Annotated in this window: 62 protein-coding genes, 4 tRNA genes and 1 pseudogene (2 of these 67 cut by a window edge); 42 read left to right on the forward strand and 25 right to left on the reverse strand. The window is 60.8% G+C overall.

Annotated elements, in window-relative coordinates; translation table 11 throughout:
• The 3 genes in view from CLV89_RS08440 to CLV89_RS08450 are tightly spaced (at most 49 nt apart) and all read left to right on the forward strand, a layout consistent with a single transcriptional unit that may run on beyond the window.
• On the forward strand, nt 1-376 hold the end of the coding sequence (locus tag CLV89_RS08440) for a 5-oxoprolinase subunit B family protein (protein ID WP_106163466.1). It extends 395 nt beyond the left edge of the window; the window shows 376 of its 771 coding nt (coding positions 396-771); its start codon lies off the left edge, out of view; its stop codon occupies nt 374-376.
• The gene (locus CLV89_RS08445) at nt 373-1,398 is read left to right on the forward strand and encodes a 5-oxoprolinase subunit C family protein (RefSeq protein ID WP_106163224.1); all 1,026 of its coding nucleotides are present in this window, start codon (nt 373-375) and stop codon (nt 1,396-1,398) included. Before CLV89_RS08440 ends, CLV89_RS08445 begins: the two co-directional genes overlap by 4 nt.
• 49 nt (nt 1,399-1,447) lie before the next feature.
• Nucleotides 1,448-2,221, forward strand: coding sequence for a LamB/YcsF family protein (locus tag CLV89_RS08450; RefSeq protein WP_106163225.1), 774 nt, complete (start codon nt 1,448-1,450; stop codon nt 2,219-2,221).
• A 132-nt stretch (nt 2,222-2,353) separates the two neighbouring features.
• On the opposite strand, the gene CLV89_RS08455 is transcribed toward CLV89_RS08450, so the two are convergent.
• Both CLV89_RS08455 and thiC read right to left on the reverse strand, forming a co-directional pair.
• Nucleotides 2,354-2,938, reverse strand: a complete 585-nt coding sequence (locus tag CLV89_RS08455) for a thiamine phosphate synthase (protein WP_106163467.1) — start codon at nt 2,936-2,938, stop codon at nt 2,354-2,356.
• A gap of 68 nt (nt 2,939-3,006) precedes the next feature.
• Complete coding sequence (gene thiC, locus CLV89_RS08460; protein WP_106163226.1) at nt 3,007-4,845, reverse strand: phosphomethylpyrimidine synthase ThiC; 1,839 nt, start codon at nt 4,843-4,845, stop codon at nt 3,007-3,009.
• Nucleotides 4,846-5,313: 468 nt separating this feature from the next.
• On the opposite strand from thiC, the gene bioB reads away from it, so the two are divergent.
• Both bioB and CLV89_RS08470 read left to right on the forward strand, forming a co-directional pair.
• A complete protein-coding gene (gene bioB, locus CLV89_RS08465; RefSeq protein ID WP_106163227.1) occupies nt 5,314-6,291 on the forward strand; it encodes a biotin synthase BioB in 978 nt (325 codons plus the stop codon).
• 112 nt (nt 6,292-6,403) lie between these two features.
• Nucleotides 6,404-6,922 (forward strand): DUF2478 domain-containing protein, encoded by a 519-nt coding sequence (locus tag CLV89_RS08470; protein WP_106163228.1) that lies wholly within the window; start codon nt 6,404-6,406, stop codon nt 6,920-6,922.
• A 249-nt stretch (nt 6,923-7,171) separates the two neighbouring features.
• Here the strand turns inward: CLV89_RS08470 and CLV89_RS22590 are convergent.
• Nucleotides 7,172-7,255, reverse strand: a tRNA-Tyr gene (locus CLV89_RS22590).
• A gap of 119 nt (nt 7,256-7,374) precedes the next feature.
• Here CLV89_RS22590 and rlmB point away from each other — a divergent pair.
• The 4 genes from rlmB to CLV89_RS08490 all read left to right on the forward strand — a co-directional run bounded on the left by rlmB (nt 7,375) and on the right by CLV89_RS08490 (nt 9,881).
• Nucleotides 7,375-8,163 carry a 23S rRNA (guanosine(2251)-2'-O)-methyltransferase RlmB gene (rlmB, locus tag CLV89_RS08475; RefSeq protein WP_106163229.1) on the forward strand — a complete coding sequence of 263 codons (789 nt, stop codon included), beginning with the start codon at nt 7,375-7,377 and terminating at the stop codon, nt 8,161-8,163.
• 87 nt (nt 8,164-8,250) lie between these two features.
• A complete protein-coding gene (locus CLV89_RS08480) occupies nt 8,251-8,526 on the forward strand; it encodes a hypothetical protein (RefSeq protein ID WP_243394971.1) in 276 nt (91 codons plus the stop codon).
• A 143-nt stretch (nt 8,527-8,669) separates the two neighbouring features.
• The gene (locus tag CLV89_RS08485; protein WP_106163231.1) at nt 8,670-9,152 is read left to right on the forward strand and encodes a YHS domain-containing (seleno)protein; all 483 of its coding nucleotides are present in this window, start codon (nt 8,670-8,672) and stop codon (nt 9,150-9,152) included.
• Nucleotides 9,153-9,416: 264 nt separating this feature from the next.
• The gene (locus CLV89_RS08490; protein ID WP_106163232.1) at nt 9,417-9,881 is read left to right on the forward strand and encodes a CoA-binding protein; all 465 of its coding nucleotides are present in this window, start codon (nt 9,417-9,419) and stop codon (nt 9,879-9,881) included.
• 371 nt (nt 9,882-10,252) lie between these two features.
• Here CLV89_RS08490 and CLV89_RS08495 read toward each other — a convergent pair whose 3' ends face one another.
• The 3 genes from CLV89_RS08495 to hisF are packed head-to-tail and all read right to left on the reverse strand — an operon-like array spanning nt 10,253 to nt 11,750.
• Nucleotides 10,253-10,570, reverse strand: coding sequence for a phosphoribosyl-ATP diphosphatase (locus CLV89_RS08495; protein WP_106163233.1), 318 nt, complete (start codon nt 10,568-10,570; stop codon nt 10,253-10,255).
• On the reverse strand, nt 10,567-10,989 hold the full coding sequence (locus CLV89_RS08500) for a hypothetical protein (RefSeq protein WP_106163234.1): 423 nt from the start codon (nt 10,987-10,989) through the stop codon (nt 10,567-10,569). The genes CLV89_RS08495 and CLV89_RS08500 overlap by 4 nt, the downstream gene beginning before the upstream one ends.
• Nucleotides 10,989-11,750 (reverse strand): imidazole glycerol phosphate synthase subunit HisF, encoded by a 762-nt coding sequence (gene hisF, locus CLV89_RS08505; RefSeq protein WP_106163468.1) that lies wholly within the window; start codon nt 11,748-11,750, stop codon nt 10,989-10,991. Before hisF ends, CLV89_RS08500 begins: the two co-directional genes overlap by 1 nt.
• Before the next feature lie 166 nt (nt 11,751-11,916).
• Here hisF and CLV89_RS08510 point away from each other — a divergent pair, with 166 nt between their 5' ends.
• Entirely contained in the window at nt 11,917-12,360 is a 444-nt protein-coding gene (locus CLV89_RS08510) for a DUF302 domain-containing protein (RefSeq protein ID WP_106163235.1), read from the forward strand.
• A 78-nt stretch (nt 12,361-12,438) separates the two neighbouring features.
• On the opposite strand, the gene CLV89_RS08515 is transcribed toward CLV89_RS08510, so the two are convergent.
• Both CLV89_RS08515 and hisA read right to left on the reverse strand, forming a co-directional pair.
• The gene (locus CLV89_RS08515) at nt 12,439-12,921 is read right to left on the reverse strand and encodes a DUF2867 domain-containing protein (protein WP_106163236.1); all 483 of its coding nucleotides are present in this window, start codon (nt 12,919-12,921) and stop codon (nt 12,439-12,441) included.
• Between the two features lie 163 nt (nt 12,922-13,084).
• Nucleotides 13,085-13,807, reverse strand: coding sequence for a 1-(5-phosphoribosyl)-5-[(5-phosphoribosylamino)methylideneamino]imidazole-4-carboxamide isomerase (gene hisA / locus CLV89_RS08520; RefSeq protein WP_106163469.1), 723 nt, complete (start codon nt 13,805-13,807; stop codon nt 13,085-13,087).
• Between the two features lie 184 nt (nt 13,808-13,991).
• Between hisA and CLV89_RS08525 the strand changes: the two genes are divergently transcribed.
• Nucleotides 13,992-14,381 (forward strand): DUF2147 domain-containing protein, encoded by a 390-nt coding sequence (locus CLV89_RS08525; protein ID WP_106163237.1) that lies wholly within the window; start codon nt 13,992-13,994, stop codon nt 14,379-14,381.
• A gap of 19 nt (nt 14,382-14,400) precedes the next feature.
• Here CLV89_RS08525 and CLV89_RS08530 read toward each other — a convergent pair whose 3' ends face one another.
• Together CLV89_RS08530 and CLV89_RS08535 are read right to left on the reverse strand one after the other, a co-directional pair.
• A complete protein-coding gene (locus tag CLV89_RS08530) occupies nt 14,401-14,718 on the reverse strand; it encodes a WGR domain-containing protein (RefSeq protein WP_243394972.1) in 318 nt (105 codons plus the stop codon).
• Between the two features lie 50 nt (nt 14,719-14,768).
• Entirely contained in the window at nt 14,769-15,305 is a 537-nt protein-coding gene (locus CLV89_RS08535) for a peroxiredoxin-like family protein (protein ID WP_106163238.1), read from the reverse strand.
• 138 nt (nt 15,306-15,443) lie between these two features.
• On the opposite strand from CLV89_RS08535, the gene CLV89_RS08540 reads away from it, so the two are divergent.
• Nucleotides 15,444-16,172, forward strand: a complete 729-nt coding sequence (locus tag CLV89_RS08540) for a helix-turn-helix transcriptional regulator (RefSeq protein ID WP_106163239.1) — start codon at nt 15,444-15,446, stop codon at nt 16,170-16,172.
• 214 nt (nt 16,173-16,386) lie between these two features.
• Here CLV89_RS08540 and hisH read toward each other — a convergent pair whose 3' ends face one another.
• Both hisH and CLV89_RS08550 read right to left on the reverse strand, forming a co-directional pair.
• On the reverse strand, nt 16,387-17,025 hold the full coding sequence (gene hisH, locus CLV89_RS08545; protein ID WP_106163240.1) for an imidazole glycerol phosphate synthase subunit HisH: 639 nt from the start codon (nt 17,023-17,025) through the stop codon (nt 16,387-16,389).
• A 72-nt stretch (nt 17,026-17,097) separates the two neighbouring features.
• Nucleotides 17,098-17,706 (reverse strand): TetR/AcrR family transcriptional regulator, encoded by a 609-nt coding sequence (locus CLV89_RS08550; protein ID WP_106163471.1) that lies wholly within the window; start codon nt 17,704-17,706, stop codon nt 17,098-17,100.
• 84 nt (nt 17,707-17,790) lie between these two features.
• Between CLV89_RS08550 and CLV89_RS08555 the strand changes: the two genes are divergently transcribed.
• Complete coding sequence (locus tag CLV89_RS08555; protein WP_106163241.1) at nt 17,791-18,423, forward strand: DUF2306 domain-containing protein; 633 nt, start codon at nt 17,791-17,793, stop codon at nt 18,421-18,423.
• 81 nt (nt 18,424-18,504) lie between these two features.
• Here the strand turns inward: CLV89_RS08555 and hisB are convergent, their stop codons facing one another.
• Nucleotides 18,505-19,092, reverse strand: coding sequence for an imidazoleglycerol-phosphate dehydratase HisB (gene hisB / locus CLV89_RS08560; protein ID WP_106163242.1), 588 nt, complete (start codon nt 19,090-19,092; stop codon nt 18,505-18,507).
• A 191-nt stretch (nt 19,093-19,283) separates the two neighbouring features.
• Here hisB and CLV89_RS08565 point away from each other — a divergent pair, with 191 nt between their 5' ends.
• Complete coding sequence (locus CLV89_RS08565; protein WP_005652398.1) at nt 19,284-19,523, forward strand: Lrp/AsnC family transcriptional regulator; 240 nt, start codon at nt 19,284-19,286, stop codon at nt 19,521-19,523.
• Between the two features lie 148 nt (nt 19,524-19,671).
• Here CLV89_RS08565 and CLV89_RS08570 read toward each other — a convergent pair whose 3' ends face one another.
• The 4 genes from CLV89_RS08570 to CLV89_RS08585 all read right to left on the reverse strand — a co-directional run bounded on the left by CLV89_RS08570 (nt 19,672) and on the right by CLV89_RS08585 (nt 21,733).
• Nucleotides 19,672-21,024 (reverse strand): aminotransferase, encoded by a 1,353-nt coding sequence (locus CLV89_RS08570; RefSeq protein ID WP_106163243.1) that lies wholly within the window; start codon nt 21,022-21,024, stop codon nt 19,672-19,674.
• A 144-nt stretch (nt 21,025-21,168) separates the two neighbouring features.
• Nucleotides 21,169-21,243: transfer RNA gene (locus tag CLV89_RS08575), tRNA-Gly, on the reverse strand.
• 168 nt (nt 21,244-21,411) lie between these two features.
• A tRNA-Gly gene (locus CLV89_RS08580) sits at nt 21,412-21,486 on the reverse strand.
• Between the two features lie 172 nt (nt 21,487-21,658).
• Nucleotides 21,659-21,733, reverse strand: a tRNA-Gly gene (locus CLV89_RS08585).
• A 307-nt stretch (nt 21,734-22,040) separates the two neighbouring features.
• Between CLV89_RS08585 and CLV89_RS08590 the strand changes: the two genes are divergently transcribed.
• Complete coding sequence (locus CLV89_RS08590) at nt 22,041-22,628, forward strand: outer membrane protein (RefSeq protein WP_106163244.1); 588 nt, start codon at nt 22,041-22,043, stop codon at nt 22,626-22,628.
• A 125-nt stretch (nt 22,629-22,753) separates the two neighbouring features.
• Here the strand turns inward: CLV89_RS08590 and CLV89_RS08595 are convergent, their stop codons facing one another.
• Complete coding sequence (locus CLV89_RS08595; protein WP_106163245.1) at nt 22,754-26,194, reverse strand: pyruvate carboxylase; 3,441 nt, start codon at nt 26,192-26,194, stop codon at nt 22,754-22,756.
• 425 nt (nt 26,195-26,619) lie between these two features.
• Between CLV89_RS08595 and CLV89_RS08605 the strand changes: the two genes are divergently transcribed.
• Entirely contained in the window at nt 26,620-27,054 is a 435-nt protein-coding gene (locus tag CLV89_RS08605; protein WP_106163247.1) for a BLUF domain-containing protein, read from the forward strand.
• 100 nt (nt 27,055-27,154) lie between these two features.
• On the opposite strand, the gene CLV89_RS08610 is transcribed toward CLV89_RS08605, so the two are convergent.
• Nucleotides 27,155-28,327, reverse strand: coding sequence for an alpha-hydroxy acid oxidase (locus CLV89_RS08610; RefSeq protein ID WP_106163248.1), 1,173 nt, complete (start codon nt 28,325-28,327; stop codon nt 27,155-27,157).
• Nucleotides 28,328-28,396: 69 nt separating this feature from the next.
• Nucleotides 28,397-28,840, reverse strand: a complete 444-nt coding sequence (locus CLV89_RS08615; protein WP_106163249.1) for a BLUF domain-containing protein — start codon at nt 28,838-28,840, stop codon at nt 28,397-28,399.
• A 265-nt stretch (nt 28,841-29,105) separates the two neighbouring features.
• On the opposite strand from CLV89_RS08615, the gene CLV89_RS08620 reads away from it, so the two are divergent.
• On the forward strand, nt 29,106-31,562 hold the full coding sequence (locus CLV89_RS08620) for an ATP-dependent helicase (protein ID WP_106163250.1): 2,457 nt from the start codon (nt 29,106-29,108) through the stop codon (nt 31,560-31,562).
• Nucleotides 31,563-31,976: 414 nt separating this feature from the next.
• On the opposite strand, the gene CLV89_RS08625 is transcribed toward CLV89_RS08620, so the two are convergent.
• Nucleotides 31,977-32,195 carry a DUF1127 domain-containing protein gene (locus CLV89_RS08625; RefSeq protein WP_106163251.1) on the reverse strand — a complete coding sequence of 73 codons (219 nt, stop codon included), beginning with the start codon at nt 32,193-32,195 and terminating at the stop codon, nt 31,977-31,979.
• 319 nt (nt 32,196-32,514) lie between these two features.
• Here CLV89_RS08625 and CLV89_RS08630 point away from each other — a divergent pair, with 319 nt between their 5' ends.
• The 9 genes and pseudogenes from CLV89_RS08630 to CLV89_RS08665 all read left to right on the forward strand — a co-directional run bounded on the left by CLV89_RS08630 (nt 32,515) and on the right by CLV89_RS08665 (nt 38,689).
• Nucleotides 32,515-33,594 carry an Mrp/NBP35 family ATP-binding protein gene (locus CLV89_RS08630; RefSeq protein WP_106163252.1) on the forward strand — a complete coding sequence of 360 codons (1,080 nt, stop codon included), beginning with the start codon at nt 32,515-32,517 and terminating at the stop codon, nt 33,592-33,594.
• A 31-nt stretch (nt 33,595-33,625) separates the two neighbouring features.
• The gene (locus CLV89_RS22595; RefSeq protein ID WP_165798107.1) at nt 33,626-33,793 is read left to right on the forward strand and encodes a hypothetical protein; all 168 of its coding nucleotides are present in this window, start codon (nt 33,626-33,628) and stop codon (nt 33,791-33,793) included.
• A 284-nt stretch (nt 33,794-34,077) separates the two neighbouring features.
• Nucleotides 34,078-34,473 (forward strand): hypothetical protein, encoded by a 396-nt coding sequence (locus tag CLV89_RS08640; protein ID WP_133166710.1) that lies wholly within the window; start codon nt 34,078-34,080, stop codon nt 34,471-34,473.
• Between the two features lie 16 nt (nt 34,474-34,489).
• Entirely contained in the window at nt 34,490-34,813 is a 324-nt protein-coding gene (locus tag CLV89_RS08645) for a hypothetical protein (RefSeq protein ID WP_106163255.1), read from the forward strand.
• A complete protein-coding gene (locus CLV89_RS08650) occupies nt 34,810-35,211 on the forward strand; it encodes a DUF4376 domain-containing protein (RefSeq protein ID WP_106163256.1) in 402 nt (133 codons plus the stop codon). Before CLV89_RS08645 ends, CLV89_RS08650 begins: the two co-directional genes overlap by 4 nt.
• A gap of 136 nt (nt 35,212-35,347) precedes the next feature.
• A complete protein-coding gene (locus tag CLV89_RS23215; RefSeq protein ID WP_207796903.1) occupies nt 35,348-35,551 on the forward strand; it encodes a Com family DNA-binding transcriptional regulator in 204 nt (67 codons plus the stop codon).
• Nucleotides 35,523-35,993, forward strand: a pseudogene (locus tag CLV89_RS22900) (DNA cytosine methyltransferase); the annotation flags it as partial. The gene CLV89_RS23215 and the pseudogene CLV89_RS22900, both read left to right, overlap by 29 nt.
• Nucleotides 35,994-36,021: 28 nt before the next feature.
• Nucleotides 36,022-36,417, forward strand: coding sequence for a hypothetical protein (locus CLV89_RS22905; RefSeq protein ID WP_243394981.1), 396 nt, complete (start codon nt 36,022-36,024; stop codon nt 36,415-36,417).
• Between the two features lie 811 nt (nt 36,418-37,228).
• Nucleotides 37,229-38,689 carry an SEFIR domain-containing protein gene (locus tag CLV89_RS08665; protein WP_106163258.1) on the forward strand — a complete coding sequence of 487 codons (1,461 nt, stop codon included), beginning with the start codon at nt 37,229-37,231 and terminating at the stop codon, nt 38,687-38,689.
• Nucleotides 38,690-38,996: 307 nt separating this feature from the next.
• Here the strand turns inward: CLV89_RS08665 and CLV89_RS08670 are convergent, their stop codons facing one another.
• The 4 genes from CLV89_RS08670 to CLV89_RS08685 form a co-directional block, all read right to left on the reverse strand.
• Nucleotides 38,997-40,100 carry a hypothetical protein gene (locus CLV89_RS08670; protein WP_106163259.1) on the reverse strand — a complete coding sequence of 368 codons (1,104 nt, stop codon included), beginning with the start codon at nt 40,098-40,100 and terminating at the stop codon, nt 38,997-38,999.
• A 192-nt stretch (nt 40,101-40,292) separates the two neighbouring features.
• Entirely contained in the window at nt 40,293-42,512 is a 2,220-nt protein-coding gene (locus CLV89_RS08675) for a KAP family P-loop NTPase fold protein (protein WP_106163260.1), read from the reverse strand.
• Nucleotides 42,513-42,646: 134 nt separating this feature from the next.
• Nucleotides 42,647-43,141 (reverse strand): hypothetical protein, encoded by a 495-nt coding sequence (locus tag CLV89_RS08680; RefSeq protein ID WP_106163261.1) that lies wholly within the window; start codon nt 43,139-43,141, stop codon nt 42,647-42,649.
• 124 nt (nt 43,142-43,265) lie between these two features.
• Nucleotides 43,266-43,925: an XRE family transcriptional regulator gene (locus CLV89_RS08685; protein ID WP_106163262.1), complete on the reverse strand. Its 660-nt coding sequence runs from the start codon at nt 43,923-43,925 to the stop codon at nt 43,266-43,268.
• Nucleotides 43,926-44,326: 401 nt separating this feature from the next.
• Here CLV89_RS08685 and CLV89_RS08695 point away from each other — a divergent pair, with 401 nt between their 5' ends.
• The 16 genes from CLV89_RS08695 to CLV89_RS08770 all read left to right on the forward strand — a co-directional run.
• Nucleotides 44,327-44,584, forward strand: coding sequence for a hypothetical protein (locus CLV89_RS08695; RefSeq protein ID WP_106163264.1), 258 nt, complete (start codon nt 44,327-44,329; stop codon nt 44,582-44,584).
• 17 nt (nt 44,585-44,601) lie between these two features.
• The gene (locus CLV89_RS08700) at nt 44,602-45,459 is read left to right on the forward strand and encodes a ParB/RepB/Spo0J family partition protein (RefSeq protein ID WP_106163265.1); all 858 of its coding nucleotides are present in this window, start codon (nt 44,602-44,604) and stop codon (nt 45,457-45,459) included.
• A complete protein-coding gene (locus CLV89_RS08705) occupies nt 45,459-47,567 on the forward strand; it encodes a transposase domain-containing protein (protein ID WP_106163266.1) in 2,109 nt (702 codons plus the stop codon). The genes CLV89_RS08700 and CLV89_RS08705 overlap by 1 nt, the downstream gene beginning before the upstream one ends.
• Before the next feature lie 12 nt (nt 47,568-47,579).
• A complete protein-coding gene (locus CLV89_RS08710) occupies nt 47,580-48,359 on the forward strand; it encodes an AAA family ATPase (RefSeq protein ID WP_106163267.1) in 780 nt (259 codons plus the stop codon).
• Nucleotides 48,356-48,898: a hypothetical protein gene (locus CLV89_RS08715; RefSeq protein ID WP_106163268.1), complete on the forward strand. Its 543-nt coding sequence runs from the start codon at nt 48,356-48,358 to the stop codon at nt 48,896-48,898. The genes CLV89_RS08710 and CLV89_RS08715 overlap by 4 nt, the downstream gene beginning before the upstream one ends.
• Entirely contained in the window at nt 48,895-49,269 is a 375-nt protein-coding gene (locus tag CLV89_RS08720) for a hypothetical protein (protein WP_106163269.1), read from the forward strand. The genes CLV89_RS08715 and CLV89_RS08720 overlap by 4 nt, the downstream gene beginning before the upstream one ends.
• A gap of 46 nt (nt 49,270-49,315) precedes the next feature.
• Nucleotides 49,316-49,993 (forward strand): DUF3164 family protein, encoded by a 678-nt coding sequence (locus CLV89_RS08725; RefSeq protein WP_106163270.1) that lies wholly within the window; start codon nt 49,316-49,318, stop codon nt 49,991-49,993.
• 11 nt (nt 49,994-50,004) lie between these two features.
• Nucleotides 50,005-50,277, forward strand: coding sequence for a hypothetical protein (locus CLV89_RS08730; RefSeq protein ID WP_106163271.1), 273 nt, complete (start codon nt 50,005-50,007; stop codon nt 50,275-50,277).
• A gap of 3 nt (nt 50,278-50,280) precedes the next feature.
• Nucleotides 50,281-50,535 carry a hypothetical protein gene (locus CLV89_RS08735; protein WP_106163272.1) on the forward strand — a complete coding sequence of 85 codons (255 nt, stop codon included), beginning with the start codon at nt 50,281-50,283 and terminating at the stop codon, nt 50,533-50,535.
• 1 nt (nt 50,536) lies between these two features.
• A complete protein-coding gene (locus CLV89_RS08740; RefSeq protein WP_106163273.1) occupies nt 50,537-50,992 on the forward strand; it encodes a gp16 family protein in 456 nt (151 codons plus the stop codon).
• Entirely contained in the window at nt 50,989-51,384 is a 396-nt protein-coding gene (locus CLV89_RS08745; RefSeq protein ID WP_106163274.1) for a hypothetical protein, read from the forward strand. The genes CLV89_RS08740 and CLV89_RS08745 overlap by 4 nt, the downstream gene beginning before the upstream one ends.
• A gap of 96 nt (nt 51,385-51,480) precedes the next feature.
• Complete coding sequence (locus tag CLV89_RS08750) at nt 51,481-52,350, forward strand: N-acetylmuramoyl-L-alanine amidase (protein WP_106163275.1); 870 nt, start codon at nt 51,481-51,483, stop codon at nt 52,348-52,350.
• 12 nt (nt 52,351-52,362) lie between these two features.
• Nucleotides 52,363-52,902 (forward strand): hypothetical protein, encoded by a 540-nt coding sequence (locus CLV89_RS08755; protein WP_106163276.1) that lies wholly within the window; start codon nt 52,363-52,365, stop codon nt 52,900-52,902.
• Nucleotides 52,902-53,252, forward strand: coding sequence for a DUF2730 family protein (locus CLV89_RS08760; protein ID WP_106163277.1), 351 nt, complete (start codon nt 52,902-52,904; stop codon nt 53,250-53,252). Before CLV89_RS08755 ends, CLV89_RS08760 begins: the two co-directional genes overlap by 1 nt.
• A 12-nt stretch (nt 53,253-53,264) precedes the next feature.
• Nucleotides 53,265-53,561 carry a VpaChn25_0724 family phage protein gene (locus tag CLV89_RS08765; protein WP_106163278.1) on the forward strand — a complete coding sequence of 99 codons (297 nt, stop codon included), beginning with the start codon at nt 53,265-53,267 and terminating at the stop codon, nt 53,559-53,561.
• A 3-nt stretch (nt 53,562-53,564) separates the two neighbouring features.
• Nucleotides 53,565-53,726 carry the 5' end (the start) of a phage protein Gp27 family protein gene (locus CLV89_RS08770; protein ID WP_106163279.1) on the forward strand. 393 nt of this gene lie beyond the right edge of the window, so only the first 162 of its 555 coding nucleotides appear in the window; its start codon is at nt 53,565-53,567; the stop codon falls past the right edge of the window.

The raw sequence follows: 53,726 nt of genomic DNA on the forward strand, positions 1-53,726 counted from the left end.
GGTCGAGGAAGCCGTGCGCCAGATCGCCGAAACACAGCTGCGGGTGCAAACCATCGGCTTTGCGCCCGGGCAGCCCTATCTGGGCGAATTGCCCCCGGCCTTTGATATCCCGCGCCAGACCGACCTGACACCGCAGGTGCCAGAGGGGGCTGTTGTGGTGGCGATCCGGCAGATCGTGCTGTTTTCCGTCACCACGCCGACGGGGTGGCGCCACACCGGTCAGACCCGGTTCCGGCTGTTCCGCCCGGATGCACCCGAACCCTTCGTGCTCCGACCCGGGGACGAGGTGCGGTTTGAGCCGATCTCGCCAGAGACATACGCAGCGCTTGAACGTGACGGCCCTGATGGCGGCGCGACCTGCGAGGTGCTGTCATGACGCGTACGCTGACACTTCATCGCGCCGGGCCGGGGTTGAGCCTGCAGGACCTTGGACGCAGTGGCTACCTGGCCTTCGGGCTGTCTCGGGGCGGGGCGGCGGACAGGTTGGCCGTGTTCGAAGGGGCGGCATTGCTGGGACAGGCCCCGGATCTGGCCGCGATCGAGATGGCGGGCATGGGCGGCGTCTTTGAGGTGTCACAAGACACCCGCATTGCCCTGACCGGCGCCCCGATGCGCGCCGCGCTTGATGACGGGACATCCCTGCGCTGGAACGCCAGCCACTTGCTTCCCGCCGGGGCGCAGCTGACCATCGGCGCGGTGCAGGCCGGATCCTATGGCTATCTGCACCTCGGCGGCGGTATCGCGACAGAGTGCCGCCTTGGCGCGCGCAGCACCCATCTGGCCTCCGGTCTTGGTGCGCGATTGCAGGATGGCGACACCCTCCCGATCGGTCATGACACGGACGGTGCGGTCAACCTCGCACTTGAGCCGGAGCCGCGTCTGGACGGCGGCACCCTGCGTATGGTGCCCAGCCTGCAGACGGATCTTTTTGGCGCGACAGAGCTGGCGCGGTTTCAGGATGTGACATTCACCCGCGACACCCGAGCCAATCGCATGGGGGTGCGGCTCCTGCCTGACGGAGACGGTTTTGCCCTCGACGGCGGTCTCAGCGTGCTGTCGGAGGTGATCGCTCCCGGTGATATTCAAGTCACCGGTGACGGCACGCCTTATGTCCTGATGAGCGAGTGTCAGACCACCGGCGGCTATCCACGCATCGGCTCCGTGTTGCCGTCGGATCTGCCGCGCGTGGCGCAGGCACAGGCCGGTGCGCGCTTCAGCTTCACGCTTGTGTCGCTGGAGGAGGCGGTTGAGCTGGAACGCCGCGCCGCCGAGGATCTGAAACGCCTGCCTGCACGGCTGCACCCCTTGCTGCGCGACCCGGCCAGCATGCGCGACCTGTTGTCTTACCAACTGGTCAGTGGCGTGACAGCGGGCCGCGACCTCGACGATGCGCTCTGACAGCGAAGATGCGCACAGACACTGAAACTGCCAAGGAGGGCCATGCCCGATGACACTGACCGTCGATCTGAACGCCGACATGGGAGAGAGCTTCGGCCCCTGGGTGATGGGGCGCGATGCAGAGGTGCTCGATGTGGTCACCTCCGCCAATGTGGCCTGCGGTGTGCACGCCGGGGATTGGGATGTCATGGCTCAGACCATGGCGGCGGCAGCGGCGCGCGGCGTTGGCATTGGCGCGCATCCGGGCTTTCCCGACCTTCAGGGATTTGGCCGCCGCAAGATGCATTTGCCACACGCCAGCCTGGCGCATCTGGTGCAATATCAGGTGGGCGCTGCGCAAGCGATGGCGCGGGCCGCGGGCACTGAAGTGCGACACCTGAAACTGCATGGTGCGATGGCAAATATGGCATCGGCCGATCGTGACATGGCACTGGCGTGCTACGAGGCGGCGCTGGCGGTCGCGCCGGACATCATCATCATGGTGATGGCGGGCACCCAGCAGCAGGCCGCAGCCGAGGCGCTGGGCTGCAATGTGGCCTGCGAGATATTTGCGGATCGCGCCTATAATGCAGATGCCACCCTGGTTGACCGCTCGCAGCCCGGTGCGGTGATCCACGACGCGGATCTGGCAGGGCAGCGGATCACGCGGATGGTCAAGGATGGTGCGATTCACGCTGAGGACGGCAGCCGCATACCAGCGCGGATCGACACGATTTGCCTGCATGGCGACACGCCCGAGGCGCTGGACATTGCCCGCAGCGTGCGCAGCAGACTGGAAGAGGCAGGGATCACCTTGCGCAGTTTTGCCGGGGCACCGCTCTGACCCTTTGGGTCTCGCGATCCATTGTACAATTTTGCAGCCGGCAAAGGTGCCGCGGCCTGCCGCTTTCCATCCGATAGCCAGCTAACACGATACCGGTTCAGACCACGCGAATGAACCGTGTGGTCTGTGTGTTCAGGCCCCGCAGGCCGTGACCCAGGCGCGGGTTCTGGCCTCGGGGTCTTCGGCGCTCTGAATGTCGGTTGACACGGCGACGCAGTCAGCACCTGCTGCAAACACCGCGTGCAAGCGCTCGATCACCAGCCCGCCGGAGACGACAAGCGGCACATCGCCAAAGGTCTGTTTCCAGCGTTTCAGTTGTTCAAGCGGCTGATTTCCTTCGGATTCCCGCGAGAGCGCGCGTAGATCCAGCGCCACATAAGCCGGGGACAGCGTCAGGGCGTGCTTCAGTTCCGTGTCATCGCCGACGTCCACCCCATAACGCACTCCTGCGCGATGAAGGGCGTCCGTATCAGCCTCCGCCAGATCCTGTTGCGTCAGATGTACAAAGTCACAGTTCAGATCGAGTGCCGCCTGCCAATGCCGGTGGATCACCAGCTGCGCGTCGTGAACAGCGCAGAAATCCCGTGCGCGGGCGATCTGGCGGCGAACTTCGGCCTCTGGTTGCCCCTCGATCCTCAGCTGCACCAGATCCGCACCCTGCGGCACCAGCAACTCCACCCGGCCCACATGCCCGACAATCAGATAGAGCCCTTCTATCCTGCGCTCTCCGCAAAGCCCGCTGTGGGCATTAAGGCCGCGGAAGTGCCGTGCCTGAACCGCGCGGGTCATGTCTCGGCCTCACTCGGTTCTGATGTCGCGTCCGCCACCGGCACATAAAGCGCGCCGCCCTCGCGGAACTTCGCCGCCATTGCCTCGAACCCCTCTTTTTGGGCCTCGGCGCGGATGTCATGGCTGATCCGCATGGAGCAGAACTTCGGCCCGCACATCGAACAGAAATGCGCCACCTTATGCGCCTCTTTCGGCAGGGTCTCATCGTGGAAACTCTGTGCGGTCTCCGGGTCCAGCGACAGGTTGAACTGATCCTCCCAGCGAAACTCGAACCGCGCGCGGGACAGCGCATCATCACGCCGCTGCGCGCCGGGCAGACCCTTGGCCAGATCGGCGGCATGGGCGGCAATCTTGTAGGTGATGACGCCGGTTTTCACATCATCGCGGTCCGGCAGGCCCAGATGTTCCTTGGGCGTCACATAGCAGAGCATCGCGCAGCCAAACCAGCCGATCATCGCCGCGCCAATCCCAGACGTGATGTGATCGTACCCCGGCGCAATATCCGTCGTGAGCGGCCCCAGCGTGTAAAACGGCGCCTCGTGGCAGCACTCCAGCTGCTTGTCCATGTTCTCCTTGATCTTGTGCATGGCCACATGGCCCGGCCCTTCGATCATCACCTGGCAATCCTTGGCCCAGGCGACCTTGGTCAGCTCGCCCAGCGTTTCCAGCTCGGCAAATTGCGCGGCGTCATTGGCGTCCGCGATCGAACCCGGACGCAACCCGTCGCCCAAGGAAAACGACACATCATAGCGGCGGCAGATATCGCAGATCTCCTCGAAATGCTCGTAGAGGAAGCTCTCCTTGTGATGATGCAGGCACCATTTGGCCATGATCGACCCACCGCGCGACACGATCCCGGTGACGCGTTCCACGGTCATTGGCACCATATGCAGCCGCACGCCCGCGTGGATGGTGAAATAGTCGACTCCCTGTTCCGCCTGTTCGATCAGCGTGTCGCGGAACACCTCCCAGGTCAGATCTTCGGCAATGCCATTGACCTTCTCCAGCGCCTGATAGATCGGCACGGTGCCGATGGGCACGGGGCTGTTGCGGATGATCCATTCGCGTGTGTTGTGAATATTGCGGCCCGTGGACAGGTCCATCACCGTATCGGCGCCCCAGCGGATCGCCCAGACCAGTTTGTCCACCTCTTCCTCCATCGAGGAGGTCACGGCGGAGGTGCCCATATTGGCGTTGATCTTCACCTTGAAATTGCGGCCGATGATCATCGGCTCCAGCTCCGGATGGTTGATGTTGGCGGGGATGATGGCGCGTCCTGCGGCGATCTCTGCACGCACGAATTCCGGCGTCACATAGTCTGGGATATTGGCCCCGAAATCCTCCCCATCGCGGCTGCCATGGCAGGGCGACAGCTCACGCAGCTGGTTCTCGCGGATGGCGATATACTCCATCTCCGGCGTGATGATTCCCGCCCGCGCATAGGCCAGCTGCGTCGGGGCGGCATCGCCCTTGCCCCGCAGGGGCGCGGGCCGCACCGGGAACTCCGGCACCAGCCGGTCGCCCGCGACAAAGCCGTTGTCCGCAGGGGTAACATCGCGGCCCTGATAGTCTTCCACGTCGCCCCGGGCCTTGATCCACGCGGCGCGCACGGGCGCCAGACCCTCGCGAATATCGGTCAGGATTTCGGGATCCGTATAGGCCCCGGAACTGTCATAGACCGGCAGCGGCGCCTCGCCAGCGGTCGGATGGGTCGCAATCTCGCGCATCGGCACGCGGATGTCTGCATGCATTTCGCCTGCCACATAGATCTTGCGCGACGCAGGCAATGCGCCCGTCGTGACCTTTGGGGTGATCTTGGGGTTGGGGACGTTCATCTTGGTGCTCCTCGAGTCCATTCTCAAAAAGACACCAATTGAGCCGGGCCGGAGGAAAACGGGGCAGGGGGTACAGATCCCGCCGTGTCAGAGCAGAGGCACCCACCTGTACCGGGCGGGCGCGACTGTCCTAGCTTCCTACGCCAGTATCAACTGGGTCAGGTTCTAAGGGTCGCGTCACCGGGATTTCTCCCCGTCTGCCTCTCAGTCCCCTCGGCGGGACTCCCCTGCGTAGCCCTAGGGGTAGGGGAGGGCACAGCGTGTCGTCAAGGGGTTTCTCGCCGCCGGGAGTGGCATCCATCACAGGCGCACCTATCGCGCAAAACGTGCTTCTATCAAAGCTGAGCGGCGAGAAATTGCGCGGAGCGTCAGATGCCTGCGCGCTTGCGACTCATTTCATATATTATCTATAAAATACAGATTCACCCACGGCGTGTGCCGTTCCACCTATTCCAGCGAGGTTTTTCCATGCTCGATACGCCCCCTATCCGCACCAACTGGACCCGGGAAGAGGCGGAGGAGATCTACGCCCAGCCCTTCATGGATCTGCTGTTTCAGGCCCAGAGCCTGCACCGCCAGATGTTTGATCCCAACGCGGTGCAGAAATCGCGCCTGCTGTCGATCAAGACCGGCGGCTGCGCCGAGGATTGCGCCTATTGCTCGCAATCCGCCCGCAATGGCGCGCAGCTGCCGGCTTCAAAACTGATCGAGGTGCAGCGGGTGATTGCCGAGGCCAAGAAGGCCCGCGATGCCGGCGCCACCCGCTACTGCATGGGGGCCGCCTGGCGTGGGCCCAAGACCCGCGACATGGAGCAGCTGGAGGCGATGATCGAAGGCGTCAAGGCGCTGGGGATGGAGACCTGCATGACCCTGGGCATGCTGGAGCAGGATCAGGTGCTGCGCCTGCGGGATGCGGGTCTCGATTACTACAATCACAACATCGACACTTCGGAGCGCTACTACCCGGAGGTCATCACCACCCGCAGCTTTGCCGACCGGATCGACACGTTGGCCCGGGTGCGCGAGGCGGGGATCAACGTCTGCTCCGGTGGCATTCTCGGCATGGGCGAAGAACGCGGCGACCGGATCGACATGCTGCTAAGCTTGGCCACGTTGCCGGAACATCCCCAGTCGGTGCCGATCAACATGCTGATTCCGATGGCGGATACGCCACTGGCAGACACACCCCCGCTCGATCCGATCGAATTTGTCCGCACCATTGCTCTGGCCCGCATCCTGATGCCCCGCGCGCATGTGCGGCTCTCGGCCGGGCGTACCGAGATGAGCGATGAGCTGCAGGCGATGTGCATCTTTGCCGGGGCCAACTCGATCTTCATGGGCGATACGCTCCTGACTGCCGACAACCCCGAGGAAGACGCGGACGAGGCGCTGTTTGACCGGCTGGGTTTGCGCGCGATGGCGGCGGGCAGTCACGGCACGCGTTAAGGGGGGCTGTGATGGGCGGCTGCGACATCAGCCCCGCCCCACGGCCACTGGCGGGGCGGGCGTTTCCGCGCTATCCTGCGTGTCGCGCAGACGATATGCAAAGGACGATCCCATGCAGCTTGCCTATGTAATGACCGCCGAACGCGGCGCCACCGACCGCCTGCTGACCGCACTTGCGGAACGGCTGGCGGAAAAGGGCATCCGCACCGCCGGCATCGTGCAAACCAACACCGAATGCTACGACAATAAACTCTGCGACATGGATGTGCGTGTCCTGCCGGAGGGCGAGACTATCCGCATTTCGCAATCTCTGGGCGAGGGCGCCCGCGGCTGCCGTCTCAATCCGGACGCGCTGGAGCGGGCTGTCGGCCTTGTGACGGCGGCGCTTGACAGCACGCCTGCACCCCAGGTTCTGATCGTCAATAAATTCGGCAAGCATGAGGCGGACGGGCGTGGCATGCGTCCCATCATCGGCGAAGCGCTGGCCATGGGGCTGCCCGTCGTCTCCGGCGTCAACCGGATGAATGTCGCAGCCTTTGAAGGCTTTGCCGAAGGCACGGCAACAGAAGCGGAACCGGACCTCGACGCGCTGGTCGCCTGGGTCGAGGCGGCAGTGTCGGAACCCGCCTGAAGGGCCCAGCTTATGAACCCGCCTGTCAGGGGGATTGCCTTCATCTTTTTATAAATATCTCGGGGTCCGGGGCAGCGCCCCGGCGACCGCCCCGCCGCGAAAAAAAACAGGGGCCGCGGGCGGGCAACGCACCGCCTGTAGGGCGCGCGAATATCATCTGTGCTGATCGAGAATTGGGGCCGAATGTACAAACGGCGAGCCACCATTCATCCTCGCAACACATTGATATTATGTTTGAAAGAGGAAAAATGGTGGGCGACCCTGGAATCGAACCAGGCGTGCGTCTCCGCGAGGGAGTTACAGTCCCCTGCCACACCTTGCGGCCTGTCGCCCACTGTTAGAAGCATGTTGCACCTAACGTGGAGGCGTGATTACTAGCGCACCAAACGGGCGTCAACCGGAAAAGCGCAACTTTTTTCCGCCGCCTCGAAATTTGTTTTCCGGAGCAAGCCATGAACAAGAAACCCAGCAAGAAACCCGCATGGGTGGTGGACAAGGAAAAGGCCAAGAAAGCCGCCTCGGCAGAAACTGTCTGGCTGTTTGGTCTGCACGCCGTGCGCGACGCACTGCTGAACCCAAAACGCGAAAAGCTGCAGCTTGTGGTGACCCTGAACGCCCAGAACAAGCTGGAAGAGGCCATCGCCGCATCCGGCATCACACCCGAAGTGGTCGAGCCGCGCAAATTCTCGGTGCCGATCGATCCCGGCTCGGTGCATCAGGGCGCAGCACTGGAAGTGAAGCCACTGAACTGGGGCGGGCTTGAGGACAATTGCATCGGTGCTGAAATCCCCCGGGTGCTGCTCCTGGACCGGGTGACCGATCCCCATAATGTCGGCGCCATCTTGCGCTCGGCCGAAGTGCTGGGCGCCTCGGCGGTGATCGGCACCCGCCATCATTCCGCACCGGAGACCGGCGCGCTGGCCAAAACCGCTTCTGGCGCGTTGGAACGCCAGCCCTACCTGCGCATGCGCAACCTCTCCGACAGTATCGTCGCGCTGCAGCAAATGGGCTATCTGGTGCTGGGCCTCGATGGTGAGGCCGAGGAAACCATCGAAGACGCGGTTGCCGGCCGCACCTCCGACCCGATCGCCCTGGTGCTGGGTGCCGAGGGGCCGGGCCTGCGTCAAAAGACCAAGGAAACGGTCGACAAGCTGGTCAAGATCGACGCAGCTGGCGGTTTTGGCTCGCTCAATGTTTCAAATGCGGCGGCGCTCTCCCTATATGCCTCCCTGAAGGGATAAACCCAAAGGAGAACCGGCATCGCACATAAAAGCATCCCCGGCGGAAAGATCATCAGCTGTTGCTATTGCGGCGTGCAGTCGGCCTTTGTGCCGGACAAAACCTTGCACGCGCTGGTCTGCGGCACCTGTGGCGCGCCGCTCTCCGCCCAGAAGCAACGTCCACTGGCCGACCATAAACGCGCCAAGCTGCCAAAGGTCGCCAAACCGCATAAGGCCAAGTCGTCCAAAAAGTCGAAATCCGGCGATTGGACGGTGATGGCGGCAGAGCTGGCGACCGCCAAGCTGATGAAGAAGCGAAAGAAGAAGAAAAAGAAATCCTCGTGGAAAAAGGTCTTTGATGTGATCGAGGACATCTTTGACTGACGCATTCAAAATGGTCTGTGACCTCCGGGCTGCACTTGTGCTCAACTCTCGTCACGAGATGTTCAATTTCCCGTTTCGCACCTTTTCTGCTCGCGCCGGTGCAGGCATTCTGCCGCTGAACGGTATCTGGACGGAGATCTGACTTGCTGCACCTGCGCCTGAAACACGCCCTCACCGGGTTCGGTTTTGCGATCTTTGTTGGGACGGCCTTGGCCCTTTCTCCGGCGTCGCGGGCGCAGGCGGATACGATCTATATCTCGATGCAGGACGGCATCGCCATCGGCGGGTATGATCCTGTCTCGTTTCACACAGCGGATCAGCCGAAAAAGGGAGCGCAGGATCACGCGCTTATGTGGAAAGGTGCGGTCTGGCTGTTTCACACCGCGCATAACCAATCCCGGTTCGAGGCCAACCCACGCGCCTATGCGCCGAAGTTCGGCGGGCACTGCGCCTATGGTATCGCGCGTGGGCGGGTCTTCGACGGCAATCCGATGACATGGGAAATTGTCGATGGGCATCTGTATCTCTTTCACACGCCGCGGGTCGAAGCGTTGTGGATGGCGGAGCGGACCCACATGATCCAGACCGCACATCAGGCCTGGCCGGACGTGTTGGATAAGGATTAGAGGCCTGCAGGCGTCCTGGATTCGTATAATCTGCAGTCATCAAGCCTGTGTCATATTCACAAAATTGAGATTGCCTCTTTTATTTCGGCGCAACAGCACCAGTTTGAGTAGCAGAGTGCGGCCTTGGAACCGTCGCAGATCTTTTTCACTGTCCCTCGTTCCACACCTCGCGCCCGAAGATTCTTCGGGCGCTTTTTTCATGCAGCTTCAGCAGGGGCGGGCTTCGGGCTTGCATAGGGCGCGCGGCTTGCGCACAGTCAGCCCATGTATACCGATGCACTTCTCAAGGACATTCTGACCCGCACCAAGGTGATTGCCGTGGTCGGCGTGTCTCTCAATCCGGTCCGCCCCAGCTACTATGTGGCGCGCTACCTGTCGCTCAAGGGCTATCGTGTGATCCCGGTAAACCCAGGTCACGCGGGCAAGATGCTGTTTGGCGAGACCGTTCAGGCCTCGCTGTCGGACATCGAAGGGGAGGTCGACATGGTCGATATCTTCCGCCGCCCCGAGGCGGTGCCGGCCATCGTGGAGGAGGCCTTGACGGTGTTTACGGACCTGCAGACCATCTGGATGCAGATCGGCGTGGAGCATGCCGAGGCGGCAGCGCAGGCAGAGGCGCGGGGGGTGACGGTGATCCAGAACCGCTGTCCTAAGATCGAATACCAGCGCCTGTTCGGCGAGCTACGCCAGGGCGGCTTTGCCACTGGTATCATTTCCTCCAAACTCTGAAGTCTCGCGCAGAGCAGTGGGCAGTACCGCCGCAGTGCCGACGCATCGGCATCAAGGTGGGGCTCCCGCCCGTCGGGCGCGCATGAGACATGCGCTGCGCCGGTTGGGCCCCGCGCCTTGCCTGACGGCAAGGCGCGGGGTCGGTGCCGCAGGTGTGAGCGCGCGCTGGCAGGTGCACCGGGTATGTTACAGACGGGGAGGAAGGTGCTGGGGAGGCGCTTCAGTGGCAGGTCTGCCCTGAAGCGCCTGTGCAATTCTACTGGGCAAAAGCCCGCCTCAAGGGTGAACCGCGCGTGCCGCGCGGCCGCTTCAGCGGCCCTTGACCCGGGATTGTGCCCGGGGCGGTATGTTTCGAGGTGCGGGGTCGCGGCTCAGGTTTTGGGGCGGGCTGCCTTCTCGGCGACGCCGCTCAGGCCCTGCCGGTCGGCCAGCACCTGCAGCACGTCGTCCAGTGCCACATCGCGTGCCGCCAGCATCACCAGGAAATGATAGAGCACATCTGCGCCCTCAGACGCGAGCCCTGCCTTGTCGTCCTTCACCGCCTCTATGATGGCCTCGATGGCTTCTTCGCCGAATTTCTCCGCACATTTCTCCGGCCCTTTGGACAGGAGTTTTGCGGTCCAGCTGGTGTCTGGATCGCTGCCCTTGCGGGAGAGAATGGTCTGTTCGAGGTCATGCAGCAGGGTCATCCGAGAAAATGCTCCAGTCTTGGATCTTTTATTAGAACCGCATCGATGCAGCTCCAAAACTCAGGCGCATAGCTGGTTTGAAGCACGTCGTCGCGCCCAAGGGGGGTAAAGAGGCTTATTTTGGCTTTCGCCTCATCCGACCAATCCACGAGCGTGCAGCCACCATCTGGGCCAAAGCGAACTTCGGCTTGCGCGCCCCAGCGTTGATCGGAAGAGGCACCCTCTCGCCAATCGCCACAGTAAATTGTGATGATCATGGGGACATCGGGGTGTCCGCTGGACCAACGCGCTGAGTACCACGCCAAGAAGTCGTTGCCCTGATAGAGGTCACCAGTTGCATCTGTGGTGACCGCTCGGCAGCAGTCGCACGGGGTATCGGTAGCCTGCGTCACCTTCACCTCGAGAGACTGCCAATCCATCACTGCAGCCTCATCGGGATGCCATTGGCGATCATGTGTTGCTTGGCTTCCTGCACAGTATATTCGCCAAAGTGGAAGATCGACGCGGCCAGCACCGCGCTGGCGCCCCCTTTGGTCACACCGTCAACGAGGTGATCCAGATTGCCGACACCGCCGGAGGCGATCACCGGCACATCCACCGCATCGGAAATCGCGCGGGTCATCTCGAGGTTGAAACCCGATTTGGTGCCGTCGCGATCCATTGAGGTCAGCAGGATCTCGCCTGCGCCCTTGGCGGTCACAAGGCGGGCAAACTCCACCGCGTCGATGCCGGTCTCGCGGCGCCCGCCATGGGTGAAGATCTCCCATTTTCCGGGGGCGACAGATTTGGCGTCGATGGCGCAGACGATGCACTGGCTGCCGAACTGGTCGGCGGCCTCGCGGATCACATCCGGGTTGGCGACGGCGGCAGAGTTGAACGACACCTTGTCGGCGCCGGCCAGCAGCAGCGCGCGCACGTCGTCCTTGGTGCGCACCCCGCCCCCCACCGTCAGCGGCACGAAGCATTGTTCGGCGGTGCGGCGCACCATGTCGAACATGGTGCCGCGGTTTTCATGGGTGGCGTGGATGTCGAGAAAGCAGATCTCGTCAGCGCCGGCGGCATCATAGGCGCGCGCAGCCTCCACCGGATCACCGGCATCGCGCAGGCCGACAAAGTTCACGCCCTTGACCACACGGCCATCGGCGACATCGAGACAGGGAATGAGACGGGTCTTCAGCATGCGGGTCTTATGGACCGGAACGGGCAGCGGGAAAAGAGGGCAATGCGGCGTGCAGGGCTGGTCCTTGCCGATTTTGGCGATTGACGGCCTTGTGGCTGGTGTGTGCCGGCAGGGCGAGGCAAGATCTGTGCCGATCTGAACCATACTCGTGAAGCAGGAGATTTCGATGAAAACCATTTTGACCGCCGCCGCGCTCTGCGTGATGACGGCGCTGCCGGCTCTGGCAGGCCTTGTTAAGGTTGAGAGCCGCCATTCGGTCGATGCGACGATCAACGCCTTGGAGACCGCTTTGGGTGAGGCTGGTGCGACAGTGTTTGCCCGTGTGGATCACGCCAAGGGCGCGTCTGACATTGGTGCGGAGCTGCCCGACTCGCAGATCCTGATTTTCGGCAATCCGAAGATCGGCACCCCGGCGATGCAGGCTGACATGCGTGCGGGCCTGTTCCTGCCGCTCAAGGCGCTGGCCTATGAGGATGCGGAGGGCAAGGTCTGGCTCACCTATGAGGATCCGGTGATGATGTTCAAGGGTCTGGATATCAAACCGAGCGCTGAGTTCATCGCGGTGATGACCGGCGCGCTGCAGAAACTCTCCACCGCTGCGACGCAATAGAGCAGTGATGACAGTGCCCATCGTGCCCGATGACACAGGGTTCGATGGGTGCCGCGATTTGCGGCCCGGACGGCGTCTCTATCCGTTGCTTGCAGAGGCCATGGTCCGCGTCCCCGCGCGTGAAATCCGGCGCATGGCATCGCGCACGATCAGGATATGAAACGGCATGACCACCATCAGGTAGACCCGCCCGATCCAATTGTTGCGATGCACCCATGTGGCCATGTGGATGCGCCCATCCTCGCGCCGCACGCAAATGCGGAAATTCAGGTGGCTGTCGTCGGTGCCAAGGATCAGCTCCTGCGCGTCCTCATGGGTGATAGGAAAGATCGCCCCTTCACCCGTGTTGCTGACCTCGGTCTTCAACCCGAGGGGCCGCACGATACGATTGCGCAGGGCAAGCAGGGTGCCAGCCCATTTGGGCATGCTCAGGCCAATATCGGCGGCGTCTCGCGCTGACAGGCTGCTCTGCACAGCGTAGCCATCGATAAAGTCTTCAGGCTGCACGCTCTGCCACAGGGCGGAAGCACGGGGCAGGGGGCACTTTTCGATTTTTGACATAAGGTTGGTCTCCTCTGGTTGCAGCGTCTCAGCTAAATACGCCGCAAGCCAGAGGGCGTGATGCCGCAGATCACGTGTTGAAGAGCAGAGGCGCCCCGGCGCAGAGGCCAAGGGCAAAACTCGTTCAGACGAAATCGCGGGGCCGATTGTGGTGGCAGGGGGCTCAGCCCTTCATAACCGCCAGCGCCTCGGCAAGATCAATGGCGCCGTCGTAAAGCGCGCGACCGGAGATGGCACCGTTCAGCGGCGCACCACAGGACTTGAGCGCGCGCAGATCGTCGAGCGATGAGACCCCGCCCGAGGCGATCACCGGGATCGAGACCGCATTGGCCAGCGCTGCCGTTGCATCGATGTTGGGGCCTTTCATCGCCCCGTCCCGCATGATGTCGGTGTAGATGATGGCCGCAACGCCTGCATCCTCAAAGGACCGTGCCAGATCGGTGACCTCAACGTCGGTTTCCTCCGCCCAGCCTTTCGTCGCGACCTTGCCATTGCGGGCATCTATGCCGACCGCAACCTTGCCGGGGAAGGCGCGCGCCGCCTCGCGGACCAGATCCGGGTCTTCCACCGCAACGGTGCCCAGGATCACCCGCGCCAGCCCCTTGTCCAGCCAACGCTCGATGGTGGCCATGTCGCGGATGCCGCCGCCCAGCTGTGCGGGCACCTGTGTCTGTTTCAGGATCTCTTCGACCGGTGCGGCGTTGACAGGTTCGCCCGCGAAGGCGCCGTTCAGATCGACCAGATGCAGCCATTCACAGCCCGCCGCCACGAACTCCAGCGCCTGCGCGGCGGGGTTGTCGTTGAACACGGTGGTCTTGTCCATGTCACCGTGCAGAAGCCGCACGGCCTGGCCGTCCTTGAGGTCGATTGCAGGGTAGAGGATCATCGGCTGCGCCCTTTTGGTCATGCTTGAATGCGTCGGCTGCCCTTTTGCCCAAGCTCACGGTGAATTGCAACGCGCCTGCGTGGGCCGGAGGTGCGACCGCACCCGGATAGGGCGACCCAAGGTCAGTCTTGCCTGAATGCGGCGCTGTCGGTCAGACTTCTGCCAGAATAGGGAGGACACAACCATGAAACAGATGATTGCAACCCTTGCGGTTTCACTTGGCCTGGCCGGTGCCGCGCTTGCCGCTGATCCGGCGGAGGGGACGTGGAAGACCCAGCCGGATGATGGATCCTACGCGCATGTGGCAATAGCCCCCTGCGGCAGCGCCGTCTGCGGCACGATTGCGCGGACGTTCAATGACAGCGGCGAGTATAAATCGCCCAATCTCGGCAAGACGCTGGTGATCGACATGGTGCCCCAGGGCGGCGGCGCTTACGAAGGGCAGGTCTGGCGGCCGTCCAACAACAAGATCTACATCGGCAAGATGGATCTGAACGGCGACAGCCTGCGCCTGCGGGGCTGCGTCGCGGGCGGGTTGATCTGCTCCAAGCAGACCTGGACACGGGTGAAGTAAGACCCCTCGGGTGGCGCGTTCAGAACAGCCCCATCTGCACCGGGATCGGCACGAAGCCCCGCTTCACCTGCCGGTCCCGCGTAGTCTCGAAGAGATCCTGCGCCTCATTCAGGGAGCTGCAATAGTTGCGCCGCTCCTGTCCGCCGGGCTGACCGATCGGACCTGAGGCCTGCACCACACACCAGTCGCCGAATAGCGTCTGTGTCAGGCTTAGCACCAGATAGCGGTGCTGCCCGTCCCGGTGGCTGAATTTTTCAAAGCGCAAGTACAACGTAAAACGGGCCTGACCGTTGAAGGTGGTCAGGCCCGTATGCCTTGTTGCTATGCCTATGTCCATTGCTCACGTGGCTGTCGGGGACCGAGGATGCAGGACGGATGCGGGGGCGATCAAACGGCGCCGGTATACTCGCCGCGCGCCGGGTAGTTGTTGGCGATGGCAAAATCCAGTGCCGACACCAGTTCGGAGAAATGAGGCCGGACAAACGGCATCGTCTGAACCGAGCCATAGTAGAGCGTTTGTTCCGGTGACACCATGAACAGGCCCGGCTCGGAGAACAGGGCGGGCTCTTCCAGGCCGATGGAGGTCATGCCACGCGAAGTGGAGATATAGAGCCCCCAGTCCTTGGCCACATTCAGCGGTAGATCATAGGCAAAGCGCAGGTTTTTGGCCTCGATCTTTTCCGCCATCAGGCGGGTGCGTTCTTCGCCGTCAGAGCTGATGGCGATGCAGTTGACACCACGCTCGGCAAAATCGGCCGCGCGCTTTTCGAACTCTTTCAGGTAATTGGCGCAGATCGGGCAGTGCAGGCCGCGATAAAAACAGATGACGGTGCCGCGCTCTGAGGTTTCGGTCGAGAGGTCGAAGTGACCACCGCCCAACAGGGGCAGGGACAGGGCAGGGGTTTTCTGGCGGGGGATCAACATGAGGCAGTCCTATGTGTAAGTGAGGTGATGGAGGCCGTCGAAAGGCTGAAACCTATATCGCCGAAGTTGAGGCTTGATAATTCCGAAAAACCTGACACGTTTGCCGAAGTCTTGCCAAATAGTCTTACAGGAGATGCCATGGACCGGCTTTCCAGCCTCATCTCTCGATTTCGTATGCGGGTGAATATCGCCTCTCCGTCTGAGGCGAATCTCCTGGTGCTGACATCACCCGAAGGGGCGGCGGAGACGGTGCTGTTCTGCGCACAGGCACCGTTGCTCCCGCCGCGGGACGGTGCGTGCCTCGCGCTGCGCGTGGAGTGGGCCGGGTCACATAATCCGCTGATTTCCGCGCTTCCTGCCTGGGTGGAGGTCAGATTGGCGCAGACTCCGCAGCTCGCCGCGCTTCTGACGTTGATGCGTCAGGAAGTTGAGTGCCACAGATGCGGCGCAGAATCCGTGTTGAGCAGTCTTGGTCAGGCGTTCATGGTGCGTCTGCTGCGCCATCTGATCGAGGCTGGCACGGCGGAGCCTGGGCTTTTGGCCGGGCTGTCGGACCTGCGCCTTGCGCGGGCCATCGTGTCGATGCACGACCATCCGGGGCGTTTGTGGACGACACAGGATCTGGCAACCGAAGCCGGGCTGTCTGTGTCCCGATTTTCCGAATTGTTCGCGGCCCAGGTCGGAGAAACCCCGATGGGGTATCTGCGCCGTTGGCGGTTGACCCTCGCCCGGCAGGATTTGATCCGCGGTGATCGGGTGGAGGCGGTGGCGCGTCGCTACGCCTATGAATCGCCCGAAGGGTTCACACGCGCTTTTCGCAAGGCCTACGGTGTCGCACCAGTCTCCCTCAGGCATAGCGCCGCCTGAGGGGAGGGGTGCGTTTGGCTCTCCTGCGGCGTGTTGTGCAAAACAGGGGCTGGCGTGTGGCGGTCCACGTCTTTGTGTGACGTGATGGCCAAACGCCGCGCGCCCGCCCCTCGATGGGGCGGGCGCGCGGGCCTGCCGGTGGCGCGCATGCGGCCAAGGGCCCCATGCGCGCGCCGCCCTTACGGGCGGCAGGCGTCCAGATCAGAGCAGGTTGTCAGGGGGTCCAGGTGAGGAAGTTGCCGATCATCCTGAGGCCCACATGCTGGCTCTTCTCCGGGTGAAACTGCATGCCGAGCATGGTGTCGCGCCCGATCACCGCCGTGACATCGCCCGCATAATCGACATGCGCCAGACGTTCAGCGGGATTGGCGACGCGGAAATGATAGCTGTGCACGAAATAACAGTGATCGCCCGTGGAGATGCCATCAAACACCGGGTGGGGGTGGTCGATCACCAGATCGTTCCAGCCCATATGGGGCACTTTCAGGCGCGCGTCCTCAGGCGTGATCTTAACCACGTCGCCGCCGACCCAGCCAAGGCCCGGCGTCTCGGAATATTCGTGACCCGTCGTGGCCATCAACTGCATGCCGACGCAGATCCCGAGGAAGGGGCGGCCCTTCACCTCTACGGCTTCGACCATCGCGTCATAAATGCCTTTGTGGCCGCGCAGTTCCGTCGCGCAGGCGGGAAAGGCACCGTCTCCCGGCAGCACCAGCCGGTCAGCGCGCGCCACCACGTCGGCATCGGACGTCACCACCACCTCGCCTGCGCCCACCTCGGCTGCCATGCGCTGAAACGCTTTTTCGGCGGAGTGCAGGTTACCGGATTCGTAGTCGATGATGGCGGTCAGCATAGGAAGACGTCCTCATTGTCATGCGCCCCTGAAGTGGCGGGAAACCGCGCGAGGGTCAAGAGGCGCAGGGGATCACGTGGTGCCCGATGTTCCCAGCGCATTCAGCAAGCCGAGGATCTGGTCAAACAGCCCGTCCTCCAGCGGCCCACCCGGCGCGCCGAATTCGCCCGCCAGGCTCAGCATGGTGAAGCCATGGATCAGCGACCAGACCTGCAGCTCGATCACCCGCGCAGTGGTGCCCTCGGGGACAAAGGGCGCGCAGACCTCGCGCAGGATCTGATAGGCGTCTGCGTCTTCGCGCGCACCACCGGGCACCAGCCCCGCCAGCCCCCGGTCGCCAAAGATCACCCGCAGGATGCCACCATGATCGACGCCAAACTGCAGGTATCCCCGGCAAATCGACTTGAGTTGCCCGCGCGCGCTTTGGTCACCCTGCGCGCGCGCCTCGCGCATGTAGTTGGAAAAGATCCGAAATCCTTCAGCCGCAATCGCCGCCTTCAGCCCCGCAAGCCCGTCGAAATGATGCGCCGGAGCGGCATGGGAGACACCGGCCCGCGCAGCGCATTTGCGCAAGGTCAGCGCCTCTATCCCGCCCTCTTCCAAGAGGTCGATCCCGGCGCGCACCAAGGTGTTGCGCAGGTTTTTCGGCTGGGCGTGGGAAGAGGGGGATGAGGCCGTCATGAAGGCAGGATCGATGAGGAGCTTGACGGTGTCAAGTTTGATCACTACTTTACAGTGTCAAGTTGGCCGTAGAGGAGTCAAAGCATGACACGTCACTTCTGGACCGGGCGCCGCCTCGCATGGGGGCTCGGCACACTCTGGGTGCTGTCTGTTCTGATTGCGCTGGGATCGCTGCGGTTCCTCGTGGCGGAGATTTCACTGGTGATGCCGGCGATGGTGCATCACCTGCTGGCGCGTCCGGTGGTGCTGTACCTGCATATCGGGCTGGCGCCGGTGGCTCTGGGGCTGTTGCCGGTGCAGTTTTCGCACCGATTGCGTGGCAGACGTCCGGGCCTGCACCGATGGGGTGGTCGGCTCTATGCGCTGTGCGTTCTGATGTCCGGGCTTGCCAGCCTGTGGCTGGCGTATACCACGGCCGAAGGCGTGGTGGCGGGGCTTGGTTTTGCGCTGCTGGCGGTGGTCTGGCTGGCAACTACGGCGATGGCGGTGATCGCCGCCCTGCAACGGAGGTTTGCCCAGCACAGGGCCTGGATGATCCGCTCTGCGGCCCTGACGTTGGCAGCGGTGACATTGCGGCTTTATCTGCCCATCGGCATGACGACTGTGGGGTTTGAGGCCAGTTACCCTGTGATCGCATGGATCTGCTGGGTGCCAAATCTATTGGCGGCAGAGTGGCTGCTGCGCCGTGAGGTGCACGGGGCCGTGTCTGCGGGGTGAGCGCTGCACCAACGCATGTATTTAAAGCGAAAAGGCCCGGGCTGTGCCGGGCCTTCGCATCAGAAAACACCCTGAGAGGGCTCAGAGCGCGCCTTTGGTTGAGGGCACGGCGTCGGCCTTGCGCGGGTCGACCTCAACGGCGGTGCGCAGCGCGCGGGCCACGGCCTTGAATGCGGCCTCGGCGATGTGGTGGCTGTTCACCCCATGGATCTGGTCGATGTGCAGGGTGATGCCGCCATGGGTCGCAAGCGCCTGAAAGAACTCGCGCACCAGTTCGGTGTCGAAAGTGCCGATTTTTTGCGTCGGCAGATTCACATTCCACACAAGGAAAGGTCGGGCCGAAAGGTCCAGCGCGGCACGCACCTGTGCGTCATCCATCGGCAAGTGGCACTCGCCGTAGCGGTTGATGCCCTTCTTGTCGCCAAGCGCCTGCACCAGCGCCTGACCCAGCGCGATTCCGGTGTCTTCGACGGTATGGTGGTCGTCGATGTGGTAGTCGCCCTTCGCGCGGATGGTCATATCGATCAGCGAGTGGCGCGACAGCTGGTCCAGCATGTGGTCAAAAAAGCCAACGCCGGTCTGATTGTCATATGTGCCGCTGCCGTCGAGGTTGACGGAGACGGAGATCTCCGTCTCGGCGGTGGAGCGGGAAACCTGGGCTGTGCGCATGGTGAAATCCTCATTCTGTCGGCTAGGCTTATAGGGTGCGGGGTGGCGCAGGCTCAAGGGGGATCGCAGGATTGCTGTGCCTCTGCAGTGCCTTTGTGGCGCATCAGGGGCGCTCAGGGGTGGGATTGCCCTTTTTCGCGCTGCATGCGAGGTTGCCGGGCAACCAGACCTGACAGAAGCTGAGGCGAGAAATGTCCACCTGCGTCTTTATCCAGATCCGCTGCAAACCCGGCACCACCTATAAGGTGGCCGAGGATATTGCGCTGCATGAGATCCATTCGGAGCTTTATTCCACCAGCGGGGAGTATGATCTGCTGATGAAGCTCTACATCCCCTCGGGCGAGGATGTGGGCAAATATATCAACGACCACCTGTTGCAGATCCCCAATATCGAGCGGTCGCTGACGACGATGACGTTCAAGGTTTTCTGAGGGTTGCCAAAAGGAGCGCCTTGCGGCGCGCAGGTTGCGCTTTTCCTTGTAGGAAAAGCCTGTTTCGAGGCGCTGCCTCGGGCTCCGGGATATTTGGAGTTAGAAGAGGAAAGGCGCCCGTTTTGGTCGGGGCGCCTTTTGTTTTAGGTCAGCTACTCAAGAGGCCTTCGGATTTTAAGGCCTCATAGGCGGTGTCGACGCCTGTCTTGGTGCGTTTGAGCATCTCGTCCACCTCAGGTTTTGTGATGATCAGCGGCGGGCAGAAGGCGAGCGCGTTTCCGGCCACGGCGCGCAGGATCAGGCCTGCGTCCTGGCAGGCTTTGACTGCCAAAGCACCGCCTTTGCCGCCGGCAATTGTTGCGCCGGTGGTCTTGTTGGAGACCAGTTCGAGCGCCGCGATCAGGCCTTTGCCGCGCACCTCACCCACCAGCGGGTGATCGGTGAAGATCTCGCGCAGCTGCTCTTGCATATAGGCGCCCACTTCGGCGGCGTGGTCAAAGATCTTGTCGCGTTCGTAGATTTCCAGCGTTTTTAGGGCGGCGGCACAGGCGGCGGGGTGGCCGGAGTAGGTATAGCCGTGGCCAAAAACGCCGACCTCATTGGTCTGATCCACCATCGCCTTATACATCCAGCCGGGAATGACCGAGGCGGAGATCGGGAAATAGGCCGAGGACAGCTGTTTGGCAAAGGTCATCAGGTCCGGCTTGATGCCCATGGTGGTGCAGCCGAAATCCGCGCCTGTGCGACCAAAGCCACAGATGACCTCATCCGCCCAGATCAGGATGTCATGTTTGCGCAGGAGCGCCTGCAGCCCCTCGTAGTAGCCTTCGGGGGGGACGATCACGCCGGAGGCTCCGGTGATCGGCTCTACGATCATCGCGGCGATGGTGTCGGGGTCTTCGGTGAGGATCTGGTCTTCAAGGTTTTGCAGGATGCGTTCGACAAACTGCGCCTCGGTCTCGTTGCCCTGACGGCCAGTGTAGTAATGCGGCGCATCGGCGCGCAGGATCGACAGCGCCTCCAGCGGGGCGTCGAAATGGGCGAGGTTGGCGGGCAGGGAGGTCAGCGAGCCCGCCGCCACCGTCACGCCATGGTAGCCGCGCTCGCGGGTGATGATCTTGCGCTTTTCCGGCTTGCCGATCGCGTTGAAGTAATAGCGCAGCATCTTGTAGTGGCTGTCATTGGCATCCGAGCCGGAGTTGCCAAAGAAGAAATAGGCATCCTCCACCGGCACCATTGCCTTGAGCGTCTCGGCCAGTTGCATCACCGGCGCGTGGGTCTTGCCGCCGAATGTGTGCTGGAAGGGCAGGCGGTTCAGCTGGTCGGTGATCGCCTCCACCACCTCGGTGTTGGAATAGCCCAGCGAGGTACACCACAGGCCCGCGAGACCTTCGATGTATTCCTTGCCGGTGTCGTCATAGACGTAGATCCCCTCACCATGGGTGATGCAGAGCTGCTCCGTCGCGGTGAAATTCGTCGTCGGGTAGATCACGCTCGCCATCTGGCCAATCCTTTGCTGTCACAGGTTGGGACAAGGATTGGCGCGCATTTGAGAGTCAGTCAAAGGATTTTGATCAAAAATCACAAGCGCCTGTTCTGAAAAGCGAAAAGCCGCATCTGATGATGCGGCCTTTTCGGTTCCAAATGGAGCGGGCGAGGCGATTCGAACGCCCGACCCTAACCTTGGCAAGGTTATGCTCTACCCCTGAGCTACGCCCGCGCTGCCATTTGGTGAGCCGGGGTTTAGGCAATCCCGCCAAAGGCTGCAAGCGGAAAATTTGCGCATCACAGCAAAAACTTCTGTGTGTCGTCAGGGGCGGAGGATGCGGAATGAGGCGCCAGAAAAGCGAAAGGCCACATCCGAAGATGTGGCCTTTTCGATTTCGAATGGAGCGGGCGAGGCGATTCGAACGCCCGACCCTAACCTTGGCAAGGTTATGCTCTACCCCTGAGCTACGCCCGCGCTACCATTCGGTGAGCCGTGATTTAGGCAATCCTGCCGTAGGCTGCAAGGGAAAAATGCGAATTGGGTGAATTTGTTGGCAAGGCTCTGCATCTTGGCGCTGAGCGCAGGCTGCTGCCAGACGACAAAAGCGAAAGGCCGCATCCGAAGATGCGGCCTTTTCGGTTCCGAATGGAGCGGGCGAGGCGATTCGAACGCCCGACCCTAACCTTGGCAAGGTTATGCTCTACCCCTGAGCTACGCCCGCTTACCTATTCGGTGAGCGGGATTTAAGAAATCTCGACAGGGGCTGCAAGCAGAAAATGCGAGGAGGGACTATTTCGCCGCCTCCCGTCTTTAAGGGCCGGGATTTTGGCTGCAGTAAAAAGGTTCCATGCAGATTTGCAGGGCAGCGCGCGAGTGGCGGGATTATGCAGACGGGAGGCTGGGAAAACGGCAGTTTTTTACCGGCTTTATGGTCGCTCGCACGCAGTTGGGGCACAGAGGTTGTGGTGACATTCATGGAGCCCATGTTCTCCACACAGCGAAAGGCTGCAATAAATGGAGACAACATCATGAAGCGCATCATCCTCGCATCTACCCTGTCGATCTCGGCCTCCGCAGCGGTGGCTGGCAATCTGGACGAGCCGGTTGTCGAGCCTGCACCAGCCGCCCCGGCCCCTGTGGTCACGGCTGCGCCGGACACCGATTGGACCGGCTTCTACGGCGGTCTGCAATACGGACAGGGCGAAGCGGACCTGTCGCAGGGCGGCGCCTCTGCATCCGAAGATTTTGACGCCTTTGGTATTCACGGCGGTTATAACCACGACTTCGGCCGCTATGTGGTCGGCGGTGAGCTGATGTATGACGACATCAGCGGCGACAATGGCGGCGACGGCGATATGACCTCGCTGCGCGCCCGCGCCGGCATGGATCTCGGACGGTTCATGCCATATGTGACCGCAGGCGTGTCGCATCTGTCGCTCGCCTCCGGCGGTGCCGATATTTCCGAGAACGCGTTCACCTATGGTGTGGGTGCGGAATACCTCGTCAGCGAGCGGTTCAGCGTCGGTCTTGAGTACACCAAGAGCGACTTCAGCGATATTCCGGCGGGCGAACTCGACACCGACAAGGTGCAGTTGCGCGCCTCCTACCGGTTCTGATCGACCGCAGCACCGATCCGGTGTGGATCGGTATGCGTCGTGGCATAAAAGAAGAGGGGCGGTCTCTAACCGCCCCTCTTTGCATTCTGGATCTGTGTTTGGCGTCTGAACGCTGACGCGCGGCCTTACTCCAGCTCGACCAACAGGTCCTTGGCGTCGATCTGGCCACCGGGCTGGACGTGTACGGCCTTCACCACCGCGTCGCGCTCGGCATGCAGGCCGGTTTCCATCTTCATCGCCTCGATGGTCAGCAACAGGTCGCCGTCTTTCACCTTCTGGCCTGGTTGCACCCCGATGGAGGCCACAACCCCCGGCATCGGCGCGCCGATGTGATCCGCGTTACCAACCTCGGCCTTGGGGCGGGCGGCGGTGGAGGATTTCACCAGACGATTCGGCACGCGAATGACGCGGGGCTGGCCGTTCAGTTCAAAGAACACCTTCACTTCACCCTGTTCATCGGTCTCGCCGATGGCCTGCAGGCGAATTTCCAGCTTCTTGCCCGGATCGATCTCGGCGGTGATCTCGTCGCCGGGCTCCATGCCGTAAAAGAAGGTCTGCGTCGGCAGAGCACGGACCGGACCGTATTGGCGGTGGCGGCCCATGTAATCCAGGAAGACCTTGGGATACATCAGATAGCCATTGAGATCCTCGTCATCGACGGTGAGGCCTTCCAGCTCCTTCGACAGATCCGCGCGGGTGCTTTCGATATCCACCGGCTCCAGATGCGCACCGGGGCGTTCGGTGTTCGGGGCCTCGCCCTTCAGCACCTTCTTGACGATGCCGTCGGGGAACCCACCCGGAGGCTGGCCGAGGTTGCCGCGCATCATGTCCACCACCGAGTCGGGGAAGGAGACGTCGGATTTCGGGTCTTCGACCTGCGCGCGGGTCAGGCCCTGAGAGACCATCATCAGCGCCATGTCACCGACCACCTTGGACGAAGGTGTCACTTTCACGATGTCACCGAACATCTGGTTCACATCGGCATAGGTCTGGGCGACCTCGTGCCAGCGCTCCTCCAGGCCAAGGCTGCGCGCCTGTGCCTTGAGGTTGGTGAACTGGCCGCCGGGCATCTCGTGCAGATAGACCTCGGAGGCCGGCGCCATCAGGCCGCTCTCGAACGCTGCATATTGCGCGCGCACGTTTTCCCAGTATTCCGAGATTTCGCGGATGTTGCCGATGTCCAGACCGGTGTCGCGGTCGGTGTTCTTCAGCGCCTCCACGATGGACCCCAGACAGGGCTGCGAGGTGCCGCCAGAGAAGGCATCCATTGCCGCATCCACCGCATCGACGCCCGCATCCGCAGCCGCCAGAATGGTCGCGCCCGCAATGCCGGAGGTGTCATGGGTGTGGAAGTGGATCGGCAGGCCGACCTCTTCCTTCAGCGCCTTGATCAGCAGTTTGGCAGAGGCCGGTTTCAACAGCCCCGCCATGTCCTTCAGGCCCAGCACATGGGCGCCCGCCGCTTCCAGTTCCTTGGCCATGCCGACGTAGTATTTCACGTCGTATTTGGCGCGCTCGGGATCAAGGATGTCGCCGGTATAACAGATGGTGCCTTCGCAGATCTTGCCGCTCTCCACCACGGCGTCCATGGCGACGCGCATGTTCTCGACCCAATTGAGGCTGTCAAAGACGCGGAAGACGTCGATGCCTTTGGCGGCTTCCTTGACGAAGAACTGCACCACATTGTCGGGATAGTTGGTGTAACCCACCCCGTTGGAGGCGCGCAGCAGCATCTGGGTCATCAGGTTCGGCATTGCCTCGCGCAGGTCGCGCAGACGCTGCCAGGGGCATTCCTGCAAGAAACGATAGGCCACATCGAACGTCGCCCCGCCCCAGCACTCGACCGAGAACAGCTGGCTGAGGTTTTGCGCATAGGCAGGCGCCACCTTGATCATGTCATGGCTGCGCATGCGGGTGGCCAGCAGGGACTGGTGGCCATCGCGCATGGTGGTGTCGGTAAGCAGCAACTGCCGCTGCGCCGTCATCCAGTCCGCGACGGCCTTGGCGCCCTTCTGCTCCAGCAGGTTGCGGGCACCATAGGGGGTGTTGCCCTTGTCGACCTTGGGCGCGCGCGGCTCCTTCAGGTCGGGATGCGGCGCGGCGCGGCCCTCGGTTTCCGGGTGACCGTTGACGGAGATATCCGCGATATAGGTCAGCACCTTGGTGCCGCGGTCGCGGCGCTTGGCAAAGTGGAACAGCTCCGGCGTCTCGTCGATGAACTTGGTGGTGTATTCATTCGACAGGAAGGTCGGATGCTTCAGCAGGTTCTCGACAAAGGCGATGTTGGTGCTGACACCGCGCACCCGGAATTCGCGCAGCGCGCGGTCCATACGGGCGATCGCCTTCTCCGGCGTTGGCGCCTTGGCCGTCACCTTGGTCAGCAGGCTGTCATAGTACCGCGTGATCACGCCGCCCGCATAGGCGGTGCCGCCATCCAGACGGATGCCCATGCCGGTGGCAGAGCGATAGGCCGTGATGCGGCCATAGTCGGGGATGAAGTTGTTGAGCGGATCCTCGGTGGTGACGCGGGTCTGCAGCGCGTGGCCGTTGAGGGTGATCTCGTCTTGGCTGGCCTTGCCGGTGGCCTCTGCCAGCGTCTTGCCCTCGGCAATCAGGATCTGTGCCTGCACGATGTCGATGCCGGTGACTTCTTCGGTGACGGTGTGTTCCACCTGCACCCGCGGGTTCACCTCGATGAAGTAGAACTTCTCCGTCTCCATATCCATCAGGAATTCGACGGTACCGGCGCATTCATAGTTCACATGTTGGCAGATCTTGCGGCCCAGATCGCAGATCTCGGTCCGTTGCGCATCCGTCAGATAGGGCGCAGGCGCGCGTTCCACGACCTTCTGGTTGCGGCGCTGCACGGAGCAGTCGCGCTCAAACAGATGGTAGATCTCGCCGTGCTTGTCGCCGAGGATCTGCACCTCGACGTGACGGGCGCGGGTGATCATTTTCTCCAGATAGCCCTCGCCATTGCCGAATGCGGCTTCGGCCTCGCGGCGACCTTCCAGAACCTTCTCTTCCAGCTCGTCCTCAGAGTGGATCGGACGCATGCCGCGTCCGCCGCCCCCCCAGGAGGCCTTCAGCATCAGGGGATAGCCGACCTCACCCGCTTCCTTGCGGATCGCGTCCATGTCGGTGCCCAGCACCTCGGTGGCGGGAATGACCGGCACACCGGCCTCTACGGCCACGCGACGGGCGCTGGCCTTGTCGCCCAAGGCGCGCATGGTCTCGGCCTTCGGGCCGATAAAGGTGATGCCGTTGCGCGCGCAGGCGTCCACGAAATCGGGGTTTTCCGACAAGAGGCCATAGCCCGGGTGGATCGCATCAGCACCGCATTCCTTGGCGACGCGAATGATCTCGTCGATGGAGAGATAGGCCGCGACAGGGCCGAGGCCCTCGCCGATGCGATAGGCTTCATCCGCCTTGAAGCGGTGCAGGCCCAGTTTGTCCTCCTCCGCATAGACGGCGACGGTGCGTTTGCCCATTTCGTTGGCGGCGCGCATCACACGGATGGCGATCTCACCACGGTTGGCAATCAGGATTTTGTTGAACTCAGTCATCTTTCCCCCGAGGTCTTTATGGGTTGGGCAAGTGGTGAAGGCTGTATGACACGCGGACCATTTGGTCCTCTGGGTGTCTGCGGCATGATTGCGCTCACTTGCGCCCCTTTTCTTGAATTCCGGCAGGTGGGCGTGCCGAAATGCGAAATTGAAGCCGAGAACTCCCGGCTTTTGCCGCCACGGCAGGCCGTTTGGGAAGGCGGGCTGGCGATGTTGTACCGAGCGATCGCGCTTGGTGCACGCATTTTTTTGCACTGCAGCATTTTGAGGGTCGCCTTTCGAGCGTTAACCACTCTTTCGGATAGGACTTCTATTCGAGCGTATTTCGGATAAATTTTAATCAACATCGACGGATCAGTCAGAAGCGATCCTCCAGACCACCGCAAAGCAAGGTCACACGCTCAACGAAACGAAGGACTCAACAGATGCATCGCTTCATTTATGCCAGCACCGCTTCCCGTGACCTTACCGCGCAGCAGATCGCGGACATTGCGGGGGCCTGTCACCGGAACAACCGGCGCGCGGGTCTGACGGGGCTGCTGGTGGTGCATCAGGGCCGGTTCCTGCATATCCTCGAAGGCGACGAAGCCGCAATTCGCCGCCGTGCGCAGATGATTCAGGACGATCCGCGACACCGGGATTTCGAGGTGATCGAAGCCTGCGAGATCCAGATGCGCGCCTTTGACGACTGGACTTTCGTGCATGAGACACCCGCAGCACTGCCGCTCCTTGGCAACGAAAGGGTGAAACCGCTGCGTGATCTGATGCCGATCAACAGCCCGTTTCGCGGCAATGATCTTGCGGTCCGTCACAAGGTTCGTGATTTTCTGGCCAGCTTCAAACAGCTTCTGGCGGCTTAGGCCAAAAGAAATTTTACCACCAGTCTGACCCGGGGGGGAACGGCGGGGGATGGCGCGGTCCTTGGGCGAGGATCGCGCCTTTTCTGTAGTTTGGGCGCAGTCAGTCCAGGTTCAGGCGCTTCAGATCGCGTGCGGATTTCAAATCGGAAATGCCCAATTGCCCCATGTTCGCAGCCAGATCCTTGGTCAGCATGTCGGTCAGATGCGCAGGTCCGCGTGCGCCCAATGCGGCAAGCGCATAGTGCCATGCGCGCCCCATCATCACGAAATCTGCGCCAAGCGCCATGGCGCGCAGGATGTCCAGCCCGCCCTCGATCCCGCTGTCGAGGATCAGCGGCAGCGGGGTGGCTGCTCGGATTTCCTCCAGAACCTCGATCGGGGCGGGGGCCGCATCGAACTGGCGCCCCGCATGGTTGGAGATCCAGATCGCATCAGCGCCCGCAGCCTCCAGCCGGGGGACATCTTGCGCATTCAGCACGCCTTTTACCACCAGCGGCCCGTCCCAATGATCGCGCAGCCAGTCAAGATAGTCCCAGTCCGGCGCAGTGCGCAGCAGATAGCCAATATGCGCCGTGGAGGACAGGGCGGAGGCGGCGGCACCCTCAATGTATTTGTCCAGCGTGCGCATGTGGGGCATGCCGCCATCGCCCTTGTGTTGCATCGCCATGCCCAGGGCCCAGGTCGGGCGCTGCGCCACCTGCGCCAGCAGGCGCGGGGTCAGCCTTGGCGGTTGTGTCAGGCCAGATCTGACCTGGCGTTCCCTGCGCGAGGCCACCGGCACATCCACCGTCAGCACCAGCACCTTGAACCCGGCATCGCGCGCACGGGCCAGCATGTCCTTACGGATGGTCTCGTCTTTTGGCGGATAAAGCTGGAACCAGCCGTGCGCGCCCAGATGTGGTGCCAGGTCTTCCGGGCTTTGGCTGGCGACCGTGGACAGGCCATAGGGCAGGTTCGCGGACTTTGCATGGCGCGCCAGATGTCCCTCTGCGTCCGGCCAGACCAGCCCCGACATGCCCACCGGCGCGATGCCAAAAGGCAGGGGCAGGGTGGAGCCGAACAGCTCCGTGCTCAGATCCACGTCCTGCGGACCGTTCAGTATCGCGGGCATCAACCCGATCCGGTCGAGGCAACGGCGGTTGCGCGCTTGCGATGCCTCCCGCCCGGTGGCGCTGTCGAGATACTCCCAGACAAATCGGGGAAGGCGGCGGCGGGCGTGGGCGCGCAGGTCGTCGAGACCGGGGAAACGTTGATCCAAATTCATGCCGCGCATTCTTTGGCGTCCCGCAGCGGGTGTCCAGTGGAAATGCGCGACCGGTCTTGAGTATCCGAGGGGGGGCGGTTAGGCCGCAAGACCGCCGGAAAACACAGGCAGCACTTGCCGCATCGGACGGGGCTGGTGACGCCCGGGGCGCGGCTGGGAAAAATCCCGTGGCGGCAGGTCATTCAGCAGCGCCAGCGCCTCGTGCAAGGTCTCGGCGATATCCTGCGGCAGCGCATCAATGTCGTGATGCTCCATGCCGCTGGCGCAGAGCGGCACGTCGATCCCGTTCGTGCCCAGCAGCTGCAGGCTATGATGTCGGGGATCAAGCCGAAGACGTTCAAACCGCGCCATGACCTCTGCCTCCGGGCCCTCCAGCATATGGATGAACCGGCCTTCGTGGTAGAGAAGGGCACCACGCAATCCGTTTGCCTCGTTGCGACGGCGGGATTTTTGCACGATCGCAATGACGGCCTCGTCGGGCATCTGGTGAACGGCCTCGCTTATGTAGATCAGTCTGAACATCAACCCGTCCTCCGTATGTGGCCAAACTCTTCGCTTGAATTCACCCTATCATGCGTGCGGGAACCGCCCCAGCTGTCAGGCGGTTAACGTTTTGGTCAAGCGGTCACGCGACCTATCCAGATGTACAGCGATGCCAACCTGAGGGCTTTATCCAGCGCATTCGGACTGATAAGCGCGGTGGCGGAAAGAGCGGAAGACGTGCGTTCGGAACATAGCATGAACACACCTCTTCCCGTTATCGCTGAATCACGCTAGGATGAGCCCCATGAGCAGTTTCGACGAAATGGACGCCTTCGAGGGCGCATCGCTATCCGCCCGCGCCATGGCCGCGCGGCCCACGCCCTATATGGACGGGCTGAACCCCGCTCAACGCGAGGCGGTAGAGACATTGGACGGCCCGGTGCTGATGCTGGCTGGCGCCGGGACCGGCAAAACCAAGGCGCTGACCACGCGCATCGTGCATCTGCTCAGCACAAACAAGGCGCGCACCAATGAAATCCTCGCGGTGACCTTCACCAACAAGGCCGCCCGCGAGATGAAGGAGCGGGTGGGCCGGATGCTGGGCCAACCGGCCGAGGGCATGCCCTGGCTCGGCACCTTCCACTCCATCTGCGTCAAGCTGCTGCGCCGCCATGCGGAACTGGTGGGGCTGAAATCGAATTTCTCCATTCTGGACACCGACGACCAGATCCGCCTGATGAAGCAGCTCATCCAGGCCGCCGGCATCGACGACAAGCGCTGGCCGGCCCGGATGCTGGCCAATATCATCGACGACTGGAAGAACCGCGCACTGACCCCGGAGAAGGTGCCCGCCAGCGACGCCAGCGCCTACAACTATCGGGGCACCGAATTCTACGCCCAGTATCAGGCGCGCCTGAAGGAGCTGAACGCGGTCGATTTTGGCGATCTGCTGCTGCATGTGGTGGAGATCTTCCAGAACAACCCGGATTTGCTGGCGCAGTATCACCGCTGGTTCCGCTACATCCTGGTGGACGAGTATCAGGATACCAACGTCGCCCAGTATCTCTGGCTGCGACTGCTGGCATCGGGGCACAAGAACATCTGCTGCGTCGGGGATGACGACCAGTCTATCTACGGTTGGCGCGGTGCCGAAGTGGGCAATATCCTGCGGTTTGAAAAGGATTTTTCCGGCGCCAAAGTGATCCGGCTGGAGCAGAACTACCGCTCCACCGCCCATATTCTGGCGGCGGCATCTGGCGTCATTCGCGGCAACGAGGGGCGTCTGGGCAAGGAGCTGTGGACCGAGGCCGACGGCGGCGAAAAGGTCCGCCTGATCGGTCATTGGGACGGCGAGGAAGAGGCCCGCTGGATCGGCGAGGAAATCGAGGCGATGCAGCGCGGCAGTCGTGGCATCCGGCCCATCGACCTCAACGAGATGGCCATCCTGGTGCGTGCCTCGCACCAGATGCGCGCCTTCGAAGACCGTTTCCTGACCATCGGTCTGCCTTATCGCGTCATCGGCGGTCCGCGTTTCTATGAACGTTTGGAAATCCGTGATGCCATGGCCTATTTCCGTGTGGTGATCTCACCCGACGATGATCTGGCCTTTGAACGCATCGTCAACACGCCCAAACGCGGTCTTGGCGACAAGGCGCAGCAGAAAATGCAGATGATCGCCCGCGAAAACGGCGTGTCCCTGCTGGAGGGCGCCCGGATCGCGGTGGAAGAGGGCCACATCAAGGGCAAGGGCGGCGCGGCCCTGCGCCGTCTGGTCGAGGATATCGCCCGCTGGGGCCGCATGACCCGCGTGGTGGCCCCGCCCCAAGGTCCGGAAGACGCGGTGCTGGAGGCCACCAGCTTTGACGCCTTCACCTCTGGCGAGCCGGAGGTTCCGCATGTGGAACTGGCCGAGATCATCCTGGATGAGAGCGGCTACACCACCATGTGGCAGAACGACAAGACGCCGGAGGCCCCGGGCCGCCTAGAAAACCTCAAGGAACTGGTCAAGGCGCTGGAAAACTTCGAGAACCTGCAGGGCTTCCTCGAACATGTCAGCCTGGTGATGGACAACGACAAGCAGGATGCGGAGCAGAAGGTCTCTATCATGACCCTGCACGCGGCCAAGGGACTGGAGTTCCCGGCGGTGTTCCTGCCGGGCTGGGAGGACGGCCTGTTTCCCTCGCAGCGCTCGATGGATGAAAGCGGCCTCAAGGGGCTCGAGGAAGAACGTCGCCTGGCCTATGTGGGCATCACCCGGGCCGAGGAGGTCTGCACCATTTCCTTTGCCGGAAACCGGCGGGTGTTTGGCCAATGGCAGTCGCAACTGCCGTCACGATTCGTCGACGAGCTGCCCGAAGAGCATGTGGAAGTACTGACGCCACCGGGGCTCTACGGCGGGGGCTACGGCGCGGCGGCGCCGGGCGCGGCGCGTGGTTTTGGTGAGGCGACCAATGAATACGGCCGCTCCACCATCGAGGAGCGGATGGCCAATGCAGATGGCTACAATTCTCCGGGTTGGAAACGCATGCAGGCGCGGGCTGGCGAACATGGGCTGAGCAAACCCCGCGAGAGCAAGACCCAGGTGATCGACCTGACGGCCACCTCTGCCTTCACCATGGGCGAGCGGGTGTTCCACCAGAAGTTCGGCTATGGCGCGGTCATCGGCATCGAGGGTGACAAGCTGGAAGTGGATTTCGAGAAGGCCGGGACCAAGAAAGTGGTAGCCCGCTTTGTTTCCGCCAGCGACGACGTGCCGTTCTGACACTCTATTGACCACCCAGGCGGGCGGATCGCTATTGCGATCCGACTGTCTGTCGGGATCGGATCGCTAAGGCGATCCGACCCGGGCGGCGGGGCCGCAGGGGCATGCGCCCCTGCGGCCCCGCCGCCATCCCCTAATTGCAAATGATGACGCAAAAAATCCGCCGCGGCGTGACCGGGGCGGAGGCGTCTGGATTCACAAATGGGGGAGAGAATAAGGAAACGGCGGCGCCCAGGGAGGAGGAGGGGCACCGCCGTTCTGTCAAACACCAGGTTAAAGGGAGGAGGAAACCCGGTGCATCTGATCCCGGCGCGAGGCCGGTATTAGGTGCGGTGGCATCAGGGAGGAGGGAGATGCCACCGCGTAGGACAGGTCCTTAAGGGAGGAGGAGAAAGGACCTGATCTCTTGTGTTCTTACTTATCGCCGTAGGCGGCCTCGATGGCGACGCGCTTCAGCATGGAGCGGTTCAGCCCCAGATCCGCCAGTTCGCGACCGGTCAGAGCGTTCAGCTCATTCAGGGTCTCGCGATACACGCGGTATTGAGCGAACTTTTCACGCGCGCCCTGGATCATTTGCGTCACGCCACCGGTGGTGAAGGGGGTATGTGTATTGATCTGGTTCAGGATCGCCATTGCTTTGTCTCGCTCGTCATCGTCGGGGCCGTGTGCCCGTCTGTCTGTGTGTCTCTGTTGATCCTTAAGATACCCAAATGCTGCAAATGCACAATCCGGGGATTGGTCATTTCTGCTATGCAGCAAGTGCATGGGTATAAGGGATATTCTTCCACGTTTTGCCCAAAGTCTGCGCGACAATATTTCCTTTCGCCACATATCTGGGCAAGAATTTGTCGCCATGCCTGTTAGCGCTGTCAATTTGTCGCTTGGGCCCCGTGCATGCAGCGCATATATCCGGTGAAAGCCCGAAGCGATGGCCCAAAAAGGAGTAGTCCCCATGTCAGTGACCAAGGAAGAGATTCGCGCCGCACTGGAGCGTTTGGAGCTTCCCGACGGTGGCACGTTGGTGTCGCGCGACATGCTGCGCGCCCTCACCATAGAAGGTGACACCGTGCGGTTCGTGATCGAAGCGCCTTCGCCGCAGATCGCCGGGCAGATGGAACCGCTGCGCCGCGCGGCACAGGCCTGCGTCGCGGAACTGCCGGGGGTCGAGGAGGTCTCGGTGGTGCTGACCGCCCATGGTCCGGCACAGGCCGGCCCCCAGAAAGCCGCACCCAGCCTCAAGCTGGGCGGTCATCCCAAACCGCAGGCCGCACCAATGAAGCCCTCGGGCGTCAAGCGTATCCTTGCCATCGCCTCCGGCAAGGGTGGCGTCGGCAAATCCACCGTCAGCGCCAATCTCGCCGTGGCCCTGGCGCGGCAGGGGCGCAAGGTCGGCCTGCTGGACGCGGATATATACGGTCCCTCGCAGCCGCGCATGATGGGGGTCTCCGGACGCCCCGCCAGCCCGGATGGCACCACGATCGAGCCGCTGCACGCCCATGGGGTCACGGTAATGTCGATCGGCTTCATGGTGGAGGAGCGCAAGGCGGTGGTCTGGCGTGGCCCGATGCTGATGGGGGCGCTGCAGCAGATGCTGGGGCAGGTGAACTGGGGTGAGCTGGACGTGCTGATCGTCGATCTGCCACCGGGCACCGGCGATGTGCAGCTCACCCTCTGCACCAAGGCGGAGCTGACGGGGGCCATCGTGGTTTCAACACCGCAGGATGTCGCGCTGCTGGATGCCCGCAAGGCGCTGGACATGTTCGACACGCTCAAGACTCCGGTGTTGGGGCTGATTGAGAACATGTCCTTCTTTACCTGTCCCGATTGCGGCGGCACTCACAACATCTTTGGCAATGGCGGTGTCGCGGCCGAGGCCGAGGCCCTGCGTCTGCCGCTGCTTGGCGCACTGCCGATCGACCTTGAAACACGGTTGGCCGGGGACGGTGGCACGCCGATTGCGGCCGGCGATGGGCCGATGGCCGAGGCCTACGCCCGTATCGCGAGCGGGCTTGTCGAGGGCGGCATGGCCTGATCAACGACCTGCCACGCCTCGGGCCAAGTCGATGCAAACCTCCGTGGGCAACCACTCGGCGGCGATTGATCAGATCAGCACCGGCGTGGATGGTCTGAAGGCGGAGTATGTCATGCGCGCTTCAGCCAGTGGCGTGGTTGGCGGCGCGGTGATTGGTGCGGACGCCGGGGATGGCCGCGGGGTAGGCGTCCAGCGATGACGCACCACCCGGCAAGCTGATGAAAGTGTCAGCCTTTGGCCTCGGCGAGATCACTGAGCCCAGCCTCCCGGGCGATGTGTTCCAGTTCAACGCAACGGGTGTCTACTACGCGCGGCCAGCGAGTTCACTCGGTGCAGGTGATACGCCTTATCAGGGCAATTTCCATGTGTGGAAATCCCAACGGGATGAGGACTTTCGAACCGCGCTCCTTATCGCGCAGGGCGTGCGGAGCCTGACGCATAATTGGCGTCAGGCACGGCTCTCTTCAGGGTCCATGGGGCCGTTTGTTTCATACTGAAAACGTGGTTGGAACCGTCTCGCAGTCCGCAGGCAAGGTCACGGGGGCCGCGGTGCAATACGGCAGCGGGCCGGGCGGCAAGTTCCGCCGCTTCGCTGACGGCACGCAGGAATGCTGGGTCACCAGCCCGGAGGTCGTGACCGATACGCTGGTCGACTCGCGCGACATCTCCGCCGAGGGGTGGGAATGGGATTTTCCGGCCGGGTTCCTCTCGACGCCGAATGTCCATGTCACCGCTCGCCGTTGGTCCGGTGCGCATGCGCTTAGCGCCATGAATGGCTCGGGCACCTTTGGCATCAATGGCTGTAAGCTGCTGCTGTCCACGGAGTACGAGGGCAACTCTGGCTTTCTGCACGGCTATGCCATTGGCCGCTGGTACTAAGACAGGAGACACCCAGATGCATGAGATTGAATTTTCCCCGCGTGCCGGTCTGCCCGGTCAGCGCGAAACACAGGCCACTGTCAGCGGTGACACGGTGACAGTGGACGGCATCGCCTATGACCTGTCCGCCGTCCCTGAGGGCGGGTTTGCCGAGGCTGACGGCGACCAGCACCCGTTCCGGGGGCGCATCGCGCGCAGCGGTGGCGTCTTGCGCTATTGCCTGCGCTGGCGGTTTGACCCTGCCACGGCAGAGCCAGCCCAGCCCGAAGCGATGCCCTCTGCAGCGCTGACCGCTGGCCCGGTTCCAGATCCCATCATCCGCCGGGAGGGCGCAGCATGACGTTTGAATTGAAGATCACCACCGCGGAGCAAGTCATCGAACAGGACCGGGCCAAGGCCCTGTCCAGCCTCGCCGATTTCCGCTGGCAGTGTGCCATGGCGGGCGTGGTGCTGCCGGGCGGTCTGCATATTCCGGGCGATGAGGTGACGCGGCTGTCGCTCTCCGGCGCGGTCAGTGCTTTGCAGCAGGGCATGATCTCCGAGCCGCTGGCGTGGAAGACGCCCACCGGCTTTGTCGAGCTGACGCAGGTGCAGGTCGAGGCGGCGGCGCAAGCGGTGGTGCAGCACATTCAGGCCTGCTTTGTCGCCGAGGCCACAGTGGCCGCGCAGATCGAGGCGACGGGCGATCCCGCAGGCTTTGACATCCAGACGGCCTTTGGCGCGGCGCTGGCCGCATAATGCAATCGGGAGGCTGAGAGGCGCGCAAACGCCTCTCAACACGGGGCCAACATTCTCACAAGTAACCCCGCCGACCAGCTTACACTTCATGGCCGCCTCCTGTCCTCGAGGACGGCCTTCTTTGGAGTGATTCCACTTGAAGCTGCAAGACCAACGTTGTGGTGGATGCCGCAAGTTGCTATTCAAACTGGAGCCCGGCGCACTTGTCGGGGCGTTGTCTATCAAATGCCCCAGGTGCCGCGCTCATATCGAATTGAGGCCCTTGAGCCCTTCACCAGAACGCCCCGAGCGTGACGGAAAGGACCCAAAGTGTGGCTCTTTGTTCCCCCCGACGACTTGACGAGTTTCTCGGCATCAGCCTTTGCGCCGGTGTCGCAGGACTTGATCTCGGCCTTCACCTCGCAGAATCCGGATATCGAACTGTGTGTTATGTCGAACGAAACAGTTTCGCCGCGGCCACTCTCGTGGCGCGGATGGCGGACACGTCCCTGGATCCGGCTCCTGTTTGGGACGATCTCAAATCCTTCGATGGCAGACCGTGGCGTGGCCGCGTTCATATTGTCACTGCCGGTTATCCCTGCCAGCCCTTCACGCTCTCCGGAGTGCGGCGGGGAGAGCAGGACCCACGCCATCTCTGGCCGGACGTCGCACGGGTTGTGCGGGAGGTCCGGCCCGAGTGGTGTTTCTTCGAGAACGTCCCAGGGCATCTCACCCTTGGCCTGCAAGACGTCGTCGGAGATCTTCAGGGCATGGGCTACCGGGTTGCAGCGCGCATCGTATCAGCGGCGGAAGTCAGCGGGACGCATACCCGTGAAAGGCTGTTCATTCTGGCCCACGCCGACGTTCAAGAGCGGGGGCAACCGGGCGTGCATCGTCGGCACGCCTCAGGGTCTGCAGTTCAAGGCGGATCTGAACCAGACTGGCAAACAGTTCGGGATCAAGAACGCAGCCAGTGCCTGGACGCTGATGTGGGATCTGATGGGAGCGGCGGGGTGGACGCCGCAGCGGTTCCGCTCTTCCCACCGCTTCCGGGTGATTTTGCTGAGTGGGGAGAAACACTCCGGCGATCCCCTGAGCTTAAACCCTGCGTTCACGGACTGGATGATGGGGTGGCCTTCGGGCTGGAGCGATCCGCTGCAGCCGGCAACGGGGTGGTCCCAATGGCTGCGGCGCGCGCGTTCCTCGATCTGCAGCAGGAGCTTGTAGTGTGAAACCCACTTGAAGGGGCGTTCAACGCCCCTTCAATCCCACCTCAGCCCAAAACTGCGTTGCTGTAAAAAAGTCTGTAAATCACTGTAAAAAAGTCCGTCACGCTACATCCGTCACGCTACAAATGTAGGGTGACAGACTTATTTACAGTGATCCCGGAAGAGGACCGAAGAAGACGGAAGATCTCGGAAGGCCAACAAAATAGGGCTATGAGGCAACAATCGGACGTATAAGCGCCATTATGTGCTGTTTTGCAGTAAATCGCGATTTGCCCCCAAACTGGGCCGCAGGCGCTGGAGTGTCGATGTGGATGGTTGTGCGGGGGGCAACGGGCAAAACGCCGTTTAAACAAGGCTTCAAAGGCTCGCTGAAGCAGCCGTCGCAGAGTGGAATTTGTCGGAAAGCTAAGCTCGGAACTGGGACCATCGCTGCTCAGTTCGATTTTGCGGTCCCAGCTCGGTGTTTTTGTATTCAATAGTAGCGAGTTAGCTGCTGGCGGTGGCGTTGAGTGGGCGTGTCGAACTGGGACCTGATTTCAGCACCAGCGACTTCGTTCATACCTTGATTCAGTTCGTGAAAAGAAAGGTTCTCAGCCCCCTGCAAAGCACACAGAAGTTTCGCTCTTCGCTCAGTTGCAGGCGGCAGTACAGCTTTCGGATTGCCTTCATACAATGCTACCGTGGATTGTGCTACGGCACTGCAGGCGTAGCGTGTCGTCTCAGCTTTACAAGCTAGAGATAACTCGTTCAACGTTGGGGTGCTATGACGCGAAATAGTATAAATTAAACGATTCTTTAGAGAGAAGCGTATGTCTGAAGACAACCTGACACCGCCAAAAGCATTCGTATCCTACAGCTGGAGTAGCCCCGAGCACGAGCACCGTGTACTTGACCTGGCCAGAGACTTACGCGAGTCAGGTGTAGATGTAATCCTCGATAAATGGGACCTGCGCGAGGGCCAGGAAGCATCTGCGTTTATGGAGCAAATGGTCACTGACGATAGTATCACGAAGGTGATTATCGTTTCGGACCGTAGCTACCAAGAGAAATCTGACAATCGTTCGGGCGGTGCCGGAACAGAGGCGCAGATCATATCTCCCAAGCTCTATGCCGGCGAGGATGAGGGGAAATTTGTAGCTCTGGTTTTCGAGCGGGATGAGCAAGGGAGGGCCTGTTTACCTGCTTATTATACATCACGTATCTTTATTGACTTTACTGATGCGGCGCGCGCCACGGACAGCTTCGAACAGCTCGTTCGTTGGGTTTTCAATAAGCCGCTCCACAAAAAGCCAAAAATCGGTCGTGCGCCCGCGTATCTCGACGCTGAGAAAGGTGGAGTCACAATCGGTACTGGTGCGGCGTACCGTCGAGCACTAGATGCTGTACAAAACAGTAGGCCGCATGCCTTCGCCGCCACGCAGGAATACCTGACGTCTTTTACCGATAAGTTGCCTGCGTTTCGGATTAACGTCGACACTGATCTGGATTCTGAGGAAATCATTGAGAACTACCGATCCTTCTTACCTTATCGCAATGAGGTAATCGGTCTAGTTCGTGCGATCGCGCGGGCAGAGCCAGATCCGCGGTACGGCGACGCCTTGCACGAGTTCTTGGAGCGATTTCTCCCGCTCTTTCATCCTTCGCCAGACATGGGCCAGTATCGCGAGAAAGACTTCGACAACTATAAGTTCTTCGCTCACGAATTGTTGCTATATCTCTGCACCATCGCGGTGGTAGACAAACGCCCGGACCTCTTAGAGGCGCTACTGGAGCGACCGTACTATGATCGAGAACGCAGCGAGCGCGGAGGTCTAGCATTGGAATCTTACGAGATATTCGCACATTTTGACAGGCTACTTGAGCGTCGCAACAAAGCGTTGGGCCTGAACCGGTCTTCACTTCAGGCCGATATGCTGCAGGAGCGTGCGAGTGGAAGCGGTTTCCGATTTGAGCAACTGCAGCAAACGGACTTAATCCTTTACCTGAGGCTTGCGCTCGTCGCCCCGAGTTCATTTTGCCGCTGGCGCCCGATAACCCTGTTTCTCTTACGGCGTAGCCAAAGTCCATTCGAGGTGTTCGTACGGGCGCAATCAAAGAAGGAACTTGCTCGACTTCTGCCTATGCTTGGTCTGGAAAGTCGAGAACCGCTGGACACATTAATTGAAGGGTACGCAGATAACAGCGTGACGGCTCCGAGTTACGATCAGGGGTGGCGGAGATTGGATGTCGCTCAATTTATAGGGTATGCCGAATTGGGTTCGCGCCCTTAAAGAAGTCTGCTGTCCGTCCTCTCATCGAGTTGACCTTGCTACAGGGGGCGAACAGGCGTCTTACGTATCGGGCAGCGTTCTTGCTTCGCTAGTCGCGAATTTCGGCACATTCAGAGACCGCAGCGAGGCCTGGTGATTTATTGCTGCAGTGCAGCGCGTCGAGGTGGTTTCTCTGGTTTTGCATGCACGGACCTTGGTCATAGGCGTCAATGCGGACCAGATTAGTATTTTGCCTAAAGTGTCGAACATCTGGAACCGTATAAAGCAAAATTTACGCGGTTCCAGATCGCGAAGCCTCTCTATCTTTCTATTCTTGGTCCCCATGTTCGTCTTGATTAACTCTATGGTGAACGAGTTGTTTGATTTCAGCTTGTTGTGACCTGACCTGCTCAATCAAAGCAACAAGTTGTTCATTCTCTTGGGCTTGATGATCAATTTGTTCCAAGAACCCTTGATCATCTTCATTCCCTTCAGCCGCATCTGGTTCGGATCGCGGGGGAATGAAGTCTACGTCACCACCCTTCTTGTAGAAGTCAAAATACTTTGTAATTGCCTTCTTGAGAGCATTGTCGACCTCCTTTTCAATCAGGTTCGGAACCGTCTCTTTGATTTCAGTAAGAGTGTCTTCGATGCCGTTTTCCTGAACCTCGGTTTGTTGGCGGATTAGCTCCTCCTCGATAACCTTGTTCAGACGCCGTTTATGACGGAAGTCTTCTATGTCGTTGGCGATACTGAGAACCTCGCTCGCAATCCTTCCTGCATTCTTGGCTATGACGGCTAAAACCGTTGTGACCGTAGCCACGGTGCCCAGTGTTACAATTATTGAGCCATTGTTGGCGCTGAGCACTTTCACGTCTTGAGGAGTCTCGCCAACGCTGAGTGCCGCGCCTCTCGCTATGTCGTACCAGTCCGCAGTCCATTTCTTGAGTTTGGCAATGTCATCAACAGAAGCTTCTTCTTTGAACCTCACGCGTACAAGCGGAAGCTGCATCACCGCGTGCTCATCGTCGAGCAATTCAAGCCCAAGATCGTACATCGCTGTGTGGGTTTTCTTGAACTTTTGCGTCGTCTCATTAATTTTTTGTATCGCCGCTTGTAGGTCAGTTGCAGCGGAAACTGGATCAAAATCACTTGTGGAAATTGTTTGGTTGACGAACCTACAGCCGAGGTCGCCGAGGTACTGAAGAGTCTCTAGGTTACGGAGTAAATCAATTTCCTCATTGGTGAGGCGTTTAAAGGACATCTCATCCAAAAGGTTGCACAGGTTGTTGAGTTCGTCACGCAGTGGTTCTTTCTGAGCTTGCTGTGCGTTATGGTGTACTTTTTTGTGAAGTTGACTATAACCTGCCGAAATCTTGGGTAAATTCTCGCCTACCCACGCTGCTAGGTTAATGACTTGAGAAACGTCCATTAGTGCCCTCGAATTTAAGTTGCGCGTCAACGTTAAGGTGATGGATTTTGACGAGCAACAGCAGTTGTGCCGGCGACAGTAGTCGCAACTCCACTAACGGTGCAGTGAGAGATCTCGATGATCGCAAACAAGGGGGGCTATTCAGATCTTGATCCCGGCTTTCTGTAGGCCGCGCTGACAAGGAAATTTGTGCTAGAAGCCTTCCCCCTGCTTGATTGCATCTCGTATGTTGCGCGCTTCCGCAGCATGCTCACTCTCAACAAGCGACTCTACGCGATCTACAACCGCATCAGCATCCTCGAAGAAGATTTCGAGCGTCTGCTGGTGGAGTGGGTAGTAGACACGATCACTGACAGCATAGCCGCGCATCTCTTGCAGGAACTGCAGGAAAACTTCGTCGTCGATTGTCACCTGGGTGACCCATGCCTTCGGCTCGTCTTCGCCAGATATATCGCGCCAACCGTACATGAACCCGCTTACATCTGGCATCGCGAGGATCTGACCCTGCAACTCCTGATCCGATATCCGCTTACGGGCAATATCAAGTAGCTCTTGCAGCAGGTCTTCTGAAAACACCCATTCTTCCGGCGACGTCCTTTGATCCCCGTTACCGACATGACCATGATGGAATAGTTCAGTTCGAAGCAAACCGCCGACAATCCAGTTAATTGACGAGCACTCAGCCGCAATCCATAGCGCGAGTTTGTGGTGTCGTTCTGGGTTCATGCCATTCAGTCGGCGCAAGCACTCTCCTACAACTCTGCCAGCGAGACGCCCAAGCGAAGGTGCAAAAAACCTTGGTACATTATCGATCTCAAGAACCGTATCCATGACCTCACAGATACCAGTCACCATTCCGGATAGTTGTTCCTCATCCAGCTCGCCAATTACACGATCCTCTAGCCTGTCCAGAATGTGCTCAAACCAAGTTCTCCCGGACTGCCTTGTTGTTTTGGCGTACCCTGCAAGGCTTTCAATCAAACCGGGGACATCTTCTCGCGACAGGTGGAGTGCTTCGTCAATGTCGGCGTCTGACATTATAGTCTTGGGACCTGTAAGGGCAAAGTAGAACCGGTAGTGAAACGGACTCCCTAAACGCTTGAGGGATACAAACTCCTCATCTTTGTATTGGGGGGTCGCAGCAAACACCGTGTCCTTAGCAGGTTGCCTGGCCTCTATACCGGGAACAAAGTTGGACGCATGCCAAATAGATCGGGCTGAGTCTGGTTTTTGTGAAGGAAGAAGTGCTTTCAGTTCTTTGCCGCATCGCTTCTTTTCATCAGCGCCGACCCTGCCGTCGCCGCTAACAATAATGGAACGAACAGAAAGGTAGCTTTCTAACCACTTGTAAAACTTGAAATGCGTGGTCTTTATCAGATGCAGCCTGCAGAAATCTGGAAAGTAAACGTCGTCTTTGACGGATGGATAGGTAAATCTTATTCCGTTCAGTGCCAGCTTGACTTCGCGTGGGGTAGCCAGACCTTGGCCTTCTTGATCAACAGCACTCTCGAGATCCTCCAAAGCATCGCCTGCTAAGTCAATCCCTTGCAGTTCCTTATAGAGTTTGAGTACCTCCTGCCGAAACTGTGTTCGCAGATCAAATGGTTCGGGAAGCGGTATAGCGAAAGTTAATTGTACGATCTTTTGCAAGAAAAGATCACCGTCTTTGACTTTGAGGCCTTCACTCAATGCATCAGCCAAGACATCTCTGTCATAGCACATAAGGTAAGCCACCTTTGGGAAGTCCGCGACCGACCGAACTAACCGAACGACTTCCACAGCTTGCGCCGGTTCTAGCCGATCAAGGTCGTCCAGTATGACAACGAAGCCAACATCCAACGCGCGAATTTTTTCAATGATCTCCGCCTTCAAGGCAGTGGGCGTCAGAGGACGCTCGGCCATGTTATCCATGAGTGCGGCAGCGGCTCCCAGAACTTCACCGGCTGCTTGCATTCCAGGCAAGGCATATCCCGCTAGTGTAGCTACCGGCGCAAGTTTTCGCGCAGTTTGGCTTCCATAGGTTGAGATTAACTCGCGAATCTGACCGACATTTTCCGCGATTTCAGCACCGGCTTGCTGTTCAGGCGTCGCGGCCTCGTTTTCGATGAGATGAAGCACATCCGCTATCGGTTCCAAAACTGAATTGACTAGTGACGCAGTATCACCGTTCAGCCAAGGCGCGACTGTGATTGTGTGAATATGCTCCGCTTCAGCTCCTTTGAGTTCTGAGCGGAGGAAGTTCACCAAGGAAGTTTTGCCAGACCCCCAACGGCCCTCTAAGCCGATAACCATTCCATCGCCCTTGGAAGCCTCCACAACGCGCGGGGCAAGCTTCTCAGCGATACCTACGAAACCAAACTCATCATTGTCGCTGACCTCTACCGCGCGGTCAGAGTCGAGTTCTTTAGCCATGTAATACCCCTCACTGGGATAGCTTTGCCCGTGCGGGCTATTGCTTCCCCCAATTCCCTCACTACCTTATTTCATAGCGAAGATAGTCGTGATGATCATCGCAAGCACAGAGCATGCGACTGCCCTACCAGAGATCAAACCTTACCTTCTGAAATCGCACGTTGTGCTTTGCCCAGTGTGGGGAACTGTGTTTCGCCGACGTAGTAGATCTTATCAATCTTGACGATCTCATGGCCCTTGTATTCTCGCACCATTGCACCGTCCTCCCTCATAACAACATTTGAGGCTATACTCGGCTCCTCTGAAGAGGGCTTGAGGGTCACGTCAGCGGAAGGGGCGGGCACTTCTGCCATGCTCGATAGATCCACGCCTTGCTTTTCTGCTATCAGCTTCATGACTTGAAGCGTCATGTGAGAGGATTCCGCTTGGTCGAATATGGCGAAGGCAACCTGGCACACCACGACCAAGAACAGGCCGCTAAGCGCTGAGGCGATGCCAGATACTAAGAAAGCGCTACCTTCGTCTAAGCTGATTAGGGCTAGGACGCCGCCAATGACAACGAAAGCCCATCCGACAAAAACACAAGCAGTCAAAATACTCCGCGCTGTCTGGTATTGTTGAGTAATCATTTAACCTCCAATAGTTCGCGCCGACCTCGATGGCTGGAGCTTGTTTTAACTGTGCTGTTTACAGTCAGAGGTTGTCAATCAGCGACACATTCGGTTTTCGCTGTTCATGTTCAAGCGGCACACATTACCACTCGTGCATGGATGCCACGACACGCCCGACGACACGGACGCCATCAGCCTCCGGCGTCTTGATTTCAATCGGCGCATATTGAGCGTTGCGGCTCACCAGGCGGACCGTATCGCCTGGGATATACTGAACGCGCTTCACGAACAGGTTGCCGGAGTATTGAACCGCGTAGATCTTGCCGTCCGCCAGGTCTGTGTTCGCGAGGTCGATCAGCACGAGGTCACCGTCGTTCAAATCGGGCTCCATGCTGTCTCCACGAACGGAAATCACTGACAATGTGTTCGGCTTCAAGCCCCGTTTGTCGAGCCATTTGCGGTTGAATGCGTAGGCTTGGGTCCCGGCCTCGGAGGAGACTTCAGACCCATTGCCTGCGGAGGCTTCGACCTCAAGGCGCGGTACTTTGATGAACTGGTTAGATGTACAATTTACGTCATCAGTCTGTGGTGGAGCCGGTGAATCAGTAAGAAGTGCGTTAATGTCTACCGTAAAGTGTACTGCAAGACCTCGTAGGAAGTCATGGTCCACCCTCTGTTTTCCGCTCTCTATGTTCTGAATTTTAGACTTTGATACGCCTAGAATGCCTGCAAACGCATCCTGTGACATGCCGGACTTTGACCTTATTTCTTTGATTTTACTTGTTAAGTCGTGGCTTGGCATTCGTGATCTCCAAAATATCGTAAATAATACTTGCTCTAAGCAGTAATATTTACGATATTGGTGTTGTAAGGACACGCCGCAAGGCGGCATCGCGAGGTAACAATGCCAAAGTTTATTAAACCGTTCCAGCCCGGAGCGATCCTACATGAAGTCATTGTTGGCGCTTTTCGTTCGGCTGGCACCAGTTTTGAGGCTTGGTGCAAGGAAAACGGCGTTCACCCGAGCACCGCACGCACTGCAACTTACGGGCAGTCTGGCGGCGCTCAGGGGAGGGCGCTTCTTCGGCGGATCATCGATGCAGCGGGAGAGGATCTCGTCTCTGCAGGTTATGCCAAGAGGATGATCGCAGAGGCCACGCGTCTTTCTGAACCAGGCGAAACGAACGCGGAGACCGCGTCCAAATGAACCAGTTTCGCGAAACCCCAAAACCAAAATCCATCACTCACGGGAAGGCCGGGGTTTTCGCGACAAGCGAGGCCGAGGTCTCGCAGGGTCCAGGCTGCGCCACACCGGCGCTCACTTTGCGCGCGGCCTGGACGCGCTTTCGCCGCGCCGAGCGGCAATTTTCTAGCAGCATTTGGGGCGATGTCTTGGGAGCCATCAGCCTCGCCATCATCTTTGGCGGTTTGCTCTACGCGCCGCTGCTTTGGCCGCATTGAACGAGGGAATTCAGGTCATGAAAGCGACCATCATCCAGTCGATCACCGAATTGCCGGTCGGCGACATTGATATGAACAACAGGCTGCGCCCCGTATCCAGCGCGGGTGTCGAAGCCATCAAAGCGTCGATAACCGAGCTAGGGGTGATGAAGGACGCGATCCACGTCCGCAAGATCAAGCGCAGCGGCAAGATTGAGCTGCTGGCCGGGGCGCACCGCCTGACGGCCGCGGGCGATCTCGGCTGGGAAACCATCAAGGTGGTATGCTGGGACTGCAATGACGACTTCGCCCGGCTGATGGAGATCGACGACAATCTCGCCGGGGCTGAGCTGACCGCGCTCGACACCGCCGTTTTTCTCGCGGAGCGCAAGAAGGTCTACGAAAGACTGCACCCAGAAGCGACGCGCGGCGGCGCACGTGGAAATCAACATACCGGCGGTTGGCAAACGGACACGATGTCCTTTTGCCAAGCTACAGCGGAAAAATTCGGGATCTCCGACCGCCATGTGCGCCGGATGGTCAGCGCAGGGTCGGTATTGACCGGCGGCGATGCTCATCGGCTGCGCTCCTCGGAGAGGCCCATCACGCTCAATGACCTGACCGAAATAGCCAAGATCGGCGACGTCAGCGAGCGGTATCGTGTGATTGATCTGCTTGCCGAAGGGGCTGCCAAATCCGCCAAAGACGCGCGCAAGACGTGGGCCAGCGAGCAAAACAAGGGCGTCACGCCCCCGATGAACAACACGGAAAAGACGTGGCAGCGGCTGCAGGACGCGTGGAAACGCGCGCCAAAGGCTGGCCGCGTGACCTTTCTCGAAGAACACGGCGACGAGGTGCAGGCGCTCCTTGACGAAATCCGGGGAGGGCGTGGTTGATGGACGCGCCGAGCCAAGATTGGTGGAGCGCGGCGGAGATCGCCGAGGCGCGTCTTCCTGACCTGCCGACCACCAAACGCAAGATAAACCAGCGCGCCAAGAGCGAAGGCTGGGACCGCCAGCCGGGCAAGGTGCGCCGCCGCAAGGGGAGGGGCGGCGGGTTGGAATATCATTATTCCCTGTTTCCGGTGCGCGCGCGTCTCGCCTTGATCGAGCCGCCGCAGGAGATCGAGGCCAAACGCAGCCGCGAGGACGCCTGGGCCGACTTTGACCGTCTGAATGATAATGCGAAACAAAAGGCAGAGGCGCGGCTGAAAGCGGCTTGCCTAGTTGCCGAGTGCGAAGGCGCGGGCATGATCCGCTCGGCGGCAGTCTCCGCAGTTGCGACACGCTCTGAGGTCTCGGAGAAATCCATCTGGAACTGGCTGCAGATGATCGAGGGCGTCGCCGAGGCCGACTGGCTTGCGTTCCTCGCTCCCAAGCCGACCGGCGGGCGTGGGAAGGTCGAGCCGATTGATCCGGCCTTCTTTGGCCTGATCCGCGATGACTGGCTGCGGCTTGAAGGGCCGTCGCTGACCTCTTGTTACGACCGGGCCAAGCGGGTTGCCAAAAAAGAGGGCCTGCCGGTCGCGCCGATCCATCAGGTGCGCCGCAAGATGAAGGAGGCCGTGTCCAAACCGACGGAGGTCTTCCTGCGCAAAGGGGCCGAGGCCCTGCGGCGCTACTATCCGCACCAGGACCGCGACAAGAGCGCACTGAGCGCCATGGAATGCGTCTGCGGCGACTATCACAAGTTCGACGTCTTTGTGCGCTGGCCCGGTGAGAGCCTTCCGGTGCGCGTCCAGGGCGTGTTTTTCTCAGACGTTTATTCCGGCAAGATCCTGTCCTGGCGTTTGTCGCTGACTGCGAACAGCCACACGGTGCAGCTTGCGCTTGGTGATCTGATCGAGCGTTTCGGCATCCCCAAATCGGCGCTCCTGGACAACGGTCGGGAGTTTGCGGCCAAGGTCATCACAGGGGGCACGGAAACCCGCTTCCGCTTCAAGATGCGGGAGGATGATATTCCGGGCCTGCTGCCTATGCTGGGCGTCAAGATCCATTGGGCAACGCCGTACTCTGGGCAGTCCAAGCCTATCGAACGGGCATTCCGTGACCTCTGCGACCGTGTTGCCAAACACCCTGCATTCGAGGGCGCGTACACCGGCAACAAGCCCGACGCGAAGCCAGAAAACTATGGCAATCGCGCGGTGCCGCTTGAGGAGTTCATCGCTGTCCTCACCGAAGAGGTTGAAGACCACAATGCCCGCGAGGGACGCCGCAGCGAAATCGCCTACGGCCGGTCCTTCAATCAGGTGTTTGAAGCCTCCTATAAGGCCACGCCCATTCGCAAGGCGACCAAGGAACAGCGCCGCCTCTGGCTCATGGGGGCCGAAGGTCTCAAGGCCAGCGCGAAGAATGGAGAGCTGAAACTGCTCGGTTCCCGCTATTGGGCCGAATGGATGTATCGGATTGCCGGGCAAAAGGTCGTGGGGCGTTTTGACCCTGACAACGTCCATGCGGGTCTGCACGTCTATGACCTGGACGGGCAGTATATCGGCCATGCGGCCTGTGTTGAGAAAGGCGATTTCCTCGGTGTGGAAGACGCCCGCGAAATGGCCCGCAAGCGCGGCCAGTTCATCCGAGCCGCCAAGGAAGAAGCCCGCGCAAGCCGAGAGTTTTCCGCAGCCGAGATCGCCGCGCGCCTTCGGGCCGCTGGCGAAGATGCCAAAGCGAACGATCTGCCCGAGGCGGAAATCGTGCAATTGGTCACGCCCCACGCCAAAGCCCCGAAGACACCCAAAACACCCGTGCTGATGCGCCGCGACAATGAAGCGGCCACCGAGGCGCGTCTGGAAGCTGAGATCGCCCGGCTGGAAGACCGCCGCACGCCGGTCGCGGTGGAAGACGATCCCGAAGTCAATTTCGAGCGGTGCCAGGAGTTGGAACGCCTCGACGCAGACGGTCACCCGCTGACCGAAGAGCAACGCAATTTCCTGCGGGATTATCAACGATCTGCCGCCTATCGGAGCTTCCTGCGCATGCGCAGGGCCTTCGGCGGCGAGGAATAAGGAGAGCAGAGCATGACACCTAATATTGCCCCTTTGCGCAACGTCGCAGCACTCACCGCACTGGTTGACCGGGTCCATGACCGATCAATGGGGCTTCCCGGCATGGCGGTTTTCTACGGCCCCTCAGGGTGGGGAAAAACCACGGCGACCACCTTTGTGACCAATGAATACGGCGCGTATTGCGTGCAGGTTCTGAGCTGCTGGACGCCGAGCTACTTCCTGCAGTCAATCATGAAGGAAATCGGGCTGAAGCCGGTGCGCGGTGTGCCCGCCATGGTGGACGCCATTGCCGCCAATCTTGCGCGGGTGGACCGGCCACTGATCATCGACGACGCGCAGTATCTGACCAAGAACAAGAAGCTGATCGAACTGGCGCGGGATCTCTACGAGGCCAGCCAGACGACCTTGATCCTGGTGGGCGAAGAAGAGCTGCCGCAGCACCTCACCAAATGGGAGAATATCCACAACCGCCAGCTTGCCCATGAACCGGCGCTTGCGTGCAACCTGTCCGACGCGACCAAGCTGGCGCAGATCTACAGCCCCACGGTTGAGATCACAGAAGACCTGCTGGGCGCGATTGTAGAAGCCTCGGGCGGGTCGATCCGCCGGGTGGTGACCAATATCGACCGGGCCAAGGAAACGGCACTGTCCAGGGGCACCAACCACGCGGATCTCGCATTGTGGGGCACCCGCGATTTTGAGACCGGCCAACCCCCGGCGGTGCGCCGTGTCGCGGCAACGCCTGCCCAAGCGTCCCGCCCGGCTCTCAAAGCGATTGGGGGCCAGAAATGACTGCGTTTCGCTCGGATATGGAGGCGGCGATCTGGAAGCGTGCCCAGAGCTTGCAGCGCGTCCATTGGACGAACCTCGTGGAGTTGGGCGTGGCGCGTACCACTGCCAAGATCTTTGTCCGGCGCTGGGCGCAGGCGGGACTGCTGACGCGCATCGACACGGGCGACCACCGCAAGGTCTACGCCTTTGCCGACCAAGGGCCGCAGCCGGAATTTGTGCCGGAATATGACGAAAGCGCCGAGGGCAACATGTGGCGCAGCATGCGCGGTCTGCGGCAGTTTTCGGCGACGGACATTGCCGCGCACTCCAACGCGGGCGGCATTCAGATCCCGGTTCAGAAGGCGCGGGCCTATTGCCGGTTGCTGCTGCAGTCCGGGCACCTCCGCGTCCAGTCTTCGGCGGTGCCGGGCAAGCGCGAGCCGCGCTATCGGCTGGTCAACTACACCGGGCCGGTCGCGCCCAAGCCACGCCAGATCAAAGGCGTGTTCGACGCGAACACCGCCGATTTCACCTCACTCGACAAGGAGATCCTGCTGTGACCGCAAATGCAGTTGCCATGACAAAAGCCCGCAGTGGCTGGGGCGAGGCCTTGCCCGATTGGGTCCGCGCCCTGGCCGTGGAGTGCGATCTCACGTCGCAAGCGCGGGCCGCATATCGGCTGGGATATTCGCCCGGCGCAATCAACTCGGTGCTGAGCAACAAATACAAGGCCAGCATGAAGTCCATCGAGCAGACCGTGCGCGGTGTCCTCATGGCCGAAACCGTGACCTGCCCGGTGCTGGGCAAGATCGGAACGGACAAGTGCCGCATGTGGCGCGAACGCTCCAAGGAGTTCAGCGCCGCCAACAGCACCCATGTCCGCATGTTCAAGACATGCCCGACCTGCCCGATGGTGGGGGACGGGGAATGACCTCCCTGACGATCCAAACGGAAATCCTGAACAGGAGTACAGGTAAATGACAGAGCAGCACGCTCAACAAAGCGACCCGTCCCGGCAGCCGGCCAAAGTGCCGAGCGGGGAGGTCGAGATCGACGGTGTCTCCTACATGCGGAACGGCAAGGGCGACATGCGCCCAACTGAACTGGTGAAGCCGCAGGACAAGCTGCAGGACCAGACGGTCCGCTCGATCATCGGCTTTGCGGTCGCGCTCAGCGAGGAAGTCGGACGGTTCAAACACCACGCCTTTGACGACATCAGCGCCTTCGAGGCGATCATGGCGGAGAAGTACGACGCCAAGGTGGGCGGGGCCAAGGGCAACAAGACGCTGATCAGCTATGACGGGCGCTACAAGGTTCAGGTCCAGGTCTCCGATCTTATCGACTTCGGCCCGGAGCTGCAGATCGCCAAGAGCCTTGTCGACGAATGCCTGATCGAGTGGGCCGCAGACGCACGCCCGGAGATCCGCGACATCGTCACCCGCGCGTTCAACACCGACAAGGCCGGTCAGATCAATCGCTCGGAAATCTTCATGCTGCTGCGGCTTGAGATCAGCGATGAACGCTGGAAGCGCGCCATGCAGGCCATCAAGGACGCGATCCGCGTCGTCGGCTCCAAATCCTATGTGCGCTGCTACCAGCGCCCAGCCGTCGACGCGGCGTGGGAGCCAATCCAGATCGACATCGCCAAGGCGTAAGGAGGCAAAGAATGCAGATTGCAAAGTTCATGGACCCGCGCCGTGTCGCTGTCCGTCCAGATACCGACGACAAGCCGATTTCGGGCGGTATTTCCAGCGTTCTAGGGCGCGGGTATCCGGCCCAACTGGCGAATATGAAGGTGGATCACCTGTTGATGGCCGCGAGCGCCGAGGAATTGCAACGGATGGCCGAACGCTGGGGGATCCCGGTTTCAATCATCGAGCGCCGCAGTCGCGCGCTCGCCAACCATGCGGCGCATCTGGTCGCAAATCGGAAGGGCTGAACCATGGCGATGACACCGCAGGAAATCGAAGCCAGTTTGGCGCGCGCCTTCAGCCACTATGCGGCACGGCAGCGCCGCGCTGGTTTGGTTTTGGGCAACCGGCTTGCGGTGCTGAAGAACGAGGCCGGTCTTGCCCGTATTCATGGGGCCGAGTTCGAGGCGATGGCGCGCCGTCAAATGGAAGTCGCCGACACGCGCATGCGGGTCAATGTCCAATCCGACCACCCTGTGGTCGCGGTGAAACAGGAGGCAACCTGACATGAGCCGCGCCCTGCAGCAGAAAATCCATGTTGGGTGCCGCCAGTTGGGTCTCGACGCCGACGCGCGGCGCGATCTCCAATTGGTGGTCACTGGCAAGGCCTCGATGTCGGACATGTCGGACACCGAGTTGAAGTCGGTTTTGAAGCGGCTGGAAAAGGAGGGGTTCAAGCCGACCTCAACCAGCAAAAAGCGCTACAAGACCGCGCCACGCGGCGACCTTCGCTTGGTGCACAAGCTTTGGGGCGAGCTGGGCCGCGCGGGTGCGCTGCGCGATCCGAGCCGCGCGGGACTGAACCGCTTCATCCAGGCGCGATTTGGCAACGTCTGGGGAAGCGTGCCCGCTGACGTCGATATGCTGCGCGAGTGGGCGCAGATCGACGCGGTGATCCAGGCGCTGAAAAGCTGGGGCGAGCGGGCGGAGATCGAATTTGACTGGAGCATGCACCAGAAATGACGAGGTCACAGGCACACGCGAAACTTCCGGGCGCGTTTCCGAAGCCGACCGCCCAGGTGGAGCCCTTTGTGGAGGCACTCGGGTTTGAGGACGCGCTGCGCTTTCTCGATGCCTTCGGCGGAACCGAGGTCTACATCCCCGAGAATCCGAAGGGGCGCGGAGAGGTCGAGAAGCTTCTGGGGCGCGAGAAGGCCAAGATGCTGGCGGGCCAGATGCACCGGATTCCCGCGCGCATCCCCACGGCCAAGGCGTGGCGCGCGCGGGCACATAGGTCGAAGGGCTTGCCAGTGGTTGAGATTGCCCGCATCTTGGGGGTGACAGACTTTAGCGTGAGGCGCTACTTGAGGTGGGTGACACCGCCCTCTGATCCCAATCAGCCCGGCCTGTTCTGAGCCGAAACAACAAGCTCCCGCACATCGTTGCGGGCGTTTTTCGTTCTAGGCCTCCGTCATCCTGAAACCTGCAAAGCAGGTTTTGAGGTGGTCGCAATGACATTCATAAACGGTATTCTGGACGGGGTCGCATACCGCGCGGCCCGCCATATCGGTGGCGAAATCACCCCAACCGTTGTGATCCTCCACGACACCGCCAGCAGCCTTAAAGAGGGCAGCGCCGCCAACTATCTGCGCGACAACGACGCCAAGGTTTCGGTGCAGTTCGTTATCGAGCTGAGCGGCCACATTGAGCAGCAAGTCCCGATCAATCGGCGCGCAAACCACGCGGGCGCGTCGAGCTACCATGGCCGCAAGGGCTGCAACAATTTCACCATTGGCATTGAGCTGGTGAACCCCGGCAAGATGCGCGCGGCAGGGGCCAACGGGGTGACGTGGTTTGGCAAGACGATCCACGACGATCACTTGCGCAACCTCGATCTCGCCGAAACGCCCGAGCATGGCCGGGGGATGTGGATGCATTACCCGGCTGAACAGCTAGAGGCGCTGCTGTGGCTGCTGCGCAAGCTCTTCGCCAACGTTCCGACCCTGATGGACATTCGCCCGCACTGGTATGTGTCGCCAGGGCGCAAGGTGGACACCAACCCGCTGTTTCCGCTGGAGCAGGTGCGCGGGCACATCCTCGGCCGTGAAGACCCCGCCGATGATGAGGCGCTTGCGCAAAGCATGGACGCCTCGCCCGATGATCTGGTCATTATCGCCACCAATGGCGATACGCTGAACATGCGGCGCTGGCCGAGCTTCAATCCAAACATCATTGCCAAGATCCCCGACGAGACTGTTGTGCCAGTCCTGCGGCGCGGCACCTTCGACGGCCGCGTGTGGCTGCAGGTGTTCTACGCGGGACAGGAGGGATGGGTCGTGGCGAACTATGCCGATGCAGTGACCTTTCCCGCCGCCCACTGAAGGAGTGCCCCCGTGAAGAACAAAGACAAGATCCTGCAAATCGTCGGTAGCATCGCGCCGACCATTGCGACGGCGCTTGGCGGCCCGCTCGCCGGTGTCGCCACCAAAGCACTGGCGGCGAAACTGCTCGACCGCCCCGACGCGACCGAGGAAGAGGTCGAAGCGGCGATCCTGGGCGCGAGCCCCTCGGACCTCCTGAAGCTGAAAGAAGCCGAGGCCGACCTTGAACGACATCTGATCGACGCCGGGATCGAACTTGAACAGGTTGCCGCCCGCGACCGCGACAGTGCGCGCCAGCGCCAGATGGAACTCAAGGACAGGGTGCCCGGCATCTTGGCAGCCTTGGTTCTGATCGGGTTCTTTTCCGTCATCGCGTATATGCTGAAATACGGTCTGCCGCCCGCCAGTGCCGAGATCCTGGCCTTGCTGATCGGTGGGCTGTCTGTCGGGTTCACGCAAATCCTTAACTACTACTTCGGCAGCTCTGCCGGATCGAAGAACAAGGACGTGATGATCGAGCGCATCAAGGCCGCGTCTGGGGGCAGGGCCTGATGCACTTCGACCCGACCTTTACAGTCAGCAACGCGCTGACCCTGCTGTCGCTTCTGATTGCGTGCACCAGCGCCGTTTATGCCTGGATTGGCACCCGCCGGTCTAATGTCGATGAGCGCTTCAAAACCGGCAAGGAACGCATGGACCGCCATGAACAACGTCTGACCCGCATGGAACATGATCTGGCAGATGTGCCGAGCAAGGATGACCTGCACCACATTCAGCTCTCCATGTCTGAAATCAACGGCACCATGAAGCAGATGGCGGCGGTGATGGAGGGCAATCAGAAGATCATGACCCGCCTCGAAACAGTGGTGTTTCGCCACGAAGACCACCTTCTGAACAAGTAGGACCGCCTTGCCATGAGCTACGCCGACGATCTGCGCAAACACGCCCGCATCGCCATTCTTCGGTTTCTTGAGGATGCACCAAAATACACCTCCAACGTCTCCATGCTGGCGACGCAATTGCCGCGCGTCGGTATTGCCTACACCCGCGACCAGGTCACGACCGAGGCGCATTGGCTGCGTGAGCAAGGGCTTGTCGAGCTGGAAGACCACGCGGGCTTTGTGGTGGTCGTGGCGACCACGCGCGGTGCGGAAATCGCCCAGGGAATTGCCCGCCACCCGGAGATCCAGCGCCCCCGGCCGGGAGCGTAAGTCATGCCGCCTCCAAAGAAGCTCGACCTGATCCCGCTGGAGTTTCGGCAGCGGCTTTCCACGGCCCTGCAGGAGCGCGGCTTTGGCGGTATTGTAGAGATCACCGAAGATCTGAATTTCTGGCTGGATGAGGCAGGCCTGGAGATCCGCATCGGCAAGTCAGCC

It is taken from the genome of Tritonibacter scottomollicae, from assembly GCF_003003215.1.
GTDB lineage: Bacteria > Pseudomonadota > Alphaproteobacteria > Rhodobacterales > Rhodobacteraceae > Epibacterium > Epibacterium scottomollicae.

What these genes read in the sequence shown, in the direction of transcription:
- CLV89_RS08680 (WP_106163261.1), bottom strand. Translation starts at nt 43,141, where the DNA reads ATGATTACTCAACAATACCAGACAGCGCGGAGTATTTTGACTGCTTGT.
- CLV89_RS08670 (WP_106163259.1), bottom strand. Translation starts at nt 40,100, where the DNA reads ATGGACGTTTCTCAAGTCATTAACCTAGCAGCGTGGGTAGGCGAGAAT.
- CLV89_RS08450 (WP_106163225.1), top strand. Translation starts at nt 1,448, where the DNA reads ATGACACTGACCGTCGATCTGAACGCCGACATGGGAGAGAGCTTCGGC.
- CLV89_RS08530 (WP_243394972.1), bottom strand. Translation starts at nt 14,718, where the DNA reads ATGGACATAGGCATAGCAACAAGGCATACGGGCCTGACCACCTTCAAC.
- CLV89_RS08705 (WP_106163266.1), top strand. Translation starts at nt 45,459, where the DNA reads ATGGACGCGCCGAGCCAAGATTGGTGGAGCGCGGCGGAGATCGCCGAG.
- CLV89_RS08525 (WP_106163237.1), top strand. Translation starts at nt 13,992, where the DNA reads ATGAAACAGATGATTGCAACCCTTGCGGTTTCACTTGGCCTGGCCGGT.
- CLV89_RS08570 (WP_106163243.1), bottom strand. Translation starts at nt 21,024, where the DNA reads ATGGCGAGCGTGATCTACCCGACGACGAATTTCACCGCGACGGAGCAG.
- CLV89_RS08515 (WP_106163236.1), bottom strand. Translation starts at nt 12,921, where the DNA reads ATGTCAAAAATCGAAAAGTGCCCCCTGCCCCGTGCTTCCGCCCTGTGG.
- CLV89_RS08630 (WP_106163252.1), top strand. Translation starts at nt 32,515, where the DNA reads ATGTCAGTGACCAAGGAAGAGATTCGCGCCGCACTGGAGCGTTTGGAG.
- CLV89_RS08535 (WP_106163238.1), bottom strand. Translation starts at nt 15,305, where the DNA reads ATGTTGATCCCCCGCCAGAAAACCCCTGCCCTGTCCCTGCCCCTGTTG.
- CLV89_RS08620 (WP_106163250.1), top strand. Translation starts at nt 29,106, where the DNA reads ATGAGCAGTTTCGACGAAATGGACGCCTTCGAGGGCGCATCGCTATCC.
- CLV89_RS08745 (WP_106163274.1), top strand. Translation starts at nt 50,989, where the DNA reads ATGACGAGGTCACAGGCACACGCGAAACTTCCGGGCGCGTTTCCGAAG.
- CLV89_RS08665 (WP_106163258.1), top strand. Translation starts at nt 37,229, where the DNA reads ATGTCTGAAGACAACCTGACACCGCCAAAAGCATTCGTATCCTACAGC.
- CLV89_RS08750 (WP_106163275.1), top strand. Translation starts at nt 51,481, where the DNA reads ATGACATTCATAAACGGTATTCTGGACGGGGTCGCATACCGCGCGGCC.
- CLV89_RS08495 (WP_106163233.1), bottom strand. Translation starts at nt 10,570, where the DNA reads ATGACCCTGCTGCATGACCTCGAACAGACCATTCTCTCCCGCAAGGGC.
- CLV89_RS08685 (WP_106163262.1), bottom strand. Translation starts at nt 43,925, where the DNA reads ATGCCAAGCCACGACTTAACAAGTAAAATCAAAGAAATAAGGTCAAAG.
- CLV89_RS08510 (WP_106163235.1), top strand. Translation starts at nt 11,917, where the DNA reads ATGAAAACCATTTTGACCGCCGCCGCGCTCTGCGTGATGACGGCGCTG.
- CLV89_RS08645 (WP_106163255.1), top strand. Translation starts at nt 34,490, where the DNA reads ATGCATGAGATTGAATTTTCCCCGCGTGCCGGTCTGCCCGGTCAGCGC.
- CLV89_RS08700 (WP_106163265.1), top strand. Translation starts at nt 44,602, where the DNA reads ATGAAAGCGACCATCATCCAGTCGATCACCGAATTGCCGGTCGGCGAC.
- rlmB (WP_106163229.1), top strand. Translation starts at nt 7,375, where the DNA reads ATGAACAAGAAACCCAGCAAGAAACCCGCATGGGTGGTGGACAAGGAA.
- CLV89_RS08595 (WP_106163245.1), bottom strand. Translation starts at nt 26,194, where the DNA reads ATGACTGAGTTCAACAAAATCCTGATTGCCAACCGTGGTGAGATCGCC.
- CLV89_RS08590 (WP_106163244.1), top strand. Translation starts at nt 22,041, where the DNA reads ATGAAGCGCATCATCCTCGCATCTACCCTGTCGATCTCGGCCTCCGCA.
- bioB (WP_106163227.1), top strand. Translation starts at nt 5,314, where the DNA reads ATGCTCGATACGCCCCCTATCCGCACCAACTGGACCCGGGAAGAGGCG.
- CLV89_RS08650 (WP_106163256.1), top strand. Translation starts at nt 34,810, where the DNA reads ATGACGTTTGAATTGAAGATCACCACCGCGGAGCAAGTCATCGAACAG.
- CLV89_RS08540 (WP_106163239.1), top strand. Translation starts at nt 15,444, where the DNA reads ATGGACCGGCTTTCCAGCCTCATCTCTCGATTTCGTATGCGGGTGAAT.
- CLV89_RS08615 (WP_106163249.1), bottom strand. Translation starts at nt 28,840, where the DNA reads ATGTTCAGACTGATCTACATAAGCGAGGCCGTTCACCAGATGCCCGAC.
- CLV89_RS08625 (WP_106163251.1), bottom strand. Translation starts at nt 32,195, where the DNA reads ATGGCGATCCTGAACCAGATCAATACACATACCCCCTTCACCACCGGT.
- CLV89_RS08725 (WP_106163270.1), top strand. Translation starts at nt 49,316, where the DNA reads ATGACAGAGCAGCACGCTCAACAAAGCGACCCGTCCCGGCAGCCGGCC.
- CLV89_RS08500 (WP_106163234.1), bottom strand. Translation starts at nt 10,989, where the DNA reads ATGGATTGGCAGTCTCTCGAGGTGAAGGTGACGCAGGCTACCGATACC.
- CLV89_RS22595 (WP_165798107.1), top strand. Translation starts at nt 33,626, where the DNA reads ATGCAAACCTCCGTGGGCAACCACTCGGCGGCGATTGATCAGATCAGC.
- thiC (WP_106163226.1), bottom strand. Translation starts at nt 4,845, where the DNA reads ATGAACGTCCCCAACCCCAAGATCACCCCAAAGGTCACGACGGGCGCA.
- CLV89_RS08555 (WP_106163241.1), top strand. Translation starts at nt 17,791, where the DNA reads ATGACACGTCACTTCTGGACCGGGCGCCGCCTCGCATGGGGGCTCGGC.
- hisF (WP_106163468.1), bottom strand. Translation starts at nt 11,750, where the DNA reads ATGCTGAAGACCCGTCTCATTCCCTGTCTCGATGTCGCCGATGGCCGT.
- CLV89_RS08740 (WP_106163273.1), top strand. Translation starts at nt 50,537, where the DNA reads ATGAGCCGCGCCCTGCAGCAGAAAATCCATGTTGGGTGCCGCCAGTTG.
- CLV89_RS08695 (WP_106163264.1), top strand. Translation starts at nt 44,327, where the DNA reads ATGAACCAGTTTCGCGAAACCCCAAAACCAAAATCCATCACTCACGGG.
- CLV89_RS08605 (WP_106163247.1), top strand. Translation starts at nt 26,620, where the DNA reads ATGCATCGCTTCATTTATGCCAGCACCGCTTCCCGTGACCTTACCGCG.
- hisA (WP_106163469.1), bottom strand. Translation starts at nt 13,807, where the DNA reads ATGATCCTCTACCCTGCAATCGACCTCAAGGACGGCCAGGCCGTGCGG.
- CLV89_RS08565 (WP_005652398.1), top strand. Translation starts at nt 19,284, where the DNA reads ATGTCCACCTGCGTCTTTATCCAGATCCGCTGCAAACCCGGCACCACC.
- CLV89_RS08735 (WP_106163272.1), top strand. Translation starts at nt 50,281, where the DNA reads ATGGCGATGACACCGCAGGAAATCGAAGCCAGTTTGGCGCGCGCCTTC.
- hisB (WP_106163242.1), bottom strand. Translation starts at nt 19,092, where the DNA reads ATGCGCACAGCCCAGGTTTCCCGCTCCACCGCCGAGACGGAGATCTCC.
- hisH (WP_106163240.1), bottom strand. Translation starts at nt 17,025, where the DNA reads ATGCTGACCGCCATCATCGACTACGAATCCGGTAACCTGCACTCCGCC.
- CLV89_RS08550 (WP_106163471.1), bottom strand. Translation starts at nt 17,706, where the DNA reads ATGACGGCCTCATCCCCCTCTTCCCACGCCCAGCCGAAAAACCTGCGC.
- CLV89_RS08760 (WP_106163277.1), top strand. Translation starts at nt 52,902, where the DNA reads ATGCACTTCGACCCGACCTTTACAGTCAGCAACGCGCTGACCCTGCTG.
- CLV89_RS08765 (WP_106163278.1), top strand. Translation starts at nt 53,265, where the DNA reads ATGAGCTACGCCGACGATCTGCGCAAACACGCCCGCATCGCCATTCTT.
- CLV89_RS08710 (WP_106163267.1), top strand. Translation starts at nt 47,580, where the DNA reads ATGACACCTAATATTGCCCCTTTGCGCAACGTCGCAGCACTCACCGCA.
- CLV89_RS08445 (WP_106163224.1), top strand. Translation starts at nt 373, where the DNA reads ATGACGCGTACGCTGACACTTCATCGCGCCGGGCCGGGGTTGAGCCTG.
- CLV89_RS08715 (WP_106163268.1), top strand. Translation starts at nt 48,356, where the DNA reads ATGACTGCGTTTCGCTCGGATATGGAGGCGGCGATCTGGAAGCGTGCC.
- CLV89_RS08730 (WP_106163271.1), top strand. Translation starts at nt 50,005, where the DNA reads ATGCAGATTGCAAAGTTCATGGACCCGCGCCGTGTCGCTGTCCGTCCA.
- CLV89_RS08490 (WP_106163232.1), top strand. Translation starts at nt 9,417, where the DNA reads ATGTATACCGATGCACTTCTCAAGGACATTCTGACCCGCACCAAGGTG.
- CLV89_RS08470 (WP_106163228.1), top strand. Translation starts at nt 6,404, where the DNA reads ATGCAGCTTGCCTATGTAATGACCGCCGAACGCGGCGCCACCGACCGC.
- CLV89_RS08675 (WP_106163260.1), bottom strand. Translation starts at nt 42,512, where the DNA reads ATGGCTAAAGAACTCGACTCTGACCGCGCGGTAGAGGTCAGCGACAAT.
- CLV89_RS08610 (WP_106163248.1), bottom strand. Translation starts at nt 28,327, where the DNA reads ATGCGCGGCATGAATTTGGATCAACGTTTCCCCGGTCTCGACGACCTG.